Source organism: Streptomyces sp. CG 926 (assembly GCF_003148825.1).
Classification (GTDB): domain Bacteria; phylum Actinomycetota; class Actinomycetes; order Streptomycetales; family Streptomycetaceae; genus Streptomyces.
Genome location: NZ_QGGZ01000009.1, coordinates 1 through 57,671, shown reverse-complemented (window position 1 = coordinate 57,671; position 57,671 = coordinate 1). Strand labels below are relative to the sequence as shown.

Below are 57,671 nucleotides of genomic sequence, written 5' to 3'. Positions count from 1 at the left end.
GCCGGGCAACTACATTGAGCGACGCAGCGCAGGCACGGGCAGGGGGCAGGGGTTTCATGGACACCGACGGCACGCACGAGACGCGCCCACCCCGGGCCGGGCACGTCCCGAGACCGGCCGCCCCGCCGACCCCGAGCCTCCCCCCGAAGCCCTCGCACACGCCGACGGCCGGCCCGACGCTGGGCGACTGGCTGCGTCACCCGCGCTCCTCGGACGGGCCGGGCGTATGGACCTACGGGCATGTGCCGCGTGCGGCCGAGGAGCCCGAGGAGACACCCACCCGCCAACTCATCAGCGGGGCCCTGATCTCGCTGCTCGCGGGGCTGCTGCTCTGGTCCCTGCTGTGGAACGGCTACCTCGGTGCGTTCTGGCTGTGGCCCCTCTACATGTTCACGCCGGACTCCTGGGCCGGAACGCTTCCCTCCGTCGTGGCCTCCTACATCTGGTACGCCATCGTCGTCACCGTCCTGCTGATCGGCTTCGGGCGTCTCGGCCGCTGGCCCGAACTGGGCCGCCGACTCCTCGGCAGCCGCGCCCTGCGCGCCGTGCAGCCCGCGCACCCCGCCGACGCCGCCCGCCCCGAGGCGGGCGGTCCGGACGATCCCGCTCGGTGGCCGCAGTTGCGGGGGGCCGGGCTCGGGGAGGTGGCCGAGCGGTTGGAGGCGGAGGCCGGGGGCGGGCGGATGAACGACGTCGACTACACCCGGATCCGCCGTGCGTGGGACTCCGTGCGCGTCGACCCCTCGCGCATGCGGGCCTTCGCCGACGCCGTGCGCGACAAGGGCGCCGGGGCCTGCGCGCACCCGTCCGGGGCCCGGGACCTGCCCGTGCGGGCCGCCCGGCACGATCTGCTCGCCCGCCAGGTGCTGCTCGGCACCGTGGAGGACGGCACCCGCAACCCCTACTCCCGCCGCGGCACCGCCCTCGCCCTCGACCCCGACGTGCTCGGTACCTCCCTGCTCGCCGTCGGGCCCTCCGGCACCGGCAAGACCCGGCAGCTGGTGCGGCCCGTCGTCGAGTCGCTCTCGCTCCAGGCCCTCGCCGGCCAGGCCGCCGTCGTCGCCGTCGGAGCCGCCGGCGCCCAGCTCGGCCCCGACGCCGCCTTCGACGTCGTGGTCCGGGTCGGCGACCCCGCCTCCGTCTACGACCTCGACCTCTACGGCGGCGCCACCGACCCCGACGAGGCCGCCACCCTGCTCGCCGAGGCCTTCGTCGGAGACGTCCCCGGGATCGACGTACGCCGGGCCGCCACCGCCCTCGCCCAGCTCCTCGGCCCGTTCCGCGCGGCGTACGAGCGCTTCCCGGCCGTACCCGAGCTGCGAGAGCTGCTCGACGGTCTCCCCACCGCCTTCGACGCCCTGCGCCGCGACCTCGCCGGGCAGCACGCCATGCTGCGCGAGCTCGACGCCCGGGCCCGCCAGCACGGCGCCCCCGCCGACCCCGGCCCGGCCCTCGCCGACCGGGTGGCCCTGCTGGACCGACCCGCCTTCGCCGGCTTCTTCGACACCACCGGCCAGGGCCGACCGTTCTCGCTGCGCGCCCTGGAGCACCCGATCCGCGTCCGCGTGGACCTGCCCGAGCGCGGGCACGCCGACGCCTCCCGGATGCTGGCCCGGCTGCTGCTCGCCCAGTTCAACGCCGCCGCGGCCGCCCGCACCGACCGCTCCCTCTTCGCCTTACTCGCCTTCGACGACGCCTCCCACACCCTGACCGCCGGAACCGTGCGGGGCGTCCAGCGGCTGCGCTCGGCGCACGCGGGCGTGCTGCTCACGCTGCGCACGCTGGACGACGTACCGGAGGCACTGCGCACACCGCTGCTCGGGTCCGTCGGCTGCCGGATGGCCTTCTCCGGAGTCACCACCTGGGACGGCAAGCGGTTCGCCGAGGCCTGGGGCACGGAGTGGGTGGAGACGCGGGACGTCACCCACCGCACCGTCTTCGCCGACCAGCCGCTCACCCGCCTGATGCACTCCTTCCGCAAGCTCGTCACCGGCAAGGCCGTCACCACGGACGCGGTGACCGTGCGCCAGGTGGAGCGCGAGCGCTGGTCCGCCTCGGACCTGGCGCACGCCGTGCCGCCGGGGCACGCGGTGCTGTCGCTGACCTCGGTACGCGGGGAACGGGCGGCTCCGCTGCTGGTCCGCCTGGCCGGCACGTCCTGACCCGCACCCCGACCCGTACGAGGTGGCAGAATCGAGGGGAGTCGTTCGTACGACACGGCGAAATCCGCCGGCGGGCCCCCCTCCTTCCGCCGGCCGTCCTGCGCCCCGTCGCCCCCTCCCGCTAAGGCCACTGGTAACCGATGCCGCTCACCCTCGCCTCACTCGTCCAGCACTCGGCGCTCAAGCTCGGCGTCCGGGCGGGGGAGGGCCGCCTCGACACCCCGGTGCGCTGGGCCCACGTCAGTGAGCTCGCCGACCCCGTCCCCTACATGGAGGGCGGGGAGCTGCTCCTGATCACCGCGATGAAGCTGGACGCGGGGGACCCCGAGGAGATGCGGGCCTACGTACGTCGCCTCGCCGCGGCCGGGGTCGTCGGCATCGGCTTCGCGATCGGGGTCAACTACGAGGAGATCCCCGAGGCGCTGGTCGAGGCCGCGCGGACCGAGGACATGCCGCTGCTGGAGGTACCCCGGCGGACCCCCTTCCTGGCGATCAGCAAGGCCGTCTCCGCGGCCCTGGCGGCGGACCAGTACCGGGCCGTGACCGCCGGATTCGAGGCCCAGCGGGAGCTGACGCGCGCCGCGCTCTCCGTCGACGGCCCCACCGAACTGCTGGTGAAACTGGCCGCGCACGTCCACGGCTGGGCCGCCCTCTACGACACCTCGGGCGCGGTCGTCGCGGCCGCACCCGACTGGGCCGCGCGCCGCGCCGCCCGGCTCACCCCCGACGTGGAACGGCTGCGCGAGCGCCCGGCGCCCGCGAGCGCCGTGGTCGGCGGCTCCGAGGACCGCGTCGAACTCCAGTCCCTCGGTACGGGCCGGCGGGCGCGCGGCGCGCTCGCCGTCGGTACCGCGGCCCCGCTGGGCACGGCCGAGCGGTACGCCGTCCACTCCGCCGTCGCGCTGCTCACCCTCACCACCGAGCGCTCGCGCTCCCTGCACGACGCCGAGTCCCGGCTCGGGGCGGCGGTGCTACGGATGCTGCTCGCGGGTGAGGCGGACCATGCGCGGTCCGTGGCCGGGGACCTGTACGGGGCCCTGCTGGAGGCACCGTTCCGGATCGTCGTGGCCGAGCCGGCCCTGGCGGGGACCGCCCGACCCGAGGGCTTGGCGCTGCTGTCCGACGCCGTGGAGTCGGCCGCGGCCCGGACCGGTGAGGCGCTGCTCGTGGTCCCGGAGGCGGGCCGGCTGGTGGTCCTGGCCGCCGACGGGGGCTCGGCCGTACAGGCGTGCGTGGACCACGCCGAGGTCCTGGAGGCGCGGCGCGGCCGGGACACGGCCGGACCGGAGCCGGACGAGCTGGTGGTCGGCCTGTCCGCGCCGGCCGGACCGGGTGGTGTGGCGGCGGCCCTCAAGCAGGCCGACCAGGCGCTCGCCGTGGCCCGGCGCCGTGGCCGGCCGATGGTGGAGCACGAGGACATGGCGGCGGGCTCGGTCCTGCCGCTGCTGGCCGACGACGCCGTACGGGCCTTCGCGGACGGCACCCTGCGCGCCCTGCGGGAGCACGACGCCACCGGGCGCGGTGACCTGGTGGCCTCGCTCCAGGCCTGGCTCTCCCGCCACGGGCAGTGGGACGCGGCCGCCGCCGATCTCGGCGTGCACCGGCACACCCTGCGCTACCGGATGAAGCGGGTCGAGGAGATCCTCGGCCGCTCCCTGGAGGACCCGGACGTGCGCATGGAGCTGTGGCTCGCCCTCAAGGCCACCGCGAACCCGTCCTGAACCGACCGCGCCCGTCGAACCGACCCCGGCCGCACGACGGCGCAAGCACGACGGCGCAAGCAGGACGGCGCAGGCCCGTCCGGCGTTCGGACAGTGACAAAGCGGCGAAGCGCGACGACCCGCCGCTCCATGAGGGACAAACGCCGAAACCCCGACGGAGTTCTACGGTGGAGGGGTCAGGACCCACCGCACACTCTCGAAGGGCCGGGATTCGCCATGACTTCCACCCACGCCTTCTGGCTCGCCGGCCGCCAGGCCACCGGCGAGGACAGCTTCGACGTCCACTCCCCGTGGGACGGCCGCCTGGTCGGCACGGTCAGCGTGCCCACCGACGAGCAGGTCGAAGAAGCCGTGGCCGCGGCGTACGCCGTGACGGCGGAGTTCTCCGCGACCCCCGCCCACGTACGCGCCGCCGCCCTGGACCACGTGTCCAAGCGGCTCGCCGAGCGCACCGAAGAGATCGCCCAGCTGATCTCCGCCGAGAACGGCAAGCCCGTCAAGTGGGCCCGCGGCGAGGTCGGCCGTGCGGTGTCCGTGTTCCGCTTCGCCGCCGAAGAGGCCCGCCGCTTCAACGGCGGAGAGGCCCAGCGCCTGGACACCGACGCCGGTGGTGTCGGCCGCCTCGCGCTGACCCGCCGCTTCGTCAAGGGCCCGGTCCTCGGCATCGCGCCGTTCAACTTCCCGCTGAACCTGTGCGCCCACAAGGTGGCCCCGGCCATCGCCGTCGGCGCGCCGATCATCCTCAAGCCCGCCCCCGCCACGCCCCTCTCCGGGCTGATCCTGGGTGAGCTGCTCGCCGAGACCGACCTCCCGGCCGGCTCCTGGTCGGTCCTGCCGGTCGCCAACGAGAAGATGCCGGCCCTGGTCAAGGACGAGCGACTGCCCGTCATCTCCTTCACCGGTTCCGACACCGTGGGCTACGCCATCCAGCAGTCGGTGCCCCACAAGCACTGCACCCTGGAGCTCGGCGGCAACGCCGCGGCCGTCGTCCTGGACGACTGGTCCTCCGAGGCCGACCTCGACTGGGCCGCGACCCGCATCGCGACCTTCTCGAACTACCAGGCCGGCCAGTCCTGCATCTCCGTGCAGCGCGTGATCGCCGACGCCTCCGTCTACGACCGCCTCGTCGAGAAGGTCGTCGAGAAGGTCCAGGCGCAGGTCACCGGCGACCCGACCGACGACGCCACCGACGTCGGCCCGCTGGTCTCCCAGGCCGCCGCCGAGCGCGTCGAGTCCTGGGTCGACGAGGCCGTCTCCGCCGGCGCCAAGCTGCTCACCGGTGGCAAGCGCGCGGGTGCCTCGTACGAGCCCACCGTCCTGGCCCACGTGCCGGACGGCGTCAAGCTCGCCACCGAGGAGGTCTTCGGGCCGGTCCTGACGCTGAAGAAGGTCGAGAACGTCGACGAGGCCTTCGCCGCGGTCAACGACTCGAAGTTCGGTCTGCAGACCGGCGTCTTCACCCGCAACGTGCAGACCGCGTTCCGCGCCCACCGCGAGCTCGAGGTCGGCGGTGTGATCATCGGCGACGCGCCGTCCTACCGCGCCGACCAGATGCCGTACGGCGGCGTCAAGCAGTCCGGTGTGGGCCGCGAGGGCGTCCGCTACGCGATGGACGACTACACGTACGAGCGGGTCCTGGTCCTGACCGGCCTCGACATCTGATCTCGTACCGCCCGAAAGCCGACGGCCGGAGCCCACTGTGCGGGGGCTCCGGCCGTCCCCCTTTTCCGGCCCGGGCCCGGTGCCCGGACCGACGCGTGCGGCAGCCGCGGCCGCCGGTTCCCCCGATCGGACCGTCCCGGCTTTTCCGGCGGGGCCGGACGGGGTACGACTCACAAGTAGCACCGGCTGGTAATCCGGTGAACCGACTTCGGCGGCGAGGTGAGTCCCCGCATGTCCGCAACACAGCCCGCACAGCCCAAGGTGACCGAGCGCGAGGCCCGGCAGGTCGCGGAGGCGGCCCGGGAACAGGACTGGCGCAAGCCCAGTTTCGCCAAGGAACTCTTCCTGGGGCGCTTCCGGCTCGACCTGATCCACCCCCATCCGCTGCCCGCCGACGAGGACGTCCGGCGGGGCGAGGCCTTCCTGGCCCGGCTGCGGGAGTTCTGCGAGACCTCGATCGACGGGGCCCTCATCGAGCGCGAGGCCAAGATCCCCGACGAGACCGTGCGCGGCCTCAAGGAACTCGGCGCCCTCGGCATGAAGATCGACCCCAAGTACGGCGGGCTCGGTCTCACCCAGGTCTACTACAACAAGGCACTGGCCCTCGTCGGCTCGGTCAGCCCGGCCATCGGGGCCCTGCTCTCCGCGCACCAGTCGATCGGCGTGCCCCAGCCGCTGAAGATGTTCGGCACGCAGGAGCAGAAGGACGCCTACCTGCCCCGCTGCGCCACCACCGCCATCAGCGCCTTCCTGCTCACCGAGCCCGACGTGGGCTCCGACCCGGCGCGCCTGGCGACCATGGCGGTCCCGGACGGGGACGACTACGTGCTCGACGGGGTGAAGCTGTGGACGACCAACGGGGTCGTCGCGGACCTCCTCGTCGTGATGGCCCGCGTACCGAAGTCCGACAACCACCGCGGCGGGATCACCGCCTTCGTCGTCGAGGCGGACTCGCCGGGCATCACCGTCGAGCACCGCAACGCCTTCATGGGCCTGCGCGGCCTGGAGAACGGCGTCACCCGCTTCCACCGGGTCCGGGTCCCCGCGGCCCAGCGCATCGGCGCCGAGGGTGCCGGGCTCAAGATCGCCCTGACCACGCTCAACACCGGCCGGCTGTCCCTGCCCGCCATGTGCGTCGGCGCCGGCAAATGGTGCCTGAAGATCGCCCGCGAGTGGTCCGGCGTCCGCGAGCAGTGGGGCCGGCCCGTCGCGAAGCACGAGGCGGTCGGCGCGAAGATCTCCTTCATCGCCGCCACCACCTTCGCCCTCGAAGCGGTCGTCGACCTCGCCTCCCAGATGGCCGACGAGGACCGCAACGACATCCGCATCGAGGCCGCCCTCGCCAAGCTCTACGGCTCCGAGATGGCCTGCCTGATGGCCGACGAACTCGTCCAGATCCGCGGCGGGCGCGGCTTCGAGACCGCCGAGTCCCTCGCCGCCCGCGGCGAACGCGCCGTCCCCGCCGAGCAGATGCTCCGTGACCTGCGCATCAACCGGATCTTCGAGGGCTCCACCGAGATCATGCACCTGCTGATCGCCCGCGAAGCCGTCGACGCCCACCTCTCGGTGGCGGGCGACCTCATCGACCCGGAGAAGGCGCTCGGGGACAAGGCCAAGGCCGGAGCCCGCGCCGCCGGGTTCTACGCCCGCTGGCTGCCCAAGCTCGCCACCGGCCCCGGCCAGGTACCCGGCACCTACCGCGCCTTCCACCCGGGCGGCCACCCCGACCTCTCCACCCACCTGCGCTACGTGGAACGCAGCGCACGCAAACTCGCCCGCTCCACCTTCTACGCCATGTCCCGCTGGCAGGGCCGGATGGAGACCAAGCAGGGCTTCCTCGGCCGGATCGTCGACATCGGCGCCGAACTCTTCGCGATGAGCGCGGCCTGCGTCCGCGCCGAGCACCTGCGCGCCACCGGCGCCCACGGCCGCGAGGCCTACCAGCTGGCCGACGCCTTCTGCGAGCAGTCCCGGCTGCGCGTCGAGGAACTCTTCGGCCGGCTCTGGTCCAACACCGACGACCTCGACCGCAAGGTGGTCGCGGGCGTGCTGTCCGGCACCTACGCCTGGCTGGAGGAGGGCGTCCTCGACCCCTCCGGCGACGGCCCCTGGATCGCGGACGCGACACCCGGACCCTCGACCCAGAAAAACGCCCACCGCCCCATCCGCTGACCTGCGATCATCGCCGGACGTCGGACAGACGTACGAGGATGAGTACGAGTACTGGTACGCGTACGAGCACAGCGCGAGGCGGACGAGAACGATGTCGACGGCCGAGGAAGACCGCACCAGCCGACGGCTGGCCTGGTGCGTGGCGCACCTGCTGCGCCACGCACCGGACCACGTCGTCACCGACATGATCGGCAGGCTGGACGACCCCACCCGCAAATACCTGTGCCGGGACGAATGGCTGTCGGCCGGGACGGTCACCCTGCTGCTGCGCCACGGCGGCCCGGCCGACCGGACCTTCATCGCGCGCAACCCCCGGGTCGTGGGCCGGCCGCTGCCCGGCCTGCCCGGACCCGCCCGCTACGCCCGCCGCCGCACACCCCCCGAACGCCTGCCGGTGCTCCGCGCCGAGCTCGGCAGGGACCCCGCCGAGGAACCGCTCGACACGGCCGAGCTCGTCGGCCTGCTGCGCCGGCACGGCCGGCGCGGCCCGCGGGTCCCCCTGGACATCCTGGCGCTGCCCCACCACCCGGACCCGGAGCAGCTGCTCGCCGAGCACCTGCGCGAGCCGCTGCCGACCGGCTCGGTCGAGGCCCTGCTGCTCGTCGCCGATCTGCCGCTGGAGACCGTCCACGCCTTCCTGGCCGCCCCGGCGGGTCCGTCGGACGGGCGCTCCTGGCACCGACCCGCCGTCCGCGCCGTGCGGATGGGCCGGGTCACCCACGAGGAACTCGTCACCCACATCGCCCCCGCGTACCGGACCCTGCTGCTCGCCCGCCTCCCCGACACCGACGGCCTGCGCTGGACCCTGCCCGAACAGGCCGGCATGCAGAGCGCCGTCCTGCGGGCCCTGCGCCCGCTGGGGGACGACCCCCGCCTGTGGGCGGAACTGCTGCGGCACGCCCCCGGCCACCGGGGCCCGCTGCCCGAGCTGGTCGCCGCCCTCGTCGACGGCACCGTGCCCGAGGCGGTCGACGCGGGTGAGCCCGGCCCCGACCTCGTGCGCGCCGTACGCCACCTGACGCCGACGGCCGGCGAACCCTACGGGGGCGTGGAGCGCGAGCTGGCCCTGACCAGCCTCGCCGTGCCGATGGACAGCGTCCGGGAGGACATCCGCTGGGTGCGCGACTGCCTCGACCGCGGCCTGCTCACCGGCCACGACGTGATCCGGCACAAGCTTCCCGCCTGCTGGGCCCTGGACCAGGACCACTGGCTGGGCGACGTGGACCATCCCGACCGGCACGACCGCCCCGCGGCCGTCCTCGCCTCCCACGCCGAGGCCGACCAGCTGCTGGCCCTCGCCCTCGACGAGGACCCCGAAGCCTGGTGGAACGTGGCCCGTACGCTCCCGGAGTTCGCCGGAACGCTCCCGCACCTGCTTCTGCGGGTAACGGAAGGGGGCTCCGTGTCCGGCCGCTCGTGACTTGCGGCAACAATGGGGGGCATGAGCGACCGCCCAGCCCCCCTCGCCGACCCGCACCTCCTCTTCGACCCCGCGGCCGGCCTCCGGGACATCGTCATCCTCGGGTCCACCGGGTCCATCGGGACCCAGGCCATCGACCTCGCCCTGCGCAACCCGGACCGGTTCAAGGTCACCGCGCTGTCCGCCGCCGGAGGGCGGGTGGAGCTGCTGGCCGAGCAGGCCCGGCAGCTGCGGGTCCAGACCGTGGCCGTGGCCCGCGAGGACGTCGTACCGGCCCTGAAAGAGGCGCTGAGCGCCCAGTACGGTGCCGAGCCGCTGCCCGAGATCCTGGCCGGTCCGGACGCCGCGGCCGAACTCGCCGCCTCCGAGTGCCACACCGTCCTCAACGGAATCACCGGTTCCATCGGCCTCGCGCCGACCCTCGCCGCACTGCGGGCGGGCCGGACCCTGGCCCTGGCCAACAAGGAGTCGCTGATCGTCGGCGGCCCGCTGGTCAAGGCCCTCGCGAAGCCCGGCCAGATCATCCCCGTGGACTCCGAGCACGCCGCGCTCTTCCAGGCGCTCGCCGCCGGCACCCGGGCCGACGTCCGCAAGCTCGTGGTGACCGCCTCCGGCGGCCCCTTCCGCGGCCGCACCCGCGCCGAGCTGGCAAAGGTCACCGTCGCGGACGCGCTCGCCCACCCCACCTGGGCCATGGGCCCGGTGATCACCGTCAACTCCGCGACCCTGGTCAACAAGGGACTGGAGGTCATCGAGGCGCACCTGCTCTACGACATCCCCTTCGACCGCATCGAGGTCGTGGTCCATCCGCAGTCCTACGTGCACTCGATGGTGGAGTTCACCGACGGTTCCACGCTCGCCCAGGCCACCCCGCCGGACATGGGCGGCCCCATCGCGATCGGCCTCGGTTGGCCCCAGCGGGTCCCGGACGCGGCCCCCGCCTTCGACTGGACCAAGGCGTCCACCTGGGAGTTCTTCCCGCTGGACACCGAGGCCTTCCCCTCGGTGGGCCTCGCCCGGCACGTGGGCACCCTCGGCGGCACCGCCCCGGCCGTCTTCAACGCGGCCAACGAGGAGTGCGTGGAAGCATTCCTGGCAGGTCGGCTGCCGTTCACAGCAATCATGGATACGGTCTCTGCCGTGGTCGATGAGCACGGGACACCTGAGTCGGGAACCTCCCTGACGGTCCAGGACGTCCTAGAAGCAGAGGCCTGGGCCAGGGCCCGGGCGCGGGAGATGGCGGCTCGGGCCGCCGCGGAGGCGCGCGCATGACACTACTGATGACGGTGCTCGGGGTCGTGGTCTTCGCGGTCGGCCTGCTGGTCTCCATCGCCTGGCACGAGCTGGGGCACCTCTCCACGGCCAAGATCTTCGGCATTCGCGTGCCGCAGTACATGGTGGGCTTCGGGCCGACCGTCTGGTCGCGAAGGAAGGGCGAGACCGAGTACGGGATCAAGGCCATCCCCATGGGCGGCTACATCCGCATGATCGGGATGTTCCCGCCCGGCGAGGACGGCAAGGTCACCGCCCGCTCCACCTCGCCGTTCCGGTCGATGATCGAGGACGCGCGCTCGGCCGCGTACGAGGAGCTCCAGCCCGGGGACGACGACCGGCTCTTCTACACGCGCAAGCCGTGGAAGCGCGTGATCGTGATGTTCGCCGGGCCGTTCATGAACCTCGTCCTGGCCGTGGCGATCTTCCTCACGACCCTGATGACCTTCGGGCTCAACACCCAGACCACCTCGGTCGCCACCGTCTCGGACTGCGTCATCCAGCAGAGCGAGAAGCGCGACAAGTGCGCCCCCGCGGACCCGGCCGCCCCCGCCAAGGCGGCGGGCCTGAAGGCGGGCGACAAGATCGTCGCCTTCGACGGCCGTGCGGTCGGCGACTGGTCCGCCCTGCAGAAGGACATCCGCGCCACCGTCGGACCCGCCACGATCACCGTGGAGCGGGCCGGCGAGCGGATCGACCTCAAGGCGAACCTCATCGAGAACAAGGTCGCCAAGACGGACGGCAGCGGCCGGTACGTCAAGGACGAGTACGTCACCGCGGGCTTCCTCGGTTTCGCCCCCGCCTCCGGCTACGTCCCGCAGTCCTTCGGCCAGTCCGTCGACCGCATGGGCGAGATGATGCAGGCCGGCGTGGAGTCGCTGGTCGCACTTCCCTCCAAGGTCCCGGACCTGTGGAACGCGGCCTTCAACGGGGCCGAGCGCAAGCAGGACAGCCCGATGGGCGTCGTCGGCGCGGCGCGGGTCAGCGGTGAGATCTTCACGCTCGACATCCCCGCCCAGCACCAGCTGGTCTTCTTCCTCAACCTGCTGGCCGGCTTCAACCTCTCGCTGTTCCTGTTCAACATGCTGCCGCTGCTCCCGCTCGACGGCGGGCACATCGCCGGCGCCCTGTGGGAATCGCTCCGGCGCACCGTCGCCCGGGTCTTCCGGCGCCCCGACCCCGGCCCGTTCGACGTGGCGAAGCTGATGCCCGTCGCGTACGTGGTCGCGGGTCTGTTCATCTGCTTCACCCTGCTGGTGATGGTCGCGGACGTGGTGAACCCGATCAAGATCACCTAGTTTGCGGGGGCTCTACCCCAGCACCACGGGAGCCGGGCACGGATCGTGCTCGGCTCCCTACGTTCGGGTGGCACACCCCTCGGATGCACGGGCCGCGCCGTGGTTGGCGTAATCTCGAAGCCTGGAGCCCGCCGATCTCGGGACCTTGATCCACACCTTGGGGTTGCACAGCAGATGACTGCCATCTCTCTCGGAATGCCGGCCGTGCCGACGAAGCTTGCCGACCGCAGGGTCAGCCGCAAGATCCAGGTCGGCAAGGTGGCCGTCGGCGGCGACGCACAGATCTCCGTGCAGTCGATGACGACGACCAGGACCTCCGACATCGGGGCGACGCTCCAGCAGATCGCCGAGCTCACGGCCTCCGGCTGCGACATCGTCCGCGTGGCGTGCCCGACGCAGGACGACGCCGACGCGCTCGCCGTGATCGCCAAGAAGTCGCAGATCCCGGTCATCGCCGACATCCACTTCCAGCCCAAGTACGTGTTCGCCGCGATCGACGCCGGCTGCGCCGCGGTCCGGGTGAACCCGGGCAACATCAAGCAGTTCGACGACAAGGTCAAGGAGATCGCGAAGGCCGCGAACGAGACGCGCACCCCGATCCGCATCGGTGTGAACGCCGGCTCGCTCGACGCCCGCCTTCTCAAGAAGTACGGCAAGGCCACCCCCGAGGCGCTGGTCGAGTCCGCACTGTGGGAGGCCTCCCTCTTCGAGGAGCACGGCTTCGGCGACATCAAGATCTCGGTCAAGCACAACGACCCGGTCGTCATGGTCAACGCCTACCGCCAGCTCGCCGCCGCCTGCGACTACCCGCTGCACCTGGGCGTCACCGAGGCCGGCCCCGCCTTCCAGGGCACCATCAAGTCCGCCGTCGCCTTCGGCGCGCTGCTCTCCGAGGGCATCGGCGACACCATCCGCGTCTCCCTCTCCGCCCCGCCGGCGGAGGAGGTCAAGGTCGGCATCCAGATCCTGGAGTCGCTGAACCTCAAGCCGCGCCGCCTGGAGATCGTCTCCTGCCCGTCCTGCGGCCGCGCCCAGGTCGACGTCTACAAGCTGGCCGAGGAGGTCACGGCGGGCCTGGAGGGCATGGAGGTCCCGCTGCGCGTCGCGGTCATGGGCTGCGTCGTCAACGGCCCGGGCGAGGCCCGCGAGGCCGACCTCGGTGTCGCCTCCGGCAACGGCAAGGGCCAGATCTTCGTGAAGGGCGAGGTCATCAAGACCGTGCCCGAGTCGAGGATCGTGGAGACCCTCATCGAAGAGGCCATGAAGATCGCCGAGCAGATGGAGAAGGACGGCGTGATGAGCGGCGAGCCCACCGTCGCCATCGGCGTCTGATCGCTCCGAGAGATCCCGCACCATAAGGCGCCCCGGTGCCGTTCCCGCAGTTCGGGGGCGGGCCGGGGCTCTTTCGTGACCTCGGACGCGGCATCCCCGGGCGCCGCCGGGTACAGTGCGGAGATCAGCAGACTTGCATGGTGAGGCCCCAGTGTTGACGCAGACCACCACCCGGGTCCTTGAGCCCAGTGATCTCGACGCCGCGATGGAAATCCTCGGACGCGAGCCGGTCGAGAACGCCTTCGTCACCTCCCGGGTCCAGGTCGCCGGACTCGACCCCTGGCGCCTGGGCGGCGAGATGTGGGGTTGGTACGCCGACGGCGAGCTCCGCTCGCTGTGCTACGCGGGCGCCAATCTGGTCCCCGTCTGCGCCGGACCCGACGCCGTACGCGCCTTCGCCGACCGGGCCCGCCGCACCGGCCGCCGCTGCTCCTCCATCGTCGGCCCCGCCGAGGCCACCCGACTGCTGTGGCAGCTCCTGGAGCCCAGCTGGGGCCCGGCCCGCGAGGTCCGCTCCCACCAGCCGCTCATGGTTATCGAGCGCCCGTCCACCACGGTCGAGGCCGACCCGCAGGTCCGCCGGATCCGCAAGGACGAGATGGAGCTGATCATGCCCGCCTGCGTGGCCATGTTCACCGAGGAGGTCGGCATCTCACCGATGGCCGGTGACGGCGGGTTGCTCTACCAGGCCCGCGTCGCCGAGCTCGTCGCCGGTGGCCGCTCCTTCGCCCGCGTCGACGACGGCAAGGTCGTCTTCAAGGCCGAGATCGGCGCCGCCACCGCCCGCGCCTGCCAGATCCAGGGCGTGTGGGTGGACCCCGACTTCCGCGGCCTCGGCCACTCGGAGACCGGGATGGCCGCCGTCGTCGCCTACGCGCTGCGCGACGTCGCCCCCGTCGTCAGCCTCTACGTGAACGATTTCAACACCGCCGCCCGTGCGGCCTACCACCGCGTCGGCTTCCGCGAGGTCGGCGCGTTCATGAGCGTCCTCTTCTGAGACCCGGCTCCGACACCCGGCCGCACCCGATCCCGGCGGCGGGCCACTGACCCCGGCGGTGGCATTCCGGCAGCCCCGTACCGCGAAGTAAGGTCGCCGCATGCTGCCTTCCGGAGTCCGAATCGCTCCCCTCGACCTCGCCGCCCGCGTGGACGAGGCCCTGCGCGTGCAGGCCGTCGCCTTCGGCCTCAGCGAGGAGGAGGTCGGCATCCGGCGCTACATCGTCCAGCGCCACATGACCTGCCGCGGCGCCCGCGCCCTCGGGGCGTTCGCCGAGGACGGGGCGCTCACCGGATTCGTCTACGGGATGCCGAACGACCGCACCCACTGGTGGTCCACCATCGTCGAGCCCTACCTGCGCGCCGGCGGCCACGAGGACTGGCTCGACGGCTCCTTCGTGATCACCGAACTGCACGTCCACCCCGGCTTCCAGGGCCACGGCGTCGGCCGCGCCCTGATCACCACCATCACGGACGACGCGGCCGAGCCCCGCTCGATCCTCTCCGCCATCGACACCGAGAGCCCCGCACGCGGCCTCTACCGCGCCCTCGGCTACACCGACCTCGCCCGCCAGGTCCACTTCCCGAGCGCGAGCCTGCCGTACGCGGTCATGGGCGCCACCCTGCCGCTGACCAGGCGCTGAAACCGGTACCGCGGGCCGCCGGGCCCCCGGTAATCTCCCGACATGTCTACGCACCACGTACAGCGCATGTCCCGCCTCATGGCCAAGACCCTCCGCGAGGACCCGGCCGACGCCGAAACCCTCAGCCACCGGCTCCTGGTCCGCGCCGGCTACGTCCGGCGCAGCTCCGCCGGGGTGTGGACGTGGCTGCCGCTCGGCAAGCGGGTCCTGGACAACGTCTCGCGCGTCGTCCGCGAGGAGATGGACGCGATCGGGGCCCAGGAGGTGCTGCTCCCGGCCCTGCTGCCGAAGGAGCCGTACGAGGTCAGCGGACGCTGGTCGGAGTACGGCGACCTGCTGTTCCGGCTGAAGGACCGCAAGGGCGCGGACTACCTGCTCGGGCCCACCCACGAGGAGATCTTCACCCTCGTCGTGAAGGACCAGTGCACCTCCTACAAGGACCTGCCGGTCATGCTCTACCAGATCCAGACCAAGTACCGCGACGAGGCGCGGCCCCGGTCCGGGGTGCTGCGCGGGCGCGAGTTCCAGATGAAGGACTCCTACTCCTTCGACGTGTCCGACGAGGGGCTGGCGGAGTCCTACCGGCTCCACCGCGAGGCGTACGTCCGCATCTTCGAGCGGCTCGGCCTGGACCACCGGATCGTGTCGGCCGTCTCGGGCGCGATGGGCGGCTCGGCGTCCGAGGAGTTCCTGGCTCCGGCCGAGGCGGGCGAGGACACCTTCGCGGACTGCCCGTCCTGCGACTACGCGGCGAACACGGAGGCCGTGACCTTCGCCCTGGCCCCGGTGTCGGCCGAACACCCGGCGCTGGAGGAGGTGGACACCCCGGACACCCCGACGATCGAGACCCTGGCCGCGCACCTGGGCGTACCCGCCTCCGCGACGCTCAAGAACCTCCTGGTCAAGGTCGACGGGGAGATCACGGCCGTGGGTGTGCCGGGCGACCGTGAGGTGGACCTCGGCAAGCTCGGCGAGCATCTGGCCCCCGCCGTCGTGGAGTTGGTGACGGCCGAGGACTTCGAGGGCCGCCCGGACCTGGTACGCGGCTACGTGGGCCCGCAGGGTCTGGACAAGGTCCGCTACCTGGCCGACCCCCGCGTCGCGCCCGGCACTTCATGGGTGACGGGGGCCAACCGGGCGGACACGCACGCCCGGAACGTCGTCTGCGGGCGGGACTTCGAGGTGGACCGGTACCTGGACGTGGTGGTCGTGGAGCCGGGCGACCCCTGCCCGTCCTGCGGTGCGGGGCTGAAGCTCGACCGGGCGATCGAGATCGGGCACATCTTCCAACTGGGCCGCAAGTACGCGGACGCCTTCGGGCTGGACGTGCTGGGCCGCGAGGGCAAGCCGGTCCGGGTCACGATGGGCTCGTACGGCATCGGCGTCTCCCGTGCGGTGGCGGCGCTGGCCGAGCAGACGGCGGACGAGCGCGGTCTGTGCTGGCCCGCGGCGGTGGCCCCGGCCGACGTCCACGTGGTGGCGGCGGGCAAGGCGGTTCCGCTCGCGCTGGCGGAGGAGGCGGCGACGGCCCTGGCCGCGGCGGGACTGCGGGTCCTGCTGGACGACCGGCCCGGCCTGTCGCCCGGCGTGAAGCTCACGGACGCGGAACTGATCGGCGTGCCGTGGATCCTGGTGGCCGGCCGCCGCTCCGCCGACGGCGTGGTCGAACTCCAGGACCGAGCCACGGGCACCCGCGAGGAACTCCCCCTGACGGAAGCCCTGTCCCGCCTGACGCCGTAGCACCGACCGCGCGAGGCCGGATTGCGCGGGGCGCGATTTCAGCCTTGCCGGCCTTCGAGGCGCGGGGTCCGGGCAGCGCCCGGGAAACGGCGAAAGGGCGGGGCGGGGGAGACGACCTGGTGCCGTGCCGGGCGTCGCGACCCGGTGAACCTCCCCGGTCACAGCACCAGGCCGTCTCTTCCGGATCGTGTCGGCCGAGCCCGCGGCGTCCGGTGCCGTGCCCGGCAAGGCGGAGGGGCGCCCGTGTACCGGACGTACTCGGTCGCCCCGACAACGCGGCCGGGTGCGGTGCCGGGCGTCGCCGGCCCGGCAAGATCCGGAAGAGACGGCCTAGTCGCGCAGCCCGTCCCGCTCCTCCTGCGGTGGGGCCGCGTCCAGCATCAGGCCGTCCGCCGCGCCGTCGAGCGCGTCCGCGGCGGCGGCCGGGTCGAGCACGGCGGCATGCGCGTCGGCGACCTCGGCCGGCCCGGGGCCTTCGGAAGCCGGGCCGGCCGGGGCCGGTTCCTCCCGCGCGGGCGCCGCCGCCGGCGGTGGAACCGCGCGCTCGAGAAAGCGCAACAGCTCCACCGGGAAAGGCAGCACCAGCGTGGAGTTCTTCTCGGCGGCGACCGCCACGATCGTGTGCAGCAGGCGCAACTGCAGCGCCGCCGGCTGCTCCGACATGACCTCCGCCGCCTCGGCGAGCTTGTGCGAGGCCTGCAGCTCCGCGTCCGCGTTGATCACGCGCGCCCGGCGCTCCCGGTCCGCCTCCGCCTGCCGGGCCATCGACCGCTTCATCGTCTCCGGCAGCGAGACGTCCTTGATCTCGACCCGGTCGATCTGCACGCCCCAGCCGACCGCCGGGCTGTCGATCATCAGCTCCAGCCCTTGGTTGAGCATCTCCCGGTTGGACAGCAGATCGTCCAGGTCGGACTTGCCGATGATCGACCGCAGCGAGGTCTGTGCCATCTGCGAGACGGCGAATCGGTAGTCCTCCACCGCCACGATCGCGCTCGCCGGGTCGACGACCTTGAAGTACACGACCGCGTCCACCCGCACCGTGACGTTGTCCCGGGTGATGCCCTCCTGCGCGGGCACCGGCAGCGTCACGATCTGCATGTTGACCTTACGGAGCCGATCCACGAACGGGACGATCGTCGTGAAGCCGGGCCCGCGGACCTCCTCGCGCAGCCTGCCGAAGCGGAAGACCAGGCCCCGCTCGTACTGCTTCACCACCCGGGCCGCGGCGCCCACGTAGACCACGGCGGCCGCACCCGTGGCGATCGCCGCTGTCAGCAGTTCTTCGACCATGACGGCCCCCTGCCGGACATACCTCGATATCTACGGTATGCCCTACAACCAGGCCGCGAACTCCAGGAGCAGTTCCGCGTCCCTGCGCCGCCCCGCGGCCAGCGCGCGGTTGCCCGACTCCACCGCCCGGAACAGCGTCCAGCCCCGCAGCCGCTCCCGGTCCACCTCCAGTGCGTCCGCCAGCTTGTTCACCCGTCGCCGGGCCCCCGCCGCCCCCGCCGAGGAGGCCACCTGGTCCTCCAGCCGGTCCCGGACCAGCCGCGCCAGGTCGTACGCCCGCTCGCCGACCAGCGGATCGGGGCCCACCGTCAACCACGGGGCCCGCTCGCCCGCCAGCACCTTGCCCTGCCGGAAGTTCCCGTGCAGCAGCAGCTCCTCCGGCGGGGCCGCCACCAGCTCCGCCCGCACCGCCAGCGCCGCGTCCGCCAGCGCCCGGGTCTCCGCCGGGGCCGCCCGCAGGGCCGCGGACTGCCATGCGGTGCGCTCCGCCACCGTCTCCCAGCCGTGCCCGGCCGCCGGGGGCGCCACCCACAGTCTGCGCAGCGTGCCGCTCGCCTCCAGCAGGGCCTTCGCCTCCGGCAGCGACCGCAGCGACACCTCCGGGTGCAGCCGCTCCAGCAGCAGCGCCCCGTCGTCGTCGTGGTGCCGCGTGTCGAGGACCCGTACCGCCCCGAAACCGCCCCAGTGGGCCAGCGCGGCCAGCTCGCGGTCGGGCCGGGCGTGCGGGGGCGCCAGCTTCAGTGCGGCCGGGGTTCCGTCGGCGTACGTGACGAGCACCACCAGACTGCTGCGGCCACCCGGGGCCTGCACCCGACGGGCCGCCACCCCGCGCCGGGACAGCGCGGCCTCGGTGAGTCGGGGCAACTGCCCCAGCCAGTCCGTGTCCTGCGCCGTCTCCGGCATCTCGCCGAGCGCCCGTACAAGCCGCTGCGGCGGTTCGAAAGCCATGCGTGCGTGGTCCCTTTCAGCTGTGCTGGGCCCGTTGCGCCTCGTCAGCGCGTTCCGTGAGCCCAGGGAAGGCTACGCCGACACCACGCCAGCGTGCCGCGCGCACTGCCGCCGCGCTCAGCGCGTCGGCCGCCTCCCGCCGCAGCGGACCCTCCGCGGCACGCACCAGATCGGAGTACGCGCCGGCCACCCGGTCCTCGATCTCGGCGGCCAGGCGCTCCGCTTCGGCCGGGCCGCGCACCTCGAACGGCAGGACGTACGCGGCCTCCGCGGGCCGGGGCACGCCACCCAGCTCCCGTACGGTCCGGGCCAGCACGTCCCGCCGCGCGAGGTGGCCGCCGTACGACTCGCGGGCCTCCGTCGCACGCTTGCCGGTGGTCCGGGCACCGATCACCCCGTAGCCGTACGCGGCCGCGTGCTCCGCGGCGAGCGCGGCCTGGGCGGCCTCCAGGGCCCGGCCGGCGGGGGAGGGTTCGGGCTTCACGAGGTGGCTCCGGGGTTCGAGGTCAGCAGGTACGCGTGGACGGCGCCGCAGGCGGCGACCGAGGCCAGCAGCCGGGCCAGCTCGCCGGGGGCCCCGGCCAGGTCGATGGTCCGCGATTCGGACAGGCCGCGCTCGGCGTCCGCGAGCTCGGTCAGCGCCTCCTCGGGCTTCGGCGGCACGGGCCCGCCGCTCGCCGCGGGCGCGGCGGCCCCCGTACCGCCGGACCGGGAGGGGGAGGGCGACGGCGCGGCCGAGGTGAGGGACAGCGCCGCGGCGTGGGCGGCGACGGCGGCCCGCAGCGGAGCGAGCCGCGCGGCCAGGGCCGGATGGGCGGTCGCGGTGGCGTCGTAACGTTCCAGCAGTCGCGTACTGTCACGAACGGCTGTCTCCCGCATCCGCCGTTCGAGTGGAATCGTGACGTCGGCGTCGGAAGCGCGGTCGTCGGAGCACCCGGTCAGCAGCGCGGCACCGGCCGCGCCGGCCGCACCGGCGAGCACGGTCCTGCGCGAGGGTCTCGAAGGCGGGGTCCAGGACACGGCGAGTCCTCCGGGTGGTGACGGGACTGATGGCGGGACTGCCGGCGGGGCAGGGTGTGATCACGGTACCCGGGGCCCTGTTCACAGGGCGGACGGCAACACCCTCCGACACCGGATACCCTTTGACCTGACACACGACGGAAATCACAACAGCACACGCGGCCGAGGAGTCACCCGGATGAGCACCACCCAGAGCGACAGGCTGCGCGGACTGCTGGAGCCGCTCGTCGCCGCCAAGGGCCTGGACCTCGAAGAGATCGAGATGTCCCGGGCGGGCAAGCGCCGGATGCTGCGGATCATCGTGGACTCCGACGAGGGCGTGGAGCTGGACGCGTGTGCCGAGCTGAGTCGCGAGGTCTCCGACAAGCTCGACGAAACCGATGTGATGGGTGAGGACGAGTACGTCCTCGAAGTGAGCTCGCCGGGCGCCGACCGCCCGCTGACCGAGCACCGTCACTACGTACGGGCGATCGGCCGTCTCGTGAAGTTCCAGCTCGCCGAGGGCGGGGAACTGATCGCCCGCATTCTCGAAGTCGACGACGAGGGCCTGGACCTCGAAGTCCCGGGCGTGAAGGGCCGCAAGGCGACCGCCCGGCGTATCGCATTCACCGACATCGCCAAGGCGCGTGTCGAGATCGAGTTCAACCGCAAGGACAAGAAGGAAGAGGAGGCGTAGCCGTGGACATCGACATGAGTGCCCTGCGGGGTCTGGTCCGGGAGAAGGAGATCTCCTTCGACCTGCTCGTCGAGGCGATCGAGTCGGCCCTCCTCATCGCGTACCACCGGACCGAGGGGAGCTTCCGCCGCGCTCGCGTCGTGCTGGACCGCACCAACGGTCACGTGGTCGTATGGGCGACGGAAGACCCGAGGGATCTCGAAGAGGGCCAGGAGCCCAAGGAGTTCGACGACACGCCGTCGGACTTCGGCCGGATCGCCGCGACGACCGCCAAGCAGGTGATCCTGCAGCGTCTGCGCGACGCCGAGGACGACCTGACCTTCGGCGAGTTCGCCGGCCGTGAGGGCGACGTCATCACCGGCGTCGTCCAGCAGGGCAAGGACCCCAAGAACGTCCTCGTCGACATCGGCAAGCTGGAGGCCATCCTGCCGGTGCAGGAGCAGGTTCCCGGCGAGGAGTACACGCACGGTCTGCGCCTGAAGGCGTACGTCGTGCGGGTGGCGAAGGGTGTCCGCGGTCCGTCCGTGACCCTCTCGCGCACCCACCCCAACCTCGTGAAGAAGCTCTTCTCGCTGGAGGTCCCGGAGATCGCCGACGGCAGCGTCGAGATCTCGGCGATCGCCCGTGAGGCCGGTCACCGCACCAAGATCGCTGTGCGGTCCACCCGCTCGGGCCTCAACCCGAAGGGCGCCTGCATCGGCCCGATGGGCAGCCGCGTGCGCAACGTGATGGCCGAACTGCACGGTGAGAAGATCGACATCGTCGACTGGTCGGACGACCCGGCGGAGATGGTCGCGAACGCGCTTTCACCCGCCCGGGTGAGCAAGGTCGAGGTCGTGGACTGGGACTCCCGGTCCGCCCGGGTGACCGTGCCGGACTACCAGCTGTCGCTGGCCATCGGCAAGGAGGGCCAGAACGCCCGCCTCGCCGCGCGGCTCACCGGCTGGCGCATCGACATCCGCCCCGACACCGAGGTGTCCCCGGACGCCGACCGGGACCGGGACGGAGACCGGGACCGGGGCGGGGAATAAACCGGTACCGTCCGGGCTTGCCCGGACGGTAGACAGGGTGCACGTCCGCCGTTCCGGCGGCGGATACAAGACAACACGACAGCCGTTCGATCTTTCCCCCGCCACTTGTCGGGAGAGAGGTCGGTGCGGGGAGGTAGACTTAGGCGTGTCTGGCCGGACGCAAGCCCGCGCATGCCCCGAACGCACCTGTGTGGGGTGTCGGGAGCGAGCGGCCAAGAACGATCTGCTGCGCGTCGTGGCGGACGGGGACGCCTGCGTCCCCGATCCACGCGGCACGAGGCCGGGCCGGGGTGCGTACGTGCACCCCGCCGTGGTCTGCCTCGACCAGGCGATTCGCCGCCGAGCGTTCCCCCGGGCCCTTCGGTCCGCCGGAGCGCTCGACACGGAGAGCCTGCGCAAAGCCGTGGCCGGCGAGGCCGGGCACACCGTAAAGAAGTAGTACGGCACGGATAACCGTGCGGTCAGGTACCTCGCGAGTTGGAAGTAGGTCGAGATTGCGATGAGCACTCGATGAGTACGCGATGAGTACGCCCATGAAGTAGCGACGGTCCGGCGTAACCCGGACCTAAAAGGAGCGAAGTGGCTAAGGTCCGGGTATACGAACTCGCCAAGGAGTTCGGAGTTGAGAGCAAGGTCGTCATGGCCAAGCTCCAGGAACTCGGTGAGTTCGTCCGTTCGGCGTCCTCGACGATCGAGGCGCCGGTTGTACGCAAGTTGACCGACGCGCTGCAGGGCCCCGGCGGTAACGCCGGCAAGTCCGCCGCGAAGCCGGGTGCGCCTCGCAAGGCCGCCCCCGCCAAGCCCGGGGCTCCCACCCCGGGTGCCGCCGCACGTCCCGCTGCGCCGAAGCCCGGCGCACCGGCCCCCAAGCCGGTCGTCGCGGAGGCTCCGGCCGCCGCAGCGCCCGCACCGGTGACTCCGGCCGCCTCCGGCCCGCGTCCCGGCCCGAAGGCTCCGGCCGCCCCGAAGCCCGCTCCGGCGGCGCCCGTGGCGACCGAGTTCTCCGCGCCTCCGGCGGCCCCGGCCGCCCCGGCGCGCACCGAGCGTCCCGCCGCGGCTCCCGGCCCCCGTCCGGCGCAGCAGCGTCCGGCCCAGGGTCAGGGTGGCCAGGCCGGCGCCCGTCCCGGCGCCCCGCGCCCGGCCGGCGCCACTCCCGGTGCGCAGTCGCAGCGTCCCGGCGGAGCCCCCGGCTCCCAGGCGCCGCGTCCGCAGGGTGCCCGTCCGGCGGGTCCCCGTCCGGGCAACAACCCGTTCACCTCCGGCGGCTCGACCGGCATGGCGCGCCCGCAGGCGCCCCGTCCGGCCGGCGCGCCCCGTCCCGGTGCCCCCGGCGCCGGTGGCGGCCAGGGTGCTCCCCGCCCGCAGGGTGGTCCCGGTGGCGCTCCGCGTCCGCAGGGTCCCGGTGCCGGTCGTCCGACCCCGGGCGGCATGCCCCGTCCGCAGGGCGGCGCTCGTCCCGGCCCCGGCGGACCTGGTGGTGCTCCCGGTGGTAACCGTCCCAACCCCGGCATGATGCCGCAGCGTCCCGCTGCCGGTGGTCCCGGTCCCCGTCCCGGTGGCGGCCCCGGTGGCCGTGGTCCCGGTGCGGGCGGCGCAGGTCGTCCCGGCGGTGCCGGTCGTCCCGCGGGCGGCGGCTTCGCCGGTCGTCCGGCCGGTCCGGGCTCGCGTCCCGGCGGCGGTGGCGGCTTCGGCGGCCCGCGTCCCGGTGGCGGCGGCTTCGGCGGCGGTCCGGCCGGTGCCGGTGGCGGCGGTCGTCCCGGCTTCGGTGGTCGTCCCGGTGGTCCCGGTGCCCGTGGTGGCACGCAGGGTGCCTTCGGTCGTCCCGGTGGTCCGGCCCGTCGTGGTCGCAAGTCCAAGCGTCAGAGGCGCCAGGAGTACGAGGCCATGCAGGCCCCGTCCGTCGGCGGCGTGATGCTGCCGCGCGGTGGCGGCGAGACCGTGCGCCTGTCGCGCGGTGCCTCCCTCACCGACTTCGCGGAGAAGATCAACGCCAACCCGGCGTCGCTCGTCGCCGTGATGATGAACCTCGGTGAGATGGTCACTGCCACGCAGTCCGTCTCCGACGAGACGCTCGAGATGCTGGCCGGCGAGATGAACTACGTCGTCCAGATCGTCAGCCCGGAGGAAGAGGACCGCGAGCTCCTCGAGGGCTTCGACATCGAGTTCGGCGAGGACGAGGGCGGCGAGGAATACCTCATGCCGCGTCCGCCGGTCGTGACCGTCATGGGTCACGTCGACCACGGCAAGACCCGACTGCTCGACGCCATCCGCAAGACGAATGTCGTCGCGGGCGAGGCCGGTGGCATCACGCAGCACATCGGTGCGTACCAGGTCTCCACCGAGGTCAACGAAGAAGAGCGCAAGATCACCTTCATCGACACCCCGGGTCACGAGGCGTTCACCGCCATGCGTGCCCGTGGTGCGAAGTCGACCGACATCGCGATCCTCGTGGTCGCGGCCAACGACGGCGTCATGCCGCAGACGATCGAGGCGCTCAACCACGCCAAGGCCGCCGGCGTCCCGATCGTCGTCGCGGTCAACAAGATCGACGTCGAGGGTGCCGACCCGGTCAAGGTGCGCGGTCAGCTCACCGAGTTCGGTCTGGTCGCCGAGGAGTACGGCGGCGACACGATGTTCGTCGACATCTCCGCCAAGCAGGGTCTGCACATCGACTCCCTGCTCGAGGCCGTCGTCCTCACCGCCGACGCCTCGCTCGACCTCCGCGCCAACCCGGAGCAGGACGCTCAGGGTATTGCGATCGAGTCCCACCTCGACCGCGGCCGCGGTGCCGTCGCCACCGTCCTCGTCCAGCGCGGTACCCTCCGCGTCGGCGACACGATGGTCGTGGGCGACGCCTACGGCCGCGTGCGCGCCATGCTCGACGACAAGGGCAACAACGTCGAGGAAGCGGGTCCGTCGACCCCCGTCCTGGTCCTGGGTCTCACCAACGTCCCCGGCGCCGGCGACAACTTCCTCGTCGTCGACGAGGACCGCACCGCCCGTCAGATCGCCGAGAAGCGTGCTGCGCGTGAGCGCAACGCCAACTTCGCCAAGCGCGTCCGTCGCGTGTCCCTCGAGGACCTCGACTCCGTGCTCAAGGCCGGTCTGGTCCAGGAACTCAACCTCATCATCAAGGGCGACGCGTCCGGTGCGGTCGAGGCTCTCGAGTCCTCGCTGCTCCAGCTCGACGTCGGTGAAGAGGTCGACATCCGGGTCCTGCACCGCGGTGTGGGTGCGGTCACCGAGTCCGACATCTCGCTGGCGATGGGCTCCGACGCCATCGTCATCGGTTACAACGTCCGTGCGGCCGGCCGTGCCGCGCAGATGGCGGACCGCGAGGGCGTCGACGTCCGCTACTACTCGGTGATCTACCAGGCCATCGAGGAGATCGAGGCGGCCCTGAAGGGTCTCCTCAAGCCGGAGTACGAAGAGGTCGAGCTCGGTACGGCGGAGGTCCGCGAGATCTTCCGCTCGTCCAAGCTGGGCAACATCGCCGGTGTCCTCATCCGGTCCGGCGAGGTCAAGCGCAACACCAAGGCGCGCCTCCTGCGCGATGGCAAGGTCATCGCCGAAAACCTCAACATCTCGGGTCTGCGTCGCTTCAAGGACGACGTCACCGAGATCCGCGAGGGCTTCGAGGGTGGTATCAACCTCGGTTCCTACAACGACATCAAGATCGACGACGTCATCGCGACGTACGAGATGCGCGAGAAGCCGCGCGCGTAAGCGCGAGGCACATCGCACCGTGTCGTAGCTCGTCACACCGGGGCCGGTCGGCGGAATATCCGTCGATCGGCCCCGGCCGTTGCGTGTACGGTTCTGGTGACCCTGCCGAGCGACGGCCGGCAGGCCACCGAACCCGCACCGGCGGGATATCCGGAACTGCATGTACGTGGGGACTCTGTCCTTCGATCTGCTCCTCGGCGACGTCCACTCGCTGAAGGAGAAACGCTCCGTGGTTCGGCCCATCGTGGCCGAGCTCCAACGCAAGTTCTCCGTGAGCGCGGCTGAAGTGGGCGACCAGGAACTGCACCGCAGGGCCCGTATAGGGGTCGCCCTGGTGAGTGGGGACGCGGGGTTCCTCTCGGACGTACTGGACCGCTGCGAGCGGCTGGTCGCTGCGCGTCCGGAAGTGGAGCTGCTGTCCGTACGACGGCGCCTCCACGGTGATGAAGACTGATAGCAAGACATAAGAAGGAGACGGACCAGTGGCCGACAATGCGCGGGCGAAGAAGCTGGCGGACCTCATCCGGGAGGTGGTGGCCGAGAAGCTGCTCCGCGGTGTCAAGGACCCCCGCCTCGGTACGCACGTGACCATCACGGACACCCGCGTCACCGGCGACCTGCGGGAGGCCACGGTCTTCTACACGGTCTACGGCGACGACGAGGACCGGGCCAGCGCGGCGGCGGGCCTGGAGAGCGCCAAGGGCGTACTGCGTTCCGCGGTCGGCCGGGCGGCGGGCACCAAGTTCACGCCCACCCTGACCTTCGTCGCGGACGCCCTCCCGGAGAACGCCAAGACCATCGAGGACCTCCTCGACAAGGCGCGCTCCTCCGACGCCCAGGTGCGCGAGGTGTCCTCCGGCGCCCAGTACGCCGGTGACGCCGACCCGTACAAGAAGCCGGGCGACGACGAGGACGAGGACGCAGCCGCGGAATGAGCACCAACGCAGGGAAGACTCCGGACGGCCTTGTCATCGTCGACAAGCCGTCCGGCTTCACTTCGCACGACGTGGTCGCCAAGATGCGCGGGATCGCCAAGACCCGTCGCGTCGGCCACGCCGGCACGCTCGACCCGATGGCGACCGGCGTGCTGGTCCTGGGTGTGGAGAAGGCCACCAAGCTCCTCGGCCACCTCGCACTCACGGAGAAGGAGTACCTCGGCACGATCCGCCTGGGCCAGGACACCCTGACGGACGACGCCGAGGGCGAGATCACCTCCTCCACGGACGCCACCGGGGTCACCCGGGAAGCCGTGGACGCGGGCATCGCCAAGCTGTCCGGCGAGATCATGCAGGTCCCGTCCAAGGTCAGCGCCATCAAGATCAAGGGCGTGCGCTCCTACAAGCGCGCCCGCGACGGCGAGGACTTCGAGATCCCGGCCCGACCGGTCACGATCTCCTCCTTCCAGGTGTACGACATGCGCGAGGCGGAGGCCGAGGACGGCACGAAGGTCGTCGACCTCGTCGTCTCCGTGGTCTGCTCCAGCGGTACGTACATCCGCGCCCTCGCCCGTGACCTGGGCGCCGACCTCGGCGTCGGCGGACACCTGACCGCGCTGCGCCGCACGCGGGTGGGCCCGTACAAGCTCGACAAGGCGCGGACCTTGGACCAGCTCCAGGAGGAGCTGACCGTCATGCCCATCGGCGAGGCGGCCGCCGCGGCCTTCCCTCGCTGGGACCTGGACGCCCGGCGGGCGTCGCTGCTCGCCAACGGCGTGCGGATCGACATGCCGCAGGAGTACGAGTCCGGCCGCACGATCGCGGTCTTCGGGCCGCAGGGGCAGCTGCTGGGACTCGTCGAGAACAAGAACGGCAAGGCCAAGTCCCTCGCGGTCTTCGCCTGACCGTTGACGTGGAGCGGTGAGCGCACAGGTACTGCCGCTCACCGCTCCACGACCCCCCTCGGGTAGGTCTCTATCCACCCGGACCCCTGTATTCACCCGTCCGAGCAGGCGCTCGGAGTGAATGGAGGGAGCGTAAGGGGGCGCTTTCGCCTCGCGTGCTTTCCGTGCTGATCTTCACCTGCCTACCGTCGTGAGCACGGGGCGTTGCGGGAGAGTGGTGCGGCCATGGCGGAGCTCGTCAAAATCTGCGATCCGGCCGGGCGGGAGCGCGGCAGCGGATTCGTCGCGGACGACCGCGGGACGGTCGTCACCAGCCACGAGGCCGTCGACGGCCTGCCCCGGGTCGTGCTGCACGCCCCCGGACGGACCTGGTTGGCCGAGGCGGCCGACGTGACCGCGCTGCCCGGCCTCGCCCTGGCCCTCATCCGCACCGACGGACTCGGGGTACGGCCGCTCCCGGTGGCACCGCGCGAGGTGATCGACCCCGGGACCTACGTACGGTTGCCCGCGCGGGGCTGGCGCCAGGCGCGGGTACTGGGCGGCACGGAGGTCGACTACCCGGCGACGGACCGGTCCCACGCCGTGCCCGCCGGCGTGGCCGTGGAGCTGGCGATCGGCACCGACGGCCGGGACGCGCTGCGGCTGGGCGGGGACGCCTGCGGGGGACCGGTCCTCGACGCCGACTCCGGAGCGGTGCTCGCGGTGGTGGGCACCGCACTGCGGGCGGAGCACCGCTCCGGCGGCTTCGCGGTGGCCCTGCGGGCGGCCGCCGGGGCCGACCCGGACGGCCCGCTGGCCGCACTGCTGGAGCGCAACGCCGCGACCGTGCCCGGCCACGGAGCCGACCTGAACCTCGCCGGGGCGCTGGAACTGACCGCGACCACGCTGGGCGCCTCCCTCCTCCCGGACGGCCCCGAACCCGTCGAACGCCCGGGCATCGCCGCCGAACTGGACGCCTTCACCACCGGGGACCGCCCGGTCCTCGGCCTGGTCGGAGACCCGGGCACAGGCCGCACCACGGCGCTCGCGGCCCTGGCCGTACGCCGCGCACGGGGCGCCTGCCCGGCGCCGACGCTGTGGCTGCGCGGCGCGGACCTGCGCGCCACCGACACCTCCCTGGCCGACGCGGCAACCCGCGCCCTGACAACGGCCGCCCGCATCACAGGCACCCCCGAGACCGCACCGGCCCAGTCCCCGGAGCCCCGCGGCACCAATGCGACGGCGGCCGGAAGCGTCCCGTACCACTCCCCGGGGGACGAGTCCCGCGGCAGCGGTTCCGCCGGGGACGGGTGTGTGTCGGGGTGCTCCCCGCAGGGCGCCGAACACACTGCCGCCCGACGTTCCGACCCCTCGTCACGTTCGGCGCCCGAGGAGACGCCCCGGCGCGCGCCCGGCCCCGGCGGAACCCCGCCCGACGCCCGTCACGACCGGCCCGCGCCGGACCCCGCCCGAACCGGCTCCGGCTCCCGCTCCGGCTCCGGCGGAGGCGGGGGCGGGGGCGGACCCGCCCGAACCGAGGATTCCGCACTCCCGGCGGGCCTCGCCGCCCACCTCGCGCACGTCGTCGCCCGCGCCGGCCGCCGCCTGCTCGTCGTCCTCGACGCCCCGGAGGAAATGCCGCCGGAGCTCGCCCACCGGCTCGGCCCCTGGACCACCGCCACCGCCGGGTGGCTGCACGCCACCGGGGCCCGGCTGGTCGTCGCCGCCCGGCCCGAGTACTGGGAAGGGGCCGGCGCCCTCTACCCGCCCGACGCACTGCACACCCCACTGCACACCCCACGGCACACCCCACGGCACACCCCACGGCACACCCCACGGCACACCCCCGCCCGCTCCACCCGCTCCGCCCCACGGCTACCCCCCGCCCTCCCGCTCGCGGACCTCGACGCCGCCGAGGCCGAGACCGCCCGGGCCCGCCTCGGCATCCCCGCCGACGCCGTCCGCGAGGCCGACGCCCGGCACCCGCTCACCCTGCGCCTGCTCGCCGGGATCAGGGCCGCCGAGGTCACCGCCGGCCGCCCCGGCCGCGACGAGGTCTTCGCCGCACACCTGGACCTGCTGTGCCTGCGCACCGCCGTCCGCATCGCTGCGGCCTGCGCCGACGCCGGGGGTGCCCGGGTGCACGGGCCCGGGGTACGGCGGCTCGCGGCGCGCGTGGCCGGCCGGGTCCACGAGGCAGCCCGGCGCGCTCTGGGACCCGGGCAGGGTCAGCTGGACCGGGCCTCCTTCGAGGAGCTGTTCCCATGGCGCACCGGCTGGGCCTCCGCCGTGCTCACCGAGGGACTGCTCGTGCCCGCCGGGCCCGGCTACCGCTTCGCCCACGAGGAGCTCTCCGACTGGATCCAGGCCGGCCACCTGGACGTGCCCACCGCCCTCGGCCTGCTCGTCCACGGCCGGGCCGAGCCCGGGCTGCCCGTACCCCGGCACCGGATCGGGCCCGTCCTGGAGGCCCTGCGCAGGCTCGCCCCCGACCGGCTGCGCGGCGAACTGACCGGGCTGGTCCACCGGCTCAACCGCTTCACCGAGGAACCGGAGCGGGCCACCCCGGACCGCACCTGGTGGGCCACCCGGTTGCTGCGCGAAACCCTGCTCCGCGCCCCCGACGCCCGGCCCCATCTGCCCGTCCTGCACGCCCTCGCCGAGCACGTGGCCCGGGCCGGCCCGGGCGAGTTCGGCGGCCGGTTCTGGAACCGGCTCCGGCTGCCCGAGCCCGACCGCCTCGACCTGCTGCGCCGGCTGCTGCCCGCCGACCCCGCCGAGGCGGTTCCCGGCGACCGTTACCTCGACGCCGCCGCCCGCCGCCTCGCCCGGGACCCGCAGGGGGCGCAACCACTGCTCTGTGCCTGGTTCACCGACGGGCGTCGACTGCGCGGCCGCCCCGGGGCCACCGTCGCCACCGCAGCCCAGGCCCTGCTGCACACCCACCGCGGTCTCGCCGTGGACGACCTCACCGAGGCGCTCGTCGCCGCCGCGCACCCCCGCGCCGACGAGCTGCTCGCGGCACTCGCCGAGGAGGAGCCCTCCGCCCTGTGCCGGGCCGTCGACCGCTGGGCGCGCGACGAACGCCCCGGGCGGCGGGTCGCGGCCGCCGCCTACGGACCGGCCACCGCCCCGCACGTGCGCACCCCCGCCGACCGCGAGCTGCTGCGCCACGCCGCCCAGGCGCTGCTCGCCCGCCCCGCCGACGCCACCCTGCACGGCAGCGCCCTGGCGATCCTGTTGCGCGACCCACAGGTACGCGGCCGCTACCTGCCCGACGCCCTCGCCTGCTTCCGCGATCCCGAGCTCGGCTCCCGGCTGCCCGCGGAGGCGCTGGTCGCGGCCCTGCCGGTGCTGCCCGACCCGGACGAGGTGTTCGCCGCCCTGCGGGCCCGGGCCGACGGGGAGGTGGTGCGGGCCCTGGCCGCGCTGACCACGCCGGGGCTGGCCCGGCGCGCGGCCGAGCTCGTACGGGAGCACCTGGCGCGCTGTCCCGGGGACGCCCCGCACGCCGCCTTCTTCGTGGACCGGCGGCTCGACCAGGGTCCGGCCGCCGCCTCCGTGGTGCGGCCGCTGGTCCTGGACCTGCTCTTCGGCGCCCCGGCCGGGGTACGCGCCGAGCTGGCCGTCGTACTGGCGGCGCCCGGCGGGGCGGCCTCGCACCCCCTGCGCGGGGAGCTGGCCGACACCCTGCTGCGCGAGGAGGCGGATCCGAGCGTGCTCGACGTGTTCCTCGGCGCCGTCGCGGCCGGGACCACCGGGCGCCCGCAGGACCGTACGCGGGAGCTGCTGCGGCGTACCGGGCGGCAGCTGCTGCGGGCCCCGGGCGGGCCGGCGGTCTTCGAACAACGGACCGTCGAGCTGGCCCGGACCGAGCCGGCCTTCGGGGCACTGGTGGCCCGCTGGCTGGCGACGGCGGAAGCGGAGGCCGCGGCCCTGCTCGGGCCGAGCGCCCGGCGAACGGTGGAGACCTTGAGCAGGGCGGCCGCGGATGTGACGTGACGACAGACACGGTGGCGGATCGAGTCAGATGCCGATGCGGGGCACCGGCCACCGGCATGGCAGTCTTAGACCTGCAATCGGCAATCAGTTCAAGGACCAACCGGGTACGGGCGAGGAGCGGTCACAGTGCAGCGCTGGCGTGGCTTGGAGGACATCCCCCAGGACTGGGGACGCAGCGTCGTCACCATCGGCTCCTACGACGGCGTGCACCGGGGACATCAGCTGATCATCGGACGGGCGGTGGCCACGGCGCGCGAGCTCGGCGTCCCCTCCGTCGTGGTCACCTTCGACCCGCACCCGAGCGAGGTGGTCCGCCCCGGCAGCCACCCGCCGATCCTGGCCCCGTACGACCGGCGCGCCGAGCTGATGGCCGGGCTGGGCGTGGACGCGCTGCTGATCCTGCCGTTCACGGCGGAGTTCTCGCAGCTGTCGCCGGCCGACTTCATCGTGAAGGTCCTCGTCGACAAGCTGCACGCGCGGGCCGTCATCGAGGGCCCGAACTTCCGCTTCGGCCACCGGGCCGCCGGGAACGTCGACTTCCTGCGCGAGCTGGGCTCCACCTACGACTACACGGTGGACGTCGTGGACCTGGTCGAGCGGGGCGAGGCGGGTGGCGGGGTGCCGTTCTCCTCGACGCTGGCGCGCCGGCTGGTCGCGGAGGGCGACATGGACGGTGCGGCCGAGATCCTGGGGCGCCCGCACCGGGTCGAGGGCGTCGTGGTGCGCGGTGCGCAGCGCGGGCGCGAGCTCGGCTACCCCACGGCGAACGTCGAGACGCAGCCGCACACCGCGATCCCGGCGGACGGGGTCTACGCGGGCTGGCTGACGGCGGACGGCGAGCGGATGCCCGCGGCGATCTCGGTGGGGACGAACGTGCAGTTCGACGCGACCGAGCGGACCGTGGAGGCGTACGCGATCGACCGCGTCGGGCTGGACCTGTACGGGATGCACGTCGCCGTCGACTTCCTCGCGTACGTGCGCGGGATGGCCAAGTTCGAGTCGCTGGACGGGCTGCTGGAAGCGATCGCGGACGACGTGAAGCGGGCGCGGGTCCTGACGGACACGTACGACCTGAAGCGCTGACGAACGAAACGGAAGGGCCCGTATCACCCCCGGGGTGGTACGGGCCCTTCGCTGTGCCTACGGTCAGCCGAGGCGCGGGTCGCGCGGGGGCTGCTGGGGCTGGGGCGGCTGCTGGGGGGCCTGGGGCTGCTGCCAGGGCTGGCCGGGCTGCGGGTACGGCTGGCCGTAGGGCTGGGGCTGGTGGGGCTGGGGCGGCTGCTGGTACGGGGGTTGGCCCTGAGGCCCGCCGTACGGCTGCGGCTGCTGAGGGGGCTGCTGCCCGTACGGCTGCTGAGGAGCCTGGGGCTGCTGCGGCGCACCCCAGTGCCCCTGCGGGGCCTGCTGCTGGGCCCGCAGGAAGTCCTCGGCCACGAGCGCGGAGAGGTTGAAGTACGCCTCGCGCGTCTTGGGCCGCATCATGTCGAGATCGACCTCGGCGCCGGCCGCGAGGTGCTCGTCGAACGGCACCACGACGACACCGCGGCAGCGGGTCTCGAAGTGCTGCACGATGTCCTCGATCTTGATCATCTTGCTGGTCTCGCGGACCCCCGAGATGACCGTGAGGGAACGCGAGACGAGGTCGGCGTACCCGTGCGCGGAGAGCCAGTCGAGGGTGGTGCTGGCGCTGCTGGCGCCGTCCACGGACGGGGTCGAGATGATGATCAGCTGATCGGCGAGGTCCAGGACGCCGCGCATGGCGGAGTAGAGGAGGCCGGTGCCCGAGTCGGTGAGGATGATCGGGTACTGGCGGCCCAGCGTCTCGATGACGCGGCGGTAGTCCTCGTCGTTGAAGGTCGTCGAGACGGCCGGGTCCACGTCGTTGGCGATGATCTCCAGGCCGGAGGGCGCCTGGGAGGTGAACCGGCGGATGTCCATGTACGAGTTCAGGTACGGGATCGCCTGGACCAGGTCCCGGATGGTGGCGCCGGTCTCGCGGCGGACCCGGCGGCCGAGGGTACCGGCGTCCGGGTTCGCGTCGATGGCCAGGATCTTGTCCTGGCGCTCGGTGGCGAGGGTGGCGCCGAGGGCGGTGGTGGTCGTGGTCTTGCCGACGCCGCCCTTGAGGCTGATGACGGCGATCCGGTAGCAGGACATGACCGGGGTGCGGATCAGCTCCAGCTTGCGCCGGCGGTCCGCCTCGGCCGCCTTGCCGCCGAAGCGGAACCGGCCGCCGACGCCGTTGTTGTTGTTCTTGGGCTTCTGCTTGTTGCGCAACAGGCGGTCGGAGGACAGCTCGACGGCGGCGGTGTAGCCGAGGGGCGCCCCGCCGCCGGTCTGGCCGGCCGAGTAGCGCGGGTCGTGCGGCTGAGGCTGCGGCTGAGGTGCCGGCTGCTGCTGGTGGTGCGGTTGCTGGTGCTGTGGGGGTTGCTGCTGCCCGGGCCCGGTCGACCACTGACCGGCGGTGCGCGGGTCGTAGGGCTGCGGCGCGGCCGGCGGCTGCGGCTGCTGGGGCTGCGGGGGCGTGGGAGCCGACGGCGGGAACGGGTAGGCGTCCGGGGTCCCGAACGCGGGCGGCGGCGACGGCACTTCGCCGAGAGATCCCCCGAACGGGGTCTCCACGACGGCCGGCGGCGCGTCCGCGGGGCTGACCGGCGCCGACATCGGCGCGGGCTGCTCGGCGGTCGGCAGTACGGGCGTTCCCTCGGCGGGAGTGTCCTGCGGTCCGGCCCAGGGCGCGGGCGGAACCTCCGCGACCGGGTCGGCGACCGGCTCCGCGACGGGGGCCGACGGCAGGGCCGGGTACGGGGTGACCGTGTCGACGGGCGGCAGGGCCGGGAACGGCGTCGCGGGCTGGGCGTCCTCGGGAGCCGGCTCCGGAGCGACCTCCTCGACCGGAGGCAGGGGTACGGGCACCTCGGTGCCCGGGGTCGGGTCCGGGAAGGCCGGGGCCGGCGTCGGGTCCGGGAACGGCGCGATCGGAGCCGGGGCCGGAGCCGGGGCTTCGAGCACGGGCGGGGCCTCCTCGATCGGCGCGGGGGCCGGGGCAGGAGGCGGAACCGGAGCCGGGGTCGCGTACGGCAGTGCCGACTCGACGGGACCCGCAGCCGCGACCGGCGTCGGTCCCGGATCCTGGACCGGAGCCGGGACCACAGCCGGAGCCGCAATCTCAGCCGGAGCGGGAGCGGGAGCGGGAGCCGGAGCCGGAGCGGGAGCCGGAGCCGCGATCGGAGCGGGTGTCGCGATCGGTGCCGGAACCTCGGCCGGTGCAGGAGCCGGAGGAGCGACCTCGGCCGGAGCCGGGGTCGAGTACGGCAGGGGCTGAGCCTGGTATGCGGGGGCGGCGTCGACCGGGGCGACCGGGGCCGCCGGAGCGGGCGGGAACGGAGCCGGCAGCCCCGCCCCGTCGGACGGCGTCCGCGGAACCGGCGGAGCGATCCGCATCGTCGAGGGCGACTCCACCTCCGACGGGCGGTGGGGCTCGAAGCCACTGCCTTCGGGGAGTCCCGGCACCTGCGCGGCCGGGGTCCCACCCTGCATGTACCAGGCGGGCGGGGTGTAGTCGATGGTGAACTCGCCCGTCACATCGGACTCCGCGTCGGACTGATCGTCCGTCGGGACGTCCCACGTCCCGCCGCGCCTCTCGTTCCGATCGCCGCTCACTGGTCCTCCTGGTCTGTCGAACACTGGTCCGGCGCCCACCTCGCCGCGCCCGGACCCAGCCTAATCGCGCCCCGACGCCACTGTCCGCCCCCCTCGTGGGGCCGGGTCAGTCGATGCGCCGGGCCCCGCCGAGCAGGCCCGTCTCCGCTTCCGTCCCCTGGGTCATCACGAACTGCCGGTCCCTCGGCGTGCACCACAAGGTGACCCCGTCGCCCAGCGTCGGCAGGGAGTCCACCGCCGGTCTCGGGAGCCGCATCAGACGCCCGATCTGCTCCGCCTCGTCCGGGGACACCCGCTGCACGCCCACCAGGGACGACTGCTGCAGCAGGCGCGGCGCCGTCGGGCTCAGGTACGGCAGCAGGGTCAGCACCGACTGCCACGGTCCTGCCACCACGCGCCCGCGCGGCGGCCGCATCCCGCAGTCGCGGATCACCAGCACCGGGCTGCCCGCCGAGGCGCCCTGCGGCGGGATCCGGCCCACCTCGTGCAGGGTCACGCACTGCTGCCCGCCGCCCGCAGCCTGCGCCAGCCCGGACCACACGTGCCCGCGCCCGGTCTCCACCGCCACGCGCGCACCCGTGGCGGCCGCGCGCAGCGCCAGCACCTGGGCCGTCCACAGGCCGCCGATCAGGGTCACCTCGTACGGCGTCGGCCGGTTGATGCCCAGCACCGCCGACCGGCCCTCGGCGTCCACACCGATGACGACCCCGTCGTCCCCGACGGGCAGCGCCAGCAGGTCCAGGTCCGTGGCGGGCACCACGTGCCGCTCCCGCCGCGGGCCGACCAGCCCGAATCCGCCCCTCATCGCGCCCCTCCCAGCGGCAGCGAAGCCAGCAGCCCCGGCACCTGTTCACGGTCGAGCCGGACCAGCCCGGTCTTCACGCCCCGCGCGGTCCTCTCCAACTCCCGGCGAGCCGACACGAGTTCCTCGTCACTGCGACCCGTCACCCGTACGTGTCCGGTCAGGGTGACGCCCTGTCGCTCCGCCGGGGCCATCGTCAGGCTGAAGTTGGTCGCGAGCGCGGGCAGCGAGGTGAGCAGCGCCACGAACTGCGGCAGCGCCGCCGCACCCGCGCCGCCCAGCTGCGGCCAGCGACCTATCCAGTACGTCGTGTGCCGTCGGTCGTCGCAGCGCCAGGTCCGCGAGGTCTCCTCGGTCCGCCGACCGGTGCTGTTCGAGCGCCCGGCCTGGGTGATCGCCATCGGGTTCGCGCACGAGGAGGTGGCCAGCGCGGCCGTCAGCTCCTGCTCGGTCAGCACGGTGGCCGTGAACCCGGCCCCGGCCAGCCGGCTCGCCAATTGGTCCGCCGCGCGCACCAGGCAGCGCTGCGCACCGGCGAGCCCGCCGCCGCGCGCGGTGACCGCCTCGGGGCACAGCTCCGGGTCCAACTTGAGCGCGATCCACGTCAGCCGGACCGCCGGGGTGCCCGTCCGGGCCTGTAGCGGAGCGTAGTTGCGGGTCGCCATCGACCGCTCGGGCAGGTGCGGGGCGGGCGCCGGCTGGGTGTGCTGAACGAGCTGCGCGGACTCCAGCCGGATGCCGTCCACTTCGAGGATGTCCCGGACGACGGCCAGCGGCAGCGGTCGCGCCGCCCGGTCGGGCCGTAGCGCGGTGGCGTCCGTGTCCACCTGGACGACCGCGGTCAGGAAGGTCCCGTCGCCGACCATGCCGACCGGACGTCGGTCACGGTCGCTGAAGGTGAGGGTGCGCAGGGCCGGATCGGCCTCGACCAGCGGGGCGAGCCCCGGCTCCGTGCCCGTGGGCACGGTGAAGGCGGCGGCCCGGCGTCGGCGGGAACGCAGCGCGAGCGCGCCGCCGATCCATTCCGGCAGGGAGCGCTGGTGGCGGCGGACGACCGCGAGCACCACCAGGACGAGCGCCAGGACACCGGCGGGAACCAGCAGGAGCGGTTCGACCACCCAGGCCACCAGCAGGGCCGCTGCCGCGACTTGGAGGAGCACGAGCTGTTGCAGTCGGAACGGTCCGAAGCGGCCGGGGCTCGACTTCGGATGCGGCGTCACCCCGACACGTGCCGGTGCGGGCGCGCGGGTCTGCTGCTCCGTCGCGGTGGCCATCACTCGCGCACTTCCCCTTTCCGGGGCCGGACCCCGTGAGTCCGGGCGTTGCGCGGCACCTGCCGCACGTCCCCGGAATCTCCCCAATCCACCCCAACAAGCCCTGATTGACCCGGTGCGGAGGGGGCTGGGCGGCAGCCTCACCCTACCCGGCCCCTTCATACCGTCCGTCAAGAGGCATAGTAGGTGCCCGGTCCGACAATCGAGGCCCGGGGACCGTACTCACCGGCCGGGCCGTGCGGGGAGAAGCAGGCGGTCATGGCATCACGACGTGATGAGCTCAACGCGTACACCTTTGCGAAGCGGCGCACGGTGGCCGCGTTCCTCCAGCCATCCGCCACGGGAACCGAGGAAGGCGCGCCGCGTCCGCTGCGCGCGGTCCTTCCCGGGCTGATCGTCGGCGCGCTCGTGCTCGCCGGATTCGGCGCCTGGGGCATGTTCAAGCCGACGGCGCCCAAGGGTTGGGCCGAGCCGGGGACCCGGGTCATCGTCGGTAAGGAGTCGACGACCCGCTACGTGGTCCTGACGACGAAGGTGGGCGGCAAGGACCAGACCCGGCTGCACCCGGTGCTGAACCTCGCCTCCGCCCGACTCCTGCTGGACCCGACGAAGTTCAAGGTGATCACGGTCGACGACAAGGTCCTCGACGCGGGCAAGCCGCCGCGCGGCCCCATCATCGGCATCCAGTACGCCCCCGACCGGCTCCCCACCAAGGAGGAGGCCGGCAAGGCCAAGCGCTGGGCCGTCTGCCAGCAGCCCGGGGGCAACGGCCGTGGCGTGCAGACCGCCACCTTCGTGCTCGCCGACCGCGAAGCCACCAAGACGGACGACGCGCGCAGGCTCACCGACACCCAGTCGCTCTACGTGCAGAGCACGGCCCCGGGCCAGGAGCGCTACCTGGTCGACGCGTCCGGTACGAAGTACAAGTTCCCGGAGGGCACCCCGGCCGCCGGGACGATGACCAACGCGCTGGTCGGCACCGGTGCCACCCCGCAGCAGGTCGGCCCGGAATGGCTGGGAACCCTCAACTCCGGCGAGGACCTGGCCTTCCCGGCGCTGCCCGGCAAGGCCGGTACCGACGCCGGGGTCAAGGGTCTGGGCACCGCCGACAACAAGGTCGGGATGGTGCTCCAGGCGCAGACCGGCTCCGGCGCACAGCACTACGTGGTGCTGCCCGGGAAGGTCGCCCCGGTCTCCGACTTCGTCGCCTGGCTGCTGATCTCGGCGCCCGCGACCGACGGCCTCAACATGCACGGCAAGCCCCGCGAGGTCGACCTCCAGTCGATCAACCCGGACCCCGCGCCGTTCGCGGGCGACGTCAAGTGGCCCCAGAAGAAGACCGAGCGCATCAACCAGACGACACCGCCCGCCGGTAACCAGGCCGGCGGGGCCAACAACCGCGACACGGTCTGCAACGTCCTGCGCTCGGTCGACGGCCAGGGCAACCAGACCCTGAGCACGTGGGCCGGCACCGGCTACCCGATCGACATCACCGCCAGCGGCACCAGCGCGTACGTCACCCCGGGCTCGGGCCTGCTCTACACCCAGGTCCAGGGCAAGCAGACCACCGCCGGCGGCTCCCTGTTCCTGGTCACCGACACCGGTCTGCGGTACGCCGTCCAGGCCAACGGCGACAGCGACAGCGAGCAGTCGAAGATCGGCGCGCCCGACCAGTCGAAGGCCGATACGGACGGCCGCCCCGAGGCCAGCCAGGCGCAGGTCCGGCTCGGCTACGGCAGCGTCAGCCCGGCCATGGTGCCCATCGCCTGGTCGGAGTTCCTCTCCAAGGGGCCGCGCCTGGACACCAACTCCGCCCGCCAGCCCCAGGGTTCGTGAGGAAGCCGCCGATGACCCCGACCCACGCGCCCCGGCGGACCCTCCTGGCCGCCGCCTTCGCCCTCACCCTGGCCTCGGGCGGCACGGGCACGGCCGCCGCGGCCACCGCCCCCGCGCCGCAGCCCCCGTACGCGCTGCGCCTCGACGGCGCGGGGGAGTGCACCTTCCCCATGAAGAAGCAGATCGAGGACCGCCCCTGGGCGCTCCAGCGGCTGCTGCTCGACGAGCTCTGGGCGCAGACCAAGGGCAAGGACAAGAGCGGCAAGAGCGTCCGCGTCGCCGTCATCGACACCGGGGTGGACCGGGCGAACCCGCAGCTCAGCGCCGCCATCGACACCGGCGCCGGCAAGGACTTCGTCGACCCGAAGGGCGGCGACGGCACCACCGACACCATCGGCCACGGCACCAAGGTCGCCGGACTGATCGCGGCCCGCCCCCAGCAGGGCACCGGCTTCGTCGGACTGGCCCCGGACGCCACCATCATCCCGATCCGGCAGAACGACGGTCAGGGCAAGGGCAACGCCGCGAACCTGAGCCAGGCCATCGACCACGCGGTGGCCAAGGGCGCCCAGGTGATCAACATCTCCCAGGACACCGACGCGCAGCTGTCCACCGAATCCGACCTCGGCAAGGCGGTCCAGAAGGCCGTGGCCGCCAACGTCGTGGTGGTGGCCTCGGCGGGCAACGACGGCATGAGCGGCCAGAAGCGCAAGACCTACCCGGCGGCCTTCCCCGGCGTGCTCGCCGTCGGCGCCTCGGACCGCAACAACGAGCGGGCCCAGTTCTCCCAGCCCGGCGACTTCATCGGGGTGGCGGCGCCCGGCGTCGACATGGTCTCCACCGTCCCCGGATTCGGCCAGTGCATCGACAACGGCACCAGCTTCTCCGCGCCGTACGTCGCCGGAGTGGCCGCCCTGCTGCGCGCCGAGCACACCGACTGGTCCGCGCAGCAGATCGTCTGGCAGATCCAGAACACCGCCGAGCGCGCGATCAACGGCCGTGACGACTACGTCGGTTGGGGCGTCATCGATCCGGTGCGCGCGCTCTCCCACGACCAGGAGGCCCCCAAGGCCCCGGTCCCCGACCCCGGCCCGCCCCCGGCGGCCGCCCCGGAGGCGGCGCCGCTGCGACTCACGGAGACGGCCCAGGAGCGCCAGGAGCGGTACGGCACGTACGCTCTCGGCATCGGGGCGATCCTGATCGCCGTCATCGCCGGAACGGCGACGGTCGTCCGCGACGCCCGTCGCCGCAAGCGCCGTTTGCAGTGAACGGTCACAGTTCATCTACGGAAGCGCCCCACCGGTGTTGGGGCTGTCAGATGATCTGGCTAGAGTGGCACCAGGCTTCACGAGTGTGATCGGGGGATCGCGTGGAGCGGAGGGGGACACCCGAAGGCGCGTGGCTCGAAGCCGGGTCCGGGTCCGTGTCCGCTCCGCTGCGCAATCCGCCGGTTCTGCCGGCGAATTGAGAAATGAGGAGCTTCGATGAGCACGAACACCTTCGGACTTGCAGACGATCCGGTCATCAAGGCGAAGACCAAGATCGAACAGACGGGAACCGCCGTCTCCAAGCAGGCCCGCGAGCTGGCTGACATCCTCGAAACCGTGAGCGCCGGCTGGACCGGTGTCGGTGCCGATGGGTTCAAGCGGGCCCAGGTGATGCTGAACCAGGACCACGACGAGATCCGTCGTCTGCTCCGCGTCCTGCACCACGCGGTGTCCGAGACCAAGAACCTGACCAACGCCCAGGACGACGAGGTGCAGGCGGCGTTCCGTCAGGGGATCCAGTCCATCTCGGGCCTCAACAGCATCTGACCCACGTCGTTTTCAGGTAACGCGCTCAGCGAGAAGGAGAAGCACATGGCTGCCGACGACGGCCACACAAAGGTCCGGTATGACAGCGTCCAGCTGATGGCCAACCGCATCCGCCAGGTCTCGAAGAACATCATCGACGACCTGTCAGAGATGGAGCGGGCGGTGAAGGTCGTCACGGACACCTGGGACGGTGAGGCGCACGGCCAGTACCTCGACCTCCAGGGCAAGTACCGCACCAAGGCCGACCACATCAAGGACATGCTGGAGAAGGTCGCCCAGCTCGTCGAGCGCGGCAAGGACGACTACCGCGCCACCGACAAGAAGGCCTCGCAGCTGTTCACCGAGGCCTTCTGAGCCCGGTCGCCGACAGGTCCGCACACGCCGAAGGGGCGCGCCCGCACCGGGCGCGCCCCTTCGGCGTCCTGCGCTCCGCTCAGGGACGGTGCCGGTCGAGGTCGAACTCCCCGTCCCTGGCGCCCAGGACGAAGGCCTCCCACTCGGCGGCCGTGTAGCGCAGCACCGTGTCCCGGTCCAGTGAGGACCGCATGGCCACCGCCCCCTCGGGAAGCCGGGCGATCTCGACCCGCTCCTCGTCCGGGCTGGTCCCGGGCGGTCCCTCCCACTCCACGCCGCTGATGTCGAGCGCGTACAGCTCGTCCTTCTCCTGCTGGGTGCCCATGGGCGGCCTCTCCCTCGGTGGCGCGTGTTCACCGCCGATTATCGGTGCTGCGCCACCGACCGGGAGAGGTTTCCACCTGATCCTCCCGGTGGCCGGCCCCTGAGAGGGGTCCGGCCACCGGGAAGGCGATCACATGTGGCCCGGCATCCGCCCGAGCTGCACCAGTGACGTCCCCCGCCTGCGCGTGGCGAAGTACGCCCGGCCCGGCGGCATCGGACGCGGCCGCACGGTGCCGACGAGGTCGCCCTCGGACGGGTCGCCGGACAGCACGATGCCCTGCGCGCCCAGCTCCTTGATCCGCTGCATGAACGGCTCGTACATCGAACGCGAGGCACCCGCCGAGTTGCGGGCGATGATGAAGCGGACGCCCGTGTCCCGCGCGAACGGCAGGAACTCCACCAGCGGCGCCAGCGGATTGCCCTGACTGGTGGCCACCAGGTCGAAGTCGTCGATCACGATGTACACGTCCGGGCCCGTCCACCAGCTGCGGTCACGCAGCTGCTGCGGGGTGACGTCGGTCGGCGGCTGCCGGCGCGAGAACACCCCGCCCAGCGCCTCCATGTGCATCTGCAGGGAGCTCGCCATCGGCGCGTACTCCAGCAGGTGCTCCTCCGGCAGCGCCCCGAGCAGGCTCCGCCGGTAGTCGCCGACGACCAGACGCGCCTGGTCCGGTGTGTAGCGCTCGGAGATCTGCTTGGCGATGAGCCGCAGCAGGTTCGTCTTGCCCGACTCGCTCTCGCCGAAGACCAGGAGGAAGGGGTCCGTCTCGAAGTCGACGAACACCGGCTCCAGGTCCGTCTCGTCGATACCGATCGCGATCCCGCGGCCGGGGTGCTCCCCGCCCTTGGGCAACTGGTCGGAGTGGAGCAGCCGCGGCAGCAGCCGCACGCCCGGAGCCGCCTGCCCCGACCAGTTCTGCTTCACCGCTTCCACGAAGGCCTCCGTGGCCTCCGACAGGTCCCCCGCGTCGTGGGAGCCGTCGATCCGCGGCAGCGCGCCCAAGAAGTGCAGCTTCTCCGCCACCTGACCGCGGCCCGGCATCCCGGGCGGAACGTTCGCCGCGACCTTCCGGTCGAACTCGGAGTCCATGGTGTCACCGAGCCGCAGCTCCAGCCGGCTGAGCATCTGGTCCTTGAGCGCCGCGCGTACCTCCATGTAGCGCGCCGCCGTGATCACCACGTGGATGCCGTAGCCCAGACCACGGGAGGCGATGTCCGTGACGATCTGCTCCAGACCGTCGTACTCGCCCTTGAAGTTGCCCCAGCCGTCGACGATCAGGAACACGTCGCCCCAGGGCTCACCGGGCAGGTCGCCCGCCGCCCGGCGCCGCCGGTAGGTGCCGATCGAGTCGATGTTGTTCGCGCGGAAGAACTCCTCGCGACGGTTGAGGATGCCCCCCACCTCCGCGACCGTACGCCGGACCCGCTCCGGGTCCAGGCGCGAGGCGATGCCGCCCACGTGCGGCAGCTCGGAGACCGCCGACAGGCTGCCACCACCGAAGTCCAGCCCGTAGAACTGCACCTCGCGCGGGGTGTGGGTGAGCGCGAACGACGAGATCAGCGTCCTCATCAGCGTCGACTTGCCCGACTGCGGACCACCGACCACCATCAGGTGGCCTGCCGCACCCGAGAAGTCCCGGTACAGCACCTCGCGCCGCTGCTCGAACGGCTTGTCGATGAGGCCGAGCGGTACGACGAGCCCGCCGGGCCGCGTGTACCCGTCCGCGTGCAGACCGCGCTCCGCGCTCGGCGCCAGCGCCGGCAGCAACTGGTCCAGCGGCGGAGCCTGGTCGAGCGGCGGCAGCCACACCTGGTGCGCCGGCACCCCCTGCCCCTCCAGCCGGCTCACGATCACGTCCAGCACCGTGTCCGCCAGCGCGTCGTCCTCGCGCGACGACTGCGCCGCCAGGTACGCCGGGTCCGGGGCCGCGTACACCACCGGCACCGGGGCCGCCGTGAACAGCGCGGGCCGCCGCTCCACCGGGAACTGCCCCACCGACAGGTCCGGCCCGCCCGAGCGGTAGGTGCCCGAGACGTACGCCGCCTTGAAGCGGGTCATCTCGTCCGTACCGAACTTCAGGTAGCCCGAACCGGGCACCGACGGCAGGTGGTAGGCGTCGGGCACGCCGATCGCGGTCCGCGACTCCGCCGCCGAGAAGGTCCGCAGACCGATCCGGTACGACAGGTACGTGTCCAGGCCGCGCAGCTTGCCCTCCTCCAGGCGCTGCGAGGCCAGCAGCAGGTGCACACCCAGCGAACGGCCGATGCGGCCGATCTGGATGAACATGTCGATGAAGTCCGGCTTCGCCGTCAGCAGCTCGCTGAACTCGTCGATGACCAGCACCAGCGAGGCCAGCGGCTCCAGCGGGGCGCCGGCCGCGCGGGCCTTCTCGTAGTCGTGGATGTTGGCGTAGTTGCCCGCCGAACGCAGCAGCTCCTGGCGGCGCTGCAGCTCACCGCGGATCGAGTCGCCCATGCGGTCCACGAGGGTGAGGTCGTCCGCCAGGTTGGTGATCACCGCCGCCACGTGCGGCATCTGCCCCATGCCCGTGAAGGTCGCGCCACCCTTGAAGTCGGCGAGTACGAAGTTCAAGGTCTCCGAGGTGTGCGTGACCGCCAGCCCCAGCACCAGCGTGCGCAGCAGCTCCGACTTGCCGGAACCGGTCGCGCCCACGCACAGGCCGTGCGGACCCATGCCCTCCTGAGCGGCCTCCTTCAGGTCCAGCATGACCGGCGCGCCGTCCTCGCCGACACCGATCGGCACCCGCAGCCGCTCACCCGCCGACCGCGGCCGCCAGGTCCGCGCGACGTCGACCGCCGCCGCGTCACCCAGGTTCAGCAGGTCGGTGAAGTCCAGATTGGCCAGCAGCGGCTCGTCGTCGTCCCCGCCGCCCGTGCGCATCGGCGCCAGCTGCCGGGCCAATGCCTCCGCGGCGGGCAGCGACAGCGTGTCCGGCACGCCCTCGTACGCGACCCCCGCGCCCGACTCCAGACGCAGCCGGCCCGGCCGCACCACGACCGACAGCCCACCGCGCTGCTCGTCCAGCTCGCCCGCGACCACCTCGACGATGGTCACGCCCTGCAGACCCTCGGCCGCCGCGAACACCGAGTCCGGCGGCACCATGCCACCGTCCAGCACGACCACCAGATGCGGCTGGTCCAGCACAGGCGACACCTCACGGCTGAACCGCGGCCGGCTCTCCAACCGGGAGGCCAGCAGCCCCTCCAGCTCGGCGAGGTCGTCACCGAACAGGCGCTTCGTACCGGCCCCGTCGACCTGACCAGGCACCTGCGTGTGCGGCAGCCACTTCGTCCAGTCCCACGACGGCACCGCACCCGGCGCGGCCACCACGGCCACCATCAGGTCCTCGGGGGAGTGCAGCGTCGCCAACTGCGCCACCATCGCCCGCGCGGTACCGCGCGCGGACTCCGGCTCCCCGGACACCGTCACGTGGTAGAAGGCCCGTATCGACAGCGCCATCGGCAGCCCGTCCAACGAGGAGTGCACCTTCAGGAACCGCTGCATCGCGCCCGCGGTCAGCGGCTCCAGCTCGTCCACCGGCGCGGTGTCCGGCGCCACCAACGGGGTCGCCAGGCGCTGCGCGCCCAGCCCGACCCGGGCCTGCCCGAAGTCCTGGTCGCCGACCCGCCGCTCCCACAGCCGCGAGCCCTCCGCCACCACCGACCACAACTGCTCCGGTGCCGGGTGCAGATACAGCTGCGCGTCGCGCTGCGCCCGCGCGGTCCGGCGTACCTGACGACGGGTCTGCGCGAGATATTTGAGATAGTCCCGGCGCACATCGGCCATTTGCCCCTGCGTACCCCGCCGGTGGCGCACCAACTGCGCGACCACCATGGCCACCGTCGACGCCAGCATCAGCACACCCATGATGCGCATGAAGGGGGCCGCGCCCGGCATGAAGAAGAAGACGACGGAAGAGCCCATGCCGAGCATCGGCAGGAGCTGCATCAGCATGCCCTCCTGCTGCCCGCGCGGAAGTTCGGGCGGAGCTTCCAGCCGCAGCTCCTCCGCGGGAACCTCGGGCGGCAGGGACCGCGGCGGGCGTTTGACGACGATCTGGCTCACCGGAGCATCAATCCCTCGAAAACGGACGGGACGTCGCAACCGGCGCCCCCAAGTCCCGGGCGCGAAGGGGGTCTCCCCCACGCGACGGTGATCCTACTTGCCGACAGTCGGTCATAAGCCCGGTAGGGTGGCGCGCGCAGCATGCGCATCCGCGAATCGACCGCCGATGCGGGCGCCAACCAGGGGGGTCACACAGGTGAGTACGGCCGGGACGACGGGTTTCTGCAGGGTCACCGTCGTGGCCCCCGACAGTCGCATCGACGTCGCCCTCCCCGAGGACATCGCCGTCGCCGACGTCTACCCCGAGCTGCTGCGCCTCACCGGCCAGACCCAGCCCGTGGGCGCCCCGACCGGCTTCCACCTCGTACGCCGCTCCGGCACCGTCCTCGACGGCGCCCGCACCCTCGCCGGCCAGCAGGTGCTCGACGGCGAGGTGCTGAGCCTGCGCCCCTTCGCCGAGTCCCTGCCGCCCGCCGTGTTCGACGACGTGTCCGACGCCGTCGCCTCCGCCGTCGTCCGCGACCGGCACCGCTGGAGCGACGACATGCTGCGCGGCGCGGGCCTGGCCGGCGCCGCCGTGCTGCTCGTCATGCTGGGCTTCGTCCTCTGGTACGCCGACCCGCTGCGCCACGACATGCACGGCCTGCCCGGGATCATCGCGGGCGCCGTCGGCATCCTGCTCACCGCAGTCGCCGGAGTGCGCGCCCGGGTCTACGGAGACCGGCTCTCCGCCGTCGCGCTCGGCCTCGGCGCCCTCCCGCACCTGATGATCGCCGGCTCCGGGATCATCGCCCCGGCCGTCGGCCAAGGCCCCGGCCGCCTCCAGTTCCTGCTCGGCTGCGTCTGCGCCCTGGTCGCCTCCGTCACCCTGGTCGCGCTCACCCCGAGCGGCGACGCCCCCTTCGTCGCGGCCACCTTCGTCGCCGCCACCGGAACCCTCGCCACCTTCGTGGCCATCGCCACCGAGGCGTCCGCCACCGACGCCGCCGCCGTCTGCGCGCCCGTCGCCATCGGCCTCGTCGCCTTCCTTCCCGGCCTCTCCGCCCGCTTCGCCCGCCTGCCCATCGGCTACGCCGCCCCGCAGAGCGCCACCGAGGACTACGAGACCCCGGACCGCTACGAGACCGAGCCCTACGGGGAGCAGAGCGGCCCCGACCAGCACGAGGCGGCCGGTACCCCGCTCGACGCCGAGGCCATCGCCGCCCAGGCCCGTCGCGGCCACGAGATGCTGCTCGGCCTGGTCGGCGGCTGCGCCGCGGTCGCCGTCGGCGCCGCAGCCGTCCTCGGCTTCTCCGAGAACACCTGGGGCCGCCTGCTGGCGCTCGCCACCGGCCTCGCGATGCTCCTGCGCGCCCGCCTCTTCCGTTACACCTCCCAGGTGGTCTGCGCCCTGACCGCGGGCCTCGTCGCCATCGCCCTGCTGATCCTGGGCATGGCCCTGCACCCGCCGACCGACCTGCTCGAAGCCCTCGTCCTCAAGCAGGACAGCAGCGGCCTGGACCTCCGTACGATCTGGCTGACCGCCGCCGTCGCGGCCGGTGCCGCCCTCCTCGCCGGAATTGCGCTGGTCATACCCCGCAAGGGTCTGTCACCCTTCTGGGGGCGGCTGCTCGACCTCACCGAGGCGGCGGTCCTGCTCAGCCTCGTACCGCTTACCCTGGCCGTGCTGGACGTCTACTCCCGCGCCAGGTCTCTCACCAGCTGAGACGTGGCGGAGCGGCAGCCTGGTACGCTGTGTGACGGCCGTTTGTGTACGCGTCCCCCGGACTCCTCGCCAAGAGGGTCTGTGGACTGCGCTCAGCGGACCCCGCCTCCCGAGTAACGGAAGCTCCCCAGAGAATCAGACCTGGGGCACTCGGTGGCAACGAAGACCTATCACGAGGAGTACGCGTGCCGCTCGACGCCGCTACGAAGAAGCAGATCATCACCGAGTTCGGTGCCAAGGAGGGCGACACCGGCTCCCCCGAGGTCCAGGTTGCGATGCTCTCCCGCCGCATCTCGGACCTGACCGAGCACCTCAAGACGCACAAGCACGACCACCACTCCCGTCGTGGTCTGCTGATCCTGGTCGGCCAGCGTCGCCGCCTGCTGCAGTACCTGGCCAAGAAGGACATCCAGCGCTTCCGCGCGCTGGTCGAGCGCCTCGGCATCCGCCGCGGTGCGGCCGGCGCCAAGTAAGACGTGTGAAGGGAGCGGTTCCCACATCCGGGGGCCGCTCCCTTTGCTGTACGTGCGGGACGGACCGGACCCTTTGTAGTCTGGAACGGACGCACGTGTACGTCCGACGACGAGACGTGCACAACTGAAGAGGAGGAGCGCCCTCCCACGCCGCCGGTCCTCGGTAGTGGCACCCGGAATGCCCCCAAGGGCAACGAACCGGGTGCTTCGATCGAAGACCGGCCCGCACGCCAGGAGCGCTTCTCCGCAACCGTCCACCGCCACACGGGCGGCGGACGGAGACGACGAAAATGGAGAAAACGCTAGTGGAGAACGAGACCCACTACGCCGAGGCCGTCATTGACAACGGTTCCTTCGGCACCCGCACCATCCGCTTCGAGACGGGCCGTCTGGCCCGCCAGGCCGCCGGCTCCGCCGTTGCCTACCTGGACGACGACACGATGGTGCTGTCCGCCACCACCGCGTCGAAGAAGCCCAAGGACCAGCTCGACTTCTTCCCCCTGACGGTGGACGTCGAGGAGCGGCAGTACGCGGCCGGCAAGATCCCCGGCTCCTTCTTCCGCCGTGAGGGTCGCCCCTCCGAGGACGCGATCCTCACCTGCCGCCTGATCGACCGCCCGCTGCGCCCGTCCTTCAAGAAGGGCCTGCGCAACGAGATCCAGGTCGTCGCCACGATCATGGCGCTCAACCCCGACCACCTGTACGACGTCGTCGCGATCAACGCCGCGTCCGCGTCCACCCAGCTGGCCGGTCTGCCCTTCTCCGGCCCGATCGGCGGCGTCCGCGTCGCGTTGATCCGTGGCCAGTGGGTCGCGTTCCCGACGCACACCGAGCTCGAGGACGCCGTCTTCGACATGGTCGTCGCGGGCCGTGTCCTGGAGGACGGCGACGTCGCGATCATGATGGTCGAGGCCGAGGCCACCGAGAAGACCATCGCCCTCGTCAAGGGCGGCGCCGAGGCGCCGACCGAGGAGGTCGTGGCCGCCGGTCTCGACGCCTCGAAGCCCTTCATCAAGGTCCTCTGCAAGGCCCAGTCGGACCTGGCCGCCAAGGCCGCCAAGCCCGAGGGCGAGTTCCCGGTCTTCCTGGACTACCAGGACGACGTGTACGAGGCCCTCGCGGCCGCCGTCAAGGGCGAGCTCACCCAGGCGCTGACCATCGCGGGCAAGCAGGACCGCGAGGCCGAGCTGGACCGCGTCAAGGAGATCGCCGCCGAGAAGCTCCTCCCGGCCTTCGAAGGCCGCGAGAAGGAGATCTCCGCCGCCTACCGCAGCCTGACCAAGGCCCTGGTGCGCGAGCGCGTCATCAAGGACAAGGTCCGCATCGACGGCCGCGGGATCACGGACATCCGTACCCTCGCCGCCGAGGTCGAGGCCATCCCGCGCGTGCACGGCTCGGCGCTGTTCGAGCGTGGCGAGACCCAGATCCTGGGCGTCACCACCCTCAACATGCTCCGCATGGAGCAGCAGCTGGACACCCTCTCCCCGGTGACCCGCAAGCGCTACATGCACAACTACAACTTCCCGCCGTACTCCGTCGGTGAGACCGGCCGCGTCGGTTCGCCGAAGCGCCGCGAGATCGGCCACGGCGCGCTCGCCGAGCGCGCGATCGTGCCGGTCCTCCCGACCCGCGAGGAGTTCCCCTACGCGATCCGTCAGGTGTCCGAGGCCCTCGGCTCCAACGGTTCGACGTCCATGGGCTCGGTCTGCGCCTCCACCATGTCGCTGCTGAACGCCGGTGTGCCCCTCAAGGCCCCCGTCGCCGGTATCGCCATGGGTCTGATCTCCCAGGAGATCGACGGCAAGACGCACTACGTCGCCCTCACCGACATCCTCGGTGCGGAGGACGCCTTCGGCGACATGGACTTCAAGGTCGCCGGCACCAAGGAGTTCGTCACCGCCCTCCAGCTGGACACCAAGCTGGACGGTATCCCGGCCTCCGTCCTGGCCGCGGCCCTCAAGCAGGCCCGCGACGCCCGCCTCCACATCCTCGACGTGATGATGGAAGCGATCGACACGCCGGACGCCATGTCCCCGTTCGCCCCCCGGATCATCACCGTCAAGATCCCGGTGGACAAGATCGGTGAGGTCATCGGGCCCAAGGGCAAGATGATCAACCAGATCCAGGAGGACACCGGCGCCGAGATCACGATCGAGGACGACGGCACCATCTACATCGGTGCCTCCGACGGCCCGGCCGCCGAGGCCGCCCGTGCCACGATCAACTCGATCGCCAACCCGACCATGCCGGAGGTCGGCGAGCGCTACCTGGGTACGGTCGTCAAGACCACCACCTTCGGTGCCTTCGTCTCCCTCATGCCCGGCAAGGACGGCCTGCTGCACATCTCGCAGATCCGCAAGCTCGCCGGTGGCAAGCGCGTGGAGAACGTCGAGGACGTGCTCGCGGTCGGTACCAAGGTCCAGGTCGAGATCGCCGAGATCGACCAGCGCGGCAAGCTCTCGCTGGTTCCCGTGATCGACGGCGAGACCGCCGGTGACGACGCTGACAAGGACGACTCCGACAAGTGATGTCGCGTAGTTCCCGTGTGACGGCCCGCCCCTCTTCGGAGGGGCGGGCCGTCGCCCGTACCCAAACCCTCCTCAAGGGCAGCAACGGCGTCGGCACCGTCCGGCGCACGGTCCTGCCCGGCGGACTGCGCATCGTCACCGAGACGCTGCCCTCCGTCCGCTCCGCCACCTTCGGTATCTGGGCGCACGTCGGCTCCCGTGACGAGACGCCCACGCTGAACGGCGCCACGCACTACCTGGAGCACCTCCTCTTCAAGGGCACGCACAAGCGCAGTGCCCTCGACATCTCCTCCGCGATCGACGCGGTCGGCGGCGAGATGAACGCCTTCACGGCGAAGGAGTACACCTGCTACTACGCCCGGGTGCTCGACACCGACCTGCCGCTGGCCATCGACGTGGTCTGCGACATGCTCACCGGTTCGCTGATCCGTGAGGAGGACGTCGACGCCGAGCGCGGGGTCATCCTCGAAGAGATCGCGATGACCGAGGACGACCCGGGCGACGTGGTGCACGACCTGTTCGCGCAGACCATGTACGGGGACACTCCTCTGGGGCGTCCGGTCCTCGGCACCGTCGACACGATCAACGCGCTCGGCGCCGACCGGATCCGCCGCTTCTACAAGAAGCACTACGACCCGACGCACCTGGTCGTGGCCGCCGCCGGCAACGTCGACCACAACAAGGTCGTGCGCCAGGTCCGGGCCGCCTTCGAGCAGGCCGGCGCGTTGACCCGTACCGACGCCGAGCCGATCGGCCCGCGCACCGGCACCAAGCGCATCCGTACCGCCGGCCGCGTCGAACTGGTGAACCGCAAGACCGAGCAGGCCCACGTGGTCCTCGGCATGTCCGGCCTCGCCCGTACCGACGAGCGCCGCTGGGCGCTGGGCGTGCTGAACACCGCTCTCGGCGGCGGCATGTCCTCGCGCCTCTTCCAGGAGGTCCGCGAGAAGCGCGGCCTGGCCTACAGCGTGTATTCGTACACCTCGGGCTTCGCCGACACCGGCCTCTTCGGCGTGTACGCGGGCTGCCGGCCCAACCAGGTCCACGACGTGCTCCGGATCTGCCGCGACGAGCTCGACAAGGTCGCGACCGAGGGACTGGCCGACGACGAGATCAAGCGGGCCATCGGCCAGCTCTCCGGGTCCACCGTCCTCGGCCTGGAGGACACCGGCGCGATCATGAACCGCATCGGCAAGAGCGAGCTGTGCTGGGGCGACCAGATGTCGGTCGACGACATGCTGGCCCGGATCGCCGCCGTGACCCCGGACGACGTCCGCTCGGTCGCACAGGATGTACTGGCACAGCGGCCCTCGCTCGCGGTGATCGGCCCGCTGAAGGAGAAGCAGGCCGCCCGTCTCGACGAAGCGGTCGCCTAGTTCCGTACGGCAAGTAAGGAAGCGATATGAGCAAGCTGCGCGTGGCGGTCCTCGGAGCCCAGGGCCGGATCGGCGCCGAGGCCGTCAAGGCGGTCGAGGCCGCCGAGGACATGGAACTGGTGGCGGCGCTGGGCCGTGGCGACAAGCTGGAGACGCTGGCCGACGCCGGCGCCCAGGTCGCGGTCGAGCTGACCACCCCGGCATCGGTGATGGGGAACCTGGACTTCCTCATCCGCCACAACATCCACGGAGTGGTCGGTACCACCGGCTGGACCGAGGACCGCCTCGCGCAGCTGGGCACCTGGCTCGACGGCGCACCGGAGACCGGTGTGCTCATCGCCCCGAACTTCTCCATCGGCGCCGTCCTCACCATGAAGTTCGCCGCCCAGGCCGCCCGCTACTTCGAGTCCGTCGAGGTCGTCGAGCTGCACCACCCCAACAAGGTCGACGCCCCCTCCGGCACCGCGACCCGTACGGCGCAGCTCATCGCGGCCGCCCGCGCCGAGGCCGGCCTCGGCGCCCAGCCCGACGCCACCGCCACCGCCCTCGACGGCGCGCGCGGCGCGGACGTCGACGGCGTTCCGGTGCACGCCATCCGCCTGCGCGGCCTGCTGGCCCACCAAGAGGTGCTCCTCGGTGGCGAGGGCGAGACCCTGACCATCCGTCACGATTCCCTGCACCACAGCAGCTTCATGCCGGGCATCCTGCTCGGTGTGCGCCGCGTGACGCAGACCCCGGGCCTCACCTTCGGCCTGGAACACTTCCTCGACCTGGGCTGACCGGACTGATTTCACGATGCGCGCGAAGATCACGTACTTCATCACGGCCGCCGTCCTGGTGGTCTACTTCGTCCTGGTCGGCAGCCGGGGCCTGATGCTCATCGAGCACGGCACCTGGCTCACCGTCACCTTCGGTGTGGCCGTGCTGATCCTGCCGGTCATCGGTGTCTGGTTCCTCTGGCAGAACACCCGGTTCGTCACGCGGGCCAACCATCTCGCCACCGAGCTGGAGGCCGAGGGCGGACTGCCCGTCGACGAGCTGGAGCGGGACAAGTACGGGCGGATCCTGCGGGATTCCGCCGACGAGGTCTTCGCGCGCCGCAAGGCCGAGACCGAGGACGCGCCGGGGGACTGGCGCAGCTGGTTCCGCCTCGCCGTCGCCTACCACGACGCCCGGGACACCCCGCGGGCGCGCAAGGCGATGCAGCGGGCGATCGCCCTGCACGACAAGAAGCCCGTACAGGTCTGATCCCTGTACGGGCTTTCGGGGGTGGCTCGGGTCGGTCAGGCGGCCACGGGCCGGTGCTCCTCGGCCCAGGCGGCCACCGTGTCGGCAGCGCGGTCGAAGGCCTCGGTCCGCGACAGGAAATCGGCGTTGTGGTCCGTCAGCAGCACCGGTGCGTCCGCACCGTCCCGCGCGGCCATCGTCAGCGCCTGACCCTGTACGGTCCTCGGCAGCCCGAGCCAGCGCACCGGCTGCTGCACCGTACGGAGTTCGCCGATCTCGCTCCACGCCGTGGTGCGGGTCACGAAGAACCCCACCCGGCGCAGCCCCGCGGGGCTCACCCATACGCCGACGCGCAGGGTCTGCACCGCCGACCCGACGACCGCGAGCGCGGCGATCAGGCAGATCAGGGCCCCGCCCCAGCCGCCCGCGAAGGCGACGATCATCGTGGCCAGCAGCATGAAGGCGGACAACAGGAGCAGCAACGCGCCGATGCCCACGCGCCAGGGGCCGGGCCGGTAGGGCCGGCGCCAGCGGTCCTGGTCGGCATGGGCCAGGATCTCGTCGCCGTCGCCGTCGTCATCCACATCGGATACGCCGTCGGCCGTCAGGAAGGGCAGGGGCACGGGTGGACCTCACTCACATGCACGTTCGGTTGGGCTGTGCCCGTGAGGCTACCGCCCCTGGGACGCCTCCGACTGCTGCGACTTCTCCGGCACCTTGCTCGGCTGCAGTGCGGGCATGCCGAGGAGCAGTGAGCCGGCGAGCCCCGCAACCACGGTCAGTCCGACCAGAGTACGGGCGACCAACTGGGTTCTCCCCAGGCGCTCGCGCGGCGGCGGAGTGACATTGCTTCGGAAGCGGTCGGCCTCGGAGACGAAGGCGAACGGGACGGGTTCGCGCCGGAGGAACATCAGAGCGAATCTCCTCGGGGTGGGTGGTGTGGGTTCTGCCAAGTAGGACGTACGGGCCCGCCGATCGGTGCCGGATTTCGGGACATCAGGAAAAAATCGATGGCGGTGCGTCAGCCGGCGACGCCCCGCGCGGGGCCTCGGCTCAGCCCGCACGCCGCGTGCGTCTGCGCAGGCCGCGCGAGGGGCGCCGTAGAGTGGGCGCGCCCCAGGACGCACGTTTGGAAGGACCCCCGGTGAGCGAAACCGCCGCTTCAGATCTGAAACCCAGCTTCCGCAGTGATGTGACGGTGGAGCTGGTGAAGCACTCCGCCGCCGACTCCGACGTACTGTGGGCCGCTCGCGTCTCCACGGCCGGCGAGCAGTCGCTGGAGGAGCTGCAGAAGGACCCGGAGCGCTCCAAGGGCCTCATCAACTATCTGATGCGCGACCGCCACGGCAGCCCGTTCGAGCACAACTCGATGACGTTCTTCATCAGCGCCCCGATCTTCGTCTTCCGCGAGTTCATGCGCCACCGCGTGGGCTGGTCGTACAACGAGGAGTCGGGCCGCTACAGGGAGCTCGAACCGGTTTTCTACGTCCCGGACGCCGAGCGCAAGCTGGTCCAGGAGGGCCGCCCCGGCAAGTACGTCTTCGTCGAGGGCACCCAGGCGCAGCAGGAGCTCACCGGGCGCGTCATGGAGGACTCCTACGTGCGGGCCTACGAGGCCTACCGCGAGATGCTCGCCGCGGGCGTGGCCCGGGAGGTTGCCCGTTCGGTCCTGCCGGTCGGTCTTTTCTCGTCGATGTACGCCACCTGCAACGCGCGCTCGCTGATGCACTTCCTCGGTCTGCGTACGCAGCACGAGCTCGCGGCGGTCCCGTCCTTCCCGCAGCGGGAGATCGAGATGGTCGGCGAGAAGATGGAGCAGCACTGGGCGAAGCTCATGCCGCTGACGTACGCGGCCTACAACGGCAACGGTCGCGTTGCCCCGTAAGGGTCGTTACACCCGCGGCGTACAGATGTACGGCGTCAAGTCCTAAGTGTCCGTATTGCGACGTTTCGTAAAGTTCATCTAGGCTGATCAAACGGACCCGGCACTGCTTGAACCCCCGAGCAGGCAGTGCCGGCGTCCAACACCCCGTTGACGTCCCCCGAGGGGACACCGCGAGCATGGCAGCGAGTAGCGTGTTACCCATGGCTCCGATCTCGACTCCGCAGACCCCCTTCGGGCGGGTCCTCACCGCCATGATCACGCCGTTCACGGCGGATGGCGTACTCGACCTCGACGGCGCGCAGCGGCTCGCCGTCCACCTGGTGGACGCAGGCAACGACGGCCTGATCATCAACGGCACCACCGGTGAGTCGCCGACCACCACCGACGCGGAGAAAAACGACCTCGTACGAGCCGTGCTCGAAGCCGTCGGAGACCGCGCCCACGTGGTCGCCGGTATCGGCACCAACGACACCCGTCACACGCTCGAGCTGGCCCGCGAGGCCGAGCGCACCGGCGCCCATGGCCTGCTCGCCGTCACCCCGTACTACAGCAAGCCGCCGCAGGAAGGCCTTTTCCGGCACTTCACGGCGATCGCCGACGCGACCGAGCTGCCGGTCATGCTCTACGACATCCCCGGCCGCAGCGGTGTCCCGATCGACACCGAAACCCTGGTCCGGCTGGCCGAGCACCCCCGTATCGTTGCCAACAAGGACGCCAAGGGCGACCTCGGCCAGGCAAGCTGGGCCATCGCACGGAGCGGCCTGGCCTGGTACTCGGGCGACGACATGCTGAACCTGCCGCTCCTGTCGATCGGCGCGGCCGGATTCGTCTCCGTCGTCAGCCACGTGGTCACCCCCGAGCTGCGCGCCATGCTGGAGGCCCACCTGGGCGGAGACGTCCAGAAGGCGACCGAGATCCACCAGAAGCTGCTCCCGATCTTCACCGGCATGTTCCGTACCCAGGGTGTGATGACCACCAAGGGCGCGCTGAACCTGCAGGGCCTGCCCGCGGGCCCGCTGCGACTCCCGCTGATCGAGCTGACCGCCGAAGAGACGGCCCAGCTCAAGATCGATCTTGCCGCCGGCGGGGTACAGCTCTGACAACAGACTTCACAACTGAATAAGAACGAACAAACACATACCGAACAGACAACAGCAAGTGCACGAATGACATGCGCGCCACGTGCCTTCCGGGGTACGTGGCGTGCGTGGTGAGGAGACACTTTTGAGCCATCCGCATCCGGAACTCGGTCCGCCGCCGAAGCTGCCCAAGGGCGGCCTCAGAGTCACCCCCCTGGGTGGTCTCGGCGAGATCGGCCGCAACATGACCGTCTTCGAGTACGACGGCCGTCTGCTGATCGTCGACTGCGGCGTCCTCTTCCCCGAGGAGGAGCAGCCGGGCATCGACCTGATCCTGCCGGACTTCACGTCCATCCGGGACCGCCTCGACGACATCGACGGCATCGTCCTCACGCACGGCCACGAGGACCACATCGGCGCAGTCCCCTACCTCCTCCGGGAGAAGGCGGACATCCCGCTGATCGGCTCCAAGCTGACGCTGGCCCTCATCGAGGCGAAGCTCCAGGAGCACCGCATCCGCCCCTACACCCTCGAGGTGAAGGAGGGCGAGCGCGAGGCCCTCGGCCCGTTCGACTGCGAGTTCATCGCGGTCAACCACTCCATCCCGGACGCCTTGGCCGTGGCCATCCGTACGGGCGCCGGCATGGTCGTGGCCACCGGCGACTTCAAGATGGACCAGCTTCCGCTGGACAACCGTCTGACCGACCTGCACGCCTTCGCGCGTCTGAGCGAGGAGGGCATCGACCTCCTTCTCTCCGACTCCACGAACGCCGAGGTCCCGGGCTTCGTCCCGCCCGAGCGCGACATCTCCAACGCCATCCGTGGCGTCTTCGCGACGGCCCAGAAGCGGATCATCGTGGCGTCGTTCGCCAGCCACGTGCACCGCATCCAGCAGATCCTCGACGCCGCCCACGAATACGACCGCAGGGTCGCCTTCGTCGGCCGCTCGATGGTCCGCAACATGGGCATCGCCCGTGACCTGGGTTACCTGAAGGTCCCCGCGGGCCTCGTCGTCGACGTCAAGACCCTCGACGACCTGCCGGACGACGAGGTCGTGCTGGTCTGTACGGGTTCGCAGGGCGAGCCGATGGCTGCCCTGTCCCGCATGGCCAACCGCGACCACCAGATCCGGATCGTCCCCGGCGACACCGTGATCCTGGCGTCGTCCCTGATCCCGGGCAACGAGAACGCGGTCTACCGCGTGATCAACGGCCTGACCCGCTGGGGCGCCAACGTCGTGCACAAGGGCAACGCCAAGGTGCACGTCTCGGGCCACGCCTCGGCCGGCGAGCTGCTGTACTTCTACAACATCTGCAAGCCGCGGAACCTGATGCCGGTCCACGGCGAGTGGCGCCACCTGCGTGCCAACGCCGAGCTCGGTGCCATGACGGGCGTCCCGAAGGACCGCATCGTCATCGCCGAGGACGGCGTGGTCGTCGACCTGATCGACGGCAAGGCCCGGATCTCCGGCAAGGTCCAGGCCGGCTACGTGTACGTGGACGGCCTCTCGGTCGGCGACGTCACGGAGGCCTCGCTCAAGGACCGCCGGATCCTCGGCGACGAGGGCATCATCTCGGTCTACGTCGTGGTGGACAGCACCACCGGCAAGGTCGTCAGCGGCCCGAACATCCAGGCCCGCGGCTCCGGCATCGAGGATTCGGCGTTCTCCTCGGTCATTCCGAAGATCGAGGAAGCCATCGCCCGCGCCGCGGCCGACGGCGTCGCCGAGCCGCACCAGATCCAGCAGCTCATCCGCCGCACGATGGGCAAGTGGGTCTCGGACGGCTACCGCCGCCGCCCGATGATCCTGCCGGTCGTCGTCGAGGTCTGACCCTCGCCGTAGCGACCGAACGGGAGCGGGGCAACCGGATTTGCATCCGGGGGCCCCGCTCCAGTACGTTTACGTCTCCACCTCGCACGGCACCCCGGCACACACGTGTGTCCGACGAGCCATGCGGGCGGGTGGGAATCAAGACCCAGGGAGACCTGATAAAGTCTGATCCGCCCGAAAGGGAAAGGCCCGTCCAACGGCCGCCAATTCAAATCCGAGTCGGAATCGACAAGGAAATGGTCTGGTAAGGTTGGAGCCGCTGGAAAGGAAAACGCGAAAGCGAGTACCTGGAAAGCACCGAGGAAGTCGGACACGAAAGAGTCTGATAGAGTCGGAAACGCAAGAACAGAACGAAAGCCCGGAGGAAAGCCCCAGCGGATGTCGCGGGGGTGAGTACAAAGGAAGCGTCCGTTCCTTGAGAACTCAACAGCGTGCCAAAAATCAACGCCAGAAGTTGATACCCCGTCCACTTCGGTGGATGA

At 72.0% G+C, this 57,671-nt stretch carries 44 protein-coding genes; 33 read left to right on the top strand and 11 right to left on the bottom strand.

Translation table 11 applies throughout. The annotated features are described in order from the left end of the window. The first annotated feature begins 56 nt into the window (after positions 1–56). The 11 genes from BCL76_RS23605 to BCL76_RS23555 all read left to right on the top strand — a co-directional run bounded on the left by BCL76_RS23605 (position 57) and on the right by BCL76_RS23555 (position 16,419). The gene (locus tag BCL76_RS23605) at positions 57–2,162 is read left to right on the top strand and encodes an ATP-binding protein (RefSeq protein WP_109781436.1); all 2,106 of its coding nucleotides are present in this window, start codon (positions 57–59) and stop codon (positions 2,160–2,162) included. A 140-nt stretch (positions 2,163–2,302) separates the two neighbouring features. Next, entirely contained in the window at positions 2,303–3,883 is a 1,581-nt protein-coding gene (locus tag BCL76_RS23600) for a PucR family transcriptional regulator (protein ID WP_109781435.1), read from the top strand. A gap of 216 nt (positions 3,884–4,099) precedes the next feature. After that, positions 4,100–5,545, top strand: coding sequence for an aldehyde dehydrogenase family protein (locus BCL76_RS23595; RefSeq protein ID WP_109781434.1), 1,446 nt, complete (start codon positions 4,100–4,102; stop codon positions 5,543–5,545). 231 nt (positions 5,546–5,776) lie between these two features. Next, complete coding sequence (locus BCL76_RS23590) at positions 5,777–7,717, top strand: acyl-CoA dehydrogenase family protein (protein WP_109781433.1); 1,941 nt, start codon at positions 5,777–5,779, stop codon at positions 7,715–7,717. A gap of 91 nt (positions 7,718–7,808) precedes the next feature. Further along, positions 7,809–9,137 (top strand): hypothetical protein, encoded by a 1,329-nt coding sequence (locus tag BCL76_RS23585; RefSeq protein WP_109781432.1) that lies wholly within the window; start codon positions 7,809–7,811, stop codon positions 9,135–9,137. Between the two features lie 21 nt (positions 9,138–9,158). Then, entirely contained in the window at positions 9,159–10,409 is a 1,251-nt protein-coding gene (gene dxr, locus BCL76_RS23580; protein WP_109781647.1) for a 1-deoxy-D-xylulose-5-phosphate reductoisomerase, read from the top strand. Then, positions 10,406–11,707, top strand: coding sequence for a M50 family metallopeptidase (locus BCL76_RS23575; RefSeq protein WP_109781431.1), 1,302 nt, complete (start codon positions 10,406–10,408; stop codon positions 11,705–11,707). The genes dxr and BCL76_RS23575 overlap by 4 nt, the downstream gene beginning before the upstream one ends. Positions 11,708–11,881: 174 nt before the next feature. Next, the gene (gene ispG / locus BCL76_RS23570) at positions 11,882–13,039 is read left to right on the top strand and encodes a flavodoxin-dependent (E)-4-hydroxy-3-methylbut-2-enyl-diphosphate synthase (protein WP_109781430.1); all 1,158 of its coding nucleotides are present in this window, start codon (positions 11,882–11,884) and stop codon (positions 13,037–13,039) included. Positions 13,040–13,193: 154 nt separating this feature from the next. Beyond that, positions 13,194–14,036 carry a GNAT family N-acetyltransferase gene (locus tag BCL76_RS23565; protein ID WP_109781429.1) on the top strand — a complete coding sequence of 281 codons (843 nt, stop codon included), beginning with the start codon at positions 13,194–13,196 and terminating at the stop codon, positions 14,034–14,036. Positions 14,037–14,136: 100 nt separating this feature from the next. After that, positions 14,137–14,679: a GNAT family N-acetyltransferase gene (locus tag BCL76_RS23560; RefSeq protein WP_181382686.1), complete on the top strand. Its 543-nt coding sequence runs from the start codon at positions 14,137–14,139 to the stop codon at positions 14,677–14,679. A 42-nt stretch (positions 14,680–14,721) separates the two neighbouring features. Beyond that, entirely contained in the window at positions 14,722–16,419 is a 1,698-nt protein-coding gene (locus tag BCL76_RS23555; protein ID WP_109781428.1) for a proline--tRNA ligase, read from the top strand. Between the two features lie 330 nt (positions 16,420–16,749). Here the strand turns inward: BCL76_RS23555 and BCL76_RS23545 are convergent, their stop codons facing one another. Genes BCL76_RS23545 through BCL76_RS23530 form a run of 4 tightly spaced genes read right to left on the bottom strand, consistent with a single transcriptional unit; the run spans position 16,750 to position 19,677 of the window. Continuing rightward, positions 16,750–17,709 (bottom strand): slipin family protein, encoded by a 960-nt coding sequence (locus tag BCL76_RS23545; protein ID WP_258309865.1) that lies wholly within the window; start codon positions 17,707–17,709, stop codon positions 16,750–16,752. Between the two features lie 42 nt (positions 17,710–17,751). Then, the gene (locus tag BCL76_RS23540; RefSeq protein ID WP_109781427.1) at positions 17,752–18,657 is read right to left on the bottom strand and encodes an aminoglycoside phosphotransferase family protein; all 906 of its coding nucleotides are present in this window, start codon (positions 18,655–18,657) and stop codon (positions 17,752–17,754) included. Positions 18,658–18,673: 16 nt separating this feature from the next. Continuing rightward, entirely contained in the window at positions 18,674–19,141 is a 468-nt protein-coding gene (locus BCL76_RS23535; protein WP_258309864.1) for a ferritin-like domain-containing protein, read from the bottom strand. Then, the gene (locus BCL76_RS23530; RefSeq protein ID WP_109781425.1) at positions 19,138–19,677 is read right to left on the bottom strand and encodes a hypothetical protein; all 540 of its coding nucleotides are present in this window, start codon (positions 19,675–19,677) and stop codon (positions 19,138–19,140) included. The genes BCL76_RS23535 and BCL76_RS23530 overlap by 4 nt, the downstream gene beginning before the upstream one ends. A 178-nt stretch (positions 19,678–19,855) precedes the next feature. Here BCL76_RS23530 and rimP point away from each other — a divergent pair, with 178 nt between their 5' ends. The 9 genes from rimP to BCL76_RS23485 all read left to right on the top strand — a co-directional run bounded on the left by rimP (position 19,856) and on the right by BCL76_RS23485 (position 32,014). Beyond that, complete coding sequence (gene rimP / locus BCL76_RS23525; RefSeq protein ID WP_030386337.1) at positions 19,856–20,353, top strand: ribosome maturation factor RimP; 498 nt, start codon at positions 19,856–19,858, stop codon at positions 20,351–20,353. Positions 20,354–20,355: 2 nt separating this feature from the next. After that, positions 20,356–21,384 carry a transcription termination factor NusA gene (nusA, locus tag BCL76_RS23520; RefSeq protein WP_109781424.1) on the top strand — a complete coding sequence of 343 codons (1,029 nt, stop codon included), beginning with the start codon at positions 20,356–20,358 and terminating at the stop codon, positions 21,382–21,384. 145 nt (positions 21,385–21,529) lie between these two features. Continuing rightward, on the top strand, positions 21,530–21,823 hold the full coding sequence (locus tag BCL76_RS23515; protein WP_078913337.1) for a YlxR family protein: 294 nt from the start codon (positions 21,530–21,532) through the stop codon (positions 21,821–21,823). A gap of 140 nt (positions 21,824–21,963) precedes the next feature. Next, on the top strand, positions 21,964–25,110 hold the full coding sequence (gene infB / locus BCL76_RS23510) for a translation initiation factor IF-2 (protein ID WP_109781423.1): 3,147 nt from the start codon (positions 21,964–21,966) through the stop codon (positions 25,108–25,110). 160 nt (positions 25,111–25,270) lie between these two features. After that, the gene (locus tag BCL76_RS23505) at positions 25,271–25,564 is read left to right on the top strand and encodes a DUF503 domain-containing protein (RefSeq protein WP_109781422.1); all 294 of its coding nucleotides are present in this window, start codon (positions 25,271–25,273) and stop codon (positions 25,562–25,564) included. A gap of 28 nt (positions 25,565–25,592) precedes the next feature. Next, complete coding sequence (gene rbfA, locus BCL76_RS23500) at positions 25,593–26,045, top strand: 30S ribosome-binding factor RbfA (RefSeq protein ID WP_030766987.1); 453 nt, start codon at positions 25,593–25,595, stop codon at positions 26,043–26,045. Next, positions 26,042–26,950, top strand: coding sequence for a tRNA pseudouridine(55) synthase TruB (truB, locus tag BCL76_RS23495; RefSeq protein WP_109781421.1), 909 nt, complete (start codon positions 26,042–26,044; stop codon positions 26,948–26,950). Before rbfA ends, truB begins: the two co-directional genes overlap by 4 nt. 225 nt (positions 26,951–27,175) lie before the next feature. Further along, a complete protein-coding gene (locus tag BCL76_RS23490; protein ID WP_109781420.1) occupies positions 27,176–30,931 on the top strand; it encodes a hypothetical protein in 3,756 nt (1,251 codons plus the stop codon). A gap of 126 nt (positions 30,932–31,057) precedes the next feature. Beyond that, positions 31,058–32,014 (top strand): bifunctional riboflavin kinase/FAD synthetase, encoded by a 957-nt coding sequence (locus BCL76_RS23485; RefSeq protein WP_109781419.1) that lies wholly within the window; start codon positions 31,058–31,060, stop codon positions 32,012–32,014. A gap of 63 nt (positions 32,015–32,077) precedes the next feature. Here the strand turns inward: BCL76_RS23485 and BCL76_RS23480 are convergent, their stop codons facing one another. From BCL76_RS23480 to eccE, 3 genes are all read right to left on the bottom strand, one after another. Further along, a complete protein-coding gene (locus BCL76_RS23480) occupies positions 32,078–34,594 on the bottom strand; it encodes an SCO5717 family growth-regulating ATPase (RefSeq protein ID WP_109781418.1) in 2,517 nt (838 codons plus the stop codon). A 106-nt stretch (positions 34,595–34,700) separates the two neighbouring features. Beyond that, positions 34,701–35,399 carry a hypothetical protein gene (locus tag BCL76_RS23475; RefSeq protein WP_109781417.1) on the bottom strand — a complete coding sequence of 233 codons (699 nt, stop codon included), beginning with the start codon at positions 35,397–35,399 and terminating at the stop codon, positions 34,701–34,703. Further along, positions 35,396–36,670: a type VII secretion protein EccE gene (gene eccE / locus BCL76_RS23470; RefSeq protein ID WP_258309863.1), complete on the bottom strand. Its 1,275-nt coding sequence runs from the start codon at positions 36,668–36,670 to the stop codon at positions 35,396–35,398. Before eccE ends, BCL76_RS23475 begins: the two co-directional genes overlap by 4 nt. Before the next feature lie 258 nt (positions 36,671–36,928). Here eccE and eccB point away from each other — a divergent pair, with 258 nt between their 5' ends. From eccB to BCL76_RS23450, 4 genes are all read left to right on the top strand, one after another. After that, positions 36,929–38,506 carry a type VII secretion protein EccB gene (gene eccB, locus BCL76_RS23465; protein WP_109781415.1) on the top strand — a complete coding sequence of 526 codons (1,578 nt, stop codon included), beginning with the start codon at positions 36,929–36,931 and terminating at the stop codon, positions 38,504–38,506. Positions 38,507–38,517: 11 nt separating this feature from the next. Further along, positions 38,518–39,774 carry a type VII secretion-associated serine protease mycosin gene (gene mycP / locus BCL76_RS23460; protein ID WP_109781414.1) on the top strand — a complete coding sequence of 419 codons (1,257 nt, stop codon included), beginning with the start codon at positions 38,518–38,520 and terminating at the stop codon, positions 39,772–39,774. Positions 39,775–39,990: 216 nt separating this feature from the next. After that, positions 39,991–40,320, top strand: coding sequence for a hypothetical protein (locus BCL76_RS23455; protein WP_109781413.1), 330 nt, complete (start codon positions 39,991–39,993; stop codon positions 40,318–40,320). 45 nt (positions 40,321–40,365) lie between these two features. Then, positions 40,366–40,674, top strand: a complete 309-nt coding sequence (locus BCL76_RS23450; protein WP_109781412.1) for a WXG100 family type VII secretion target — start codon at positions 40,366–40,368, stop codon at positions 40,672–40,674. 79 nt (positions 40,675–40,753) lie between these two features. Here the strand turns inward: BCL76_RS23450 and BCL76_RS23445 are convergent, their stop codons facing one another. Continuing rightward, positions 40,754–40,999, bottom strand: a complete 246-nt coding sequence (locus BCL76_RS23445; protein ID WP_030708695.1) for a DUF397 domain-containing protein — start codon at positions 40,997–40,999, stop codon at positions 40,754–40,756. Positions 41,000–41,128: 129 nt separating this feature from the next. Continuing rightward, a complete protein-coding gene (gene eccCa, locus BCL76_RS23440; protein ID WP_109781411.1) occupies positions 41,129–45,085 on the bottom strand; it encodes a type VII secretion protein EccCa in 3,957 nt (1,318 codons plus the stop codon). Between the two features lie 166 nt (positions 45,086–45,251). Between eccCa and eccD the strand changes: the two genes are divergently transcribed. From eccD to BCL76_RS23410, 6 genes are all read left to right on the top strand, one after another. Next, positions 45,252–46,790, top strand: a complete 1,539-nt coding sequence (gene eccD, locus BCL76_RS23435; RefSeq protein ID WP_181382685.1) for a type VII secretion integral membrane protein EccD — start codon at positions 45,252–45,254, stop codon at positions 46,788–46,790. Between the two features lie 185 nt (positions 46,791–46,975). Next, positions 46,976–47,263 (top strand): 30S ribosomal protein S15, encoded by a 288-nt coding sequence (gene rpsO / locus BCL76_RS23430; protein WP_030718724.1) that lies wholly within the window; start codon positions 46,976–46,978, stop codon positions 47,261–47,263. A gap of 305 nt (positions 47,264–47,568) precedes the next feature. Continuing rightward, positions 47,569–49,791, top strand: a complete 2,223-nt coding sequence (locus BCL76_RS23425) for a polyribonucleotide nucleotidyltransferase (RefSeq protein WP_030766954.1) — start codon at positions 47,569–47,571, stop codon at positions 49,789–49,791. Next, positions 49,788–51,167, top strand: a complete 1,380-nt coding sequence (locus BCL76_RS23420) for a M16 family metallopeptidase (RefSeq protein WP_109781409.1) — start codon at positions 49,788–49,790, stop codon at positions 51,165–51,167. The genes BCL76_RS23425 and BCL76_RS23420 overlap by 4 nt, the downstream gene beginning before the upstream one ends. A 26-nt stretch (positions 51,168–51,193) precedes the next feature. Beyond that, positions 51,194–51,946, top strand: a complete 753-nt coding sequence (gene dapB, locus BCL76_RS23415; RefSeq protein ID WP_109781408.1) for a 4-hydroxy-tetrahydrodipicolinate reductase — start codon at positions 51,194–51,196, stop codon at positions 51,944–51,946. A 16-nt stretch (positions 51,947–51,962) separates the two neighbouring features. Beyond that, positions 51,963–52,415, top strand: a complete 453-nt coding sequence (locus BCL76_RS23410; protein ID WP_109781407.1) for a tetratricopeptide repeat protein — start codon at positions 51,963–51,965, stop codon at positions 52,413–52,415. A gap of 35 nt (positions 52,416–52,450) precedes the next feature. Here the strand turns inward: BCL76_RS23410 and BCL76_RS23405 are convergent, their stop codons facing one another. Both BCL76_RS23405 and BCL76_RS23400 read right to left on the bottom strand, forming a co-directional pair. Beyond that, entirely contained in the window at positions 52,451–53,017 is a 567-nt protein-coding gene (locus BCL76_RS23405) for a hypothetical protein (RefSeq protein WP_181382684.1), read from the bottom strand. A gap of 48 nt (positions 53,018–53,065) precedes the next feature. Further along, entirely contained in the window at positions 53,066–53,305 is a 240-nt protein-coding gene (locus tag BCL76_RS23400; RefSeq protein WP_030766939.1) for a hypothetical protein, read from the bottom strand. Between the two features lie 233 nt (positions 53,306–53,538). Here BCL76_RS23400 and thyX point away from each other — a divergent pair, with 233 nt between their 5' ends. The 3 genes from thyX to BCL76_RS23385 all read left to right on the top strand — a co-directional run bounded on the left by thyX (position 53,539) and on the right by BCL76_RS23385 (position 57,189). Next, on the top strand, positions 53,539–54,279 hold the full coding sequence (gene thyX / locus BCL76_RS23395) for an FAD-dependent thymidylate synthase (protein ID WP_109781406.1): 741 nt from the start codon (positions 53,539–53,541) through the stop codon (positions 54,277–54,279). A 200-nt stretch (positions 54,280–54,479) separates the two neighbouring features. After that, positions 54,480–55,379 carry a 4-hydroxy-tetrahydrodipicolinate synthase gene (gene dapA, locus BCL76_RS23390; RefSeq protein WP_109781405.1) on the top strand — a complete coding sequence of 300 codons (900 nt, stop codon included), beginning with the start codon at positions 54,480–54,482 and terminating at the stop codon, positions 55,377–55,379. 124 nt (positions 55,380–55,503) lie between these two features. Further along, positions 55,504–57,189 carry a ribonuclease J gene (locus BCL76_RS23385; protein ID WP_109781404.1) on the top strand — a complete coding sequence of 562 codons (1,686 nt, stop codon included), beginning with the start codon at positions 55,504–55,506 and terminating at the stop codon, positions 57,187–57,189. The last annotated feature ends 482 nt before the right edge of the window (positions 57,190–57,671 follow it).

What these genes read in the sequence shown, in the direction of transcription:
- dapA (WP_109781405.1), top strand. Translation starts at nt 54,480, where the DNA reads ATGGCTCCGATCTCGACTCCGCAGACCCCCTTCGGGCGGGTCCTCACC.
- BCL76_RS23410 (WP_109781407.1), top strand. Translation starts at nt 51,963, where the DNA reads ATGCGCGCGAAGATCACGTACTTCATCACGGCCGCCGTCCTGGTGGTC.
- BCL76_RS23450 (WP_109781412.1), top strand. Translation starts at nt 40,366, where the DNA reads ATGGCTGCCGACGACGGCCACACAAAGGTCCGGTATGACAGCGTCCAG.
- BCL76_RS23400 (WP_030766939.1), bottom strand. Translation starts at nt 53,305, where the DNA reads ATGTTCCTCCGGCGCGAACCCGTCCCGTTCGCCTTCGTCTCCGAGGCC.
- BCL76_RS23490 (WP_109781420.1), top strand. Translation starts at nt 27,176, where the DNA reads ATGGCGGAGCTCGTCAAAATCTGCGATCCGGCCGGGCGGGAGCGCGGC.
- BCL76_RS23590 (WP_109781433.1), top strand. Translation starts at nt 5,777, where the DNA reads ATGTCCGCAACACAGCCCGCACAGCCCAAGGTGACCGAGCGCGAGGCC.
- BCL76_RS23505 (WP_109781422.1), top strand. Translation starts at nt 25,271, where the DNA reads ATGTACGTGGGGACTCTGTCCTTCGATCTGCTCCTCGGCGACGTCCAC.
- BCL76_RS23545 (WP_258309865.1), bottom strand. Translation starts at nt 17,709, where the DNA reads ATGGTCGAAGAACTGCTGACAGCGGCGATCGCCACGGGTGCGGCCGCC.
- BCL76_RS23560 (WP_181382686.1), top strand. Translation starts at nt 14,137, where the DNA reads ATGCTGCCTTCCGGAGTCCGAATCGCTCCCCTCGACCTCGCCGCCCGC.
- BCL76_RS23445 (WP_030708695.1), bottom strand. Translation starts at nt 40,999, where the DNA reads ATGGGCACCCAGCAGGAGAAGGACGAGCTGTACGCGCTCGACATCAGC.
- dapB (WP_109781408.1), top strand. Translation starts at nt 51,194, where the DNA reads ATGAGCAAGCTGCGCGTGGCGGTCCTCGGAGCCCAGGGCCGGATCGGC.
- BCL76_RS23455 (WP_109781413.1), top strand. Translation starts at nt 39,991, where the DNA reads ATGAGCACGAACACCTTCGGACTTGCAGACGATCCGGTCATCAAGGCG.
- BCL76_RS23575 (WP_109781431.1), top strand. Translation starts at nt 10,406, where the DNA reads ATGACACTACTGATGACGGTGCTCGGGGTCGTGGTCTTCGCGGTCGGC.
- eccB (WP_109781415.1), top strand. Translation starts at nt 36,929, where the DNA reads ATGGCATCACGACGTGATGAGCTCAACGCGTACACCTTTGCGAAGCGG.
- mycP (WP_109781414.1), top strand. Translation starts at nt 38,518, where the DNA reads ATGACCCCGACCCACGCGCCCCGGCGGACCCTCCTGGCCGCCGCCTTC.
- ispG (WP_109781430.1), top strand. Translation starts at nt 11,882, where the DNA reads ATGACTGCCATCTCTCTCGGAATGCCGGCCGTGCCGACGAAGCTTGCC.
- eccE (WP_258309863.1), bottom strand. Translation starts at nt 36,670, where the DNA reads ATGGCCACCGCGACGGAGCAGCAGACCCGCGCGCCCGCACCGGCACGT.
- rimP (WP_030386337.1), top strand. Translation starts at nt 19,856, where the DNA reads ATGAGCACCACCCAGAGCGACAGGCTGCGCGGACTGCTGGAGCCGCTC.
- BCL76_RS23595 (WP_109781434.1), top strand. Translation starts at nt 4,100, where the DNA reads ATGACTTCCACCCACGCCTTCTGGCTCGCCGGCCGCCAGGCCACCGGC.
- eccD (WP_181382685.1), top strand. Translation starts at nt 45,252, where the DNA reads ATGCGGGCGCCAACCAGGGGGGTCACACAGGTGAGTACGGCCGGGACG.
- BCL76_RS23475 (WP_109781417.1), bottom strand. Translation starts at nt 35,399, where the DNA reads ATGAGGGGCGGATTCGGGCTGGTCGGCCCGCGGCGGGAGCGGCACGTG.
- dxr (WP_109781647.1), top strand. Translation starts at nt 9,159, where the DNA reads ATGAGCGACCGCCCAGCCCCCCTCGCCGACCCGCACCTCCTCTTCGAC.
- BCL76_RS23600 (WP_109781435.1), top strand. Translation starts at nt 2,303, where the DNA reads ATGCCGCTCACCCTCGCCTCACTCGTCCAGCACTCGGCGCTCAAGCTC.
- BCL76_RS23585 (WP_109781432.1), top strand. Translation starts at nt 7,809, where the DNA reads ATGTCGACGGCCGAGGAAGACCGCACCAGCCGACGGCTGGCCTGGTGC.
- BCL76_RS23605 (WP_109781436.1), top strand. Translation starts at nt 57, where the DNA reads ATGGACACCGACGGCACGCACGAGACGCGCCCACCCCGGGCCGGGCAC.
- truB (WP_109781421.1), top strand. Translation starts at nt 26,042, where the DNA reads ATGAGCACCAACGCAGGGAAGACTCCGGACGGCCTTGTCATCGTCGAC.
- BCL76_RS23540 (WP_109781427.1), bottom strand. Translation starts at nt 18,657, where the DNA reads ATGGCTTTCGAACCGCCGCAGCGGCTTGTACGGGCGCTCGGCGAGATG.
- BCL76_RS23555 (WP_109781428.1), top strand. Translation starts at nt 14,722, where the DNA reads ATGTCTACGCACCACGTACAGCGCATGTCCCGCCTCATGGCCAAGACC.